This window comes from Catenulispora sp. GAS73, assembly GCF_041262085.1.
Classification (GTDB): domain Bacteria; phylum Actinomycetota; class Actinomycetes; order Streptomycetales; family Catenulisporaceae; genus Catenulispora.
Genome location: NZ_JBGCCM010000030.1, coordinates 57672 through 114400 on the forward strand (window position 1 = coordinate 57672; position 56729 = coordinate 114400).

At 70.3% G+C, this 56729-nt stretch carries 51 protein-coding genes (1 of these 51 only partly in view); 22 read left to right on the top strand and 29 right to left on the bottom strand.

From position 1 onward, the window contains the following. The 4 genes from ABH935_RS36315 to ABH935_RS36330 form a co-directional block, all read left to right on the top strand. Nucleotides 1-908, top strand: partial view of an ABC transporter substrate-binding protein gene (locus ABH935_RS36315; RefSeq protein WP_370382501.1) — the 3' portion only. 406 nt of this gene lie to the left of the window's left edge; the window shows 908 of its 1314 coding nt (coding positions 407-1314); its start codon lies beyond the left edge, outside the window; the stop codon is at nt 906-908. Between the two features lie 133 nt (nt 909-1041). After that, the gene (locus ABH935_RS36320; protein WP_370382502.1) at nt 1042-1938 is read left to right on the top strand and encodes a carbohydrate ABC transporter permease; all 897 of its coding nucleotides are present in this window, start codon (nt 1042-1044) and stop codon (nt 1936-1938) included. A gap of 13 nt (nt 1939-1951) precedes the next feature. Further along, entirely contained in the window at nt 1952-2791 is an 840-nt protein-coding gene (locus ABH935_RS36325) for a carbohydrate ABC transporter permease (protein ID WP_370382503.1), read from the top strand. Nucleotides 2792-2805: 14 nt separating this feature from the next. Beyond that, entirely contained in the window at nt 2806-3813 is a 1008-nt protein-coding gene (locus tag ABH935_RS36330) for a LacI family DNA-binding transcriptional regulator (RefSeq protein ID WP_370382504.1), read from the top strand. Nucleotides 3814-3831: 18 nt separating this feature from the next. On the opposite strand, the gene ABH935_RS36335 is transcribed toward ABH935_RS36330, so the two are convergent. Then, nucleotides 3832-4581, bottom strand: a complete 750-nt coding sequence (locus ABH935_RS36335; protein ID WP_370382505.1) for a GntR family transcriptional regulator — start codon at nt 4579-4581, stop codon at nt 3832-3834. A gap of 117 nt (nt 4582-4698) precedes the next feature. Here ABH935_RS36335 and deoC point away from each other — a divergent pair, with 117 nt between their 5' ends. Further along, a complete protein-coding gene (gene deoC / locus ABH935_RS36340; protein ID WP_370382506.1) occupies nt 4699-5427 on the top strand; it encodes a deoxyribose-phosphate aldolase in 729 nt (242 codons plus the stop codon). Nucleotides 5428-5919: 492 nt separating this feature from the next. Beyond that, nucleotides 5920-6342: an SgcJ/EcaC family oxidoreductase gene (locus tag ABH935_RS36345; protein WP_370382507.1), complete on the top strand. Its 423-nt coding sequence runs from the start codon at nt 5920-5922 to the stop codon at nt 6340-6342. A 1385-nt stretch (nt 6343-7727) separates the two neighbouring features. Here the strand turns inward: ABH935_RS36345 and ABH935_RS36350 are convergent. The 4 genes from ABH935_RS36350 to ABH935_RS36365 form a co-directional block, all read right to left on the bottom strand. After that, the gene (locus ABH935_RS36350; RefSeq protein WP_370382508.1) at nt 7728-11168 is read right to left on the bottom strand and encodes a BTAD domain-containing putative transcriptional regulator; all 3441 of its coding nucleotides are present in this window, start codon (nt 11166-11168) and stop codon (nt 7728-7730) included. A 27-nt stretch (nt 11169-11195) separates the two neighbouring features. Then, on the bottom strand, nt 11196-12230 hold the full coding sequence (locus ABH935_RS36355; RefSeq protein WP_370382509.1) for an alcohol dehydrogenase catalytic domain-containing protein: 1035 nt from the start codon (nt 12228-12230) through the stop codon (nt 11196-11198). A 106-nt stretch (nt 12231-12336) separates the two neighbouring features. Beyond that, nucleotides 12337-12885 carry a GNAT family N-acetyltransferase gene (locus ABH935_RS36360; RefSeq protein ID WP_370382510.1) on the bottom strand — a complete coding sequence of 183 codons (549 nt, stop codon included), beginning with the start codon at nt 12883-12885 and terminating at the stop codon, nt 12337-12339. Nucleotides 12886-12935: 50 nt separating this feature from the next. After that, on the bottom strand, nt 12936-13859 hold the full coding sequence (locus ABH935_RS36365; RefSeq protein WP_370382511.1) for an NADP-dependent oxidoreductase: 924 nt from the start codon (nt 13857-13859) through the stop codon (nt 12936-12938). 80 nt (nt 13860-13939) lie between these two features. Here ABH935_RS36365 and ABH935_RS36370 point away from each other — a divergent pair, with 80 nt between their 5' ends. Next, entirely contained in the window at nt 13940-14509 is a 570-nt protein-coding gene (locus tag ABH935_RS36370) for a helix-turn-helix domain-containing protein (protein ID WP_370382512.1), read from the top strand. Between the two features lie 7 nt (nt 14510-14516). On the opposite strand, the gene ABH935_RS36375 is transcribed toward ABH935_RS36370, so the two are convergent. From ABH935_RS36375 to ABH935_RS36385, 3 genes are all read right to left on the bottom strand, one after another. Further along, nucleotides 14517-14735, bottom strand: coding sequence for a tautomerase family protein (locus tag ABH935_RS36375; protein WP_370382513.1), 219 nt, complete (start codon nt 14733-14735; stop codon nt 14517-14519). 44 nt (nt 14736-14779) lie between these two features. Continuing rightward, nucleotides 14780-15703 (bottom strand): SDR family oxidoreductase, encoded by a 924-nt coding sequence (locus ABH935_RS36380; protein WP_370382514.1) that lies wholly within the window; start codon nt 15701-15703, stop codon nt 14780-14782. A gap of 63 nt (nt 15704-15766) precedes the next feature. Next, a complete protein-coding gene (locus ABH935_RS36385; RefSeq protein WP_370382515.1) occupies nt 15767-16585 on the bottom strand; it encodes an SDR family oxidoreductase in 819 nt (272 codons plus the stop codon). Between the two features lie 123 nt (nt 16586-16708). Between ABH935_RS36385 and ABH935_RS36390 the strand changes: the two genes are divergently transcribed. Both ABH935_RS36390 and ABH935_RS36395 read left to right on the top strand, forming a co-directional pair. Beyond that, the gene (locus ABH935_RS36390; protein ID WP_370382516.1) at nt 16709-17584 is read left to right on the top strand and encodes a helix-turn-helix domain-containing protein; all 876 of its coding nucleotides are present in this window, start codon (nt 16709-16711) and stop codon (nt 17582-17584) included. 48 nt (nt 17585-17632) lie between these two features. Then, nucleotides 17633-19963 (top strand): FUSC family protein, encoded by a 2331-nt coding sequence (locus tag ABH935_RS36395; RefSeq protein ID WP_370382517.1) that lies wholly within the window; start codon nt 17633-17635, stop codon nt 19961-19963. A gap of 37 nt (nt 19964-20000) precedes the next feature. Here the strand turns inward: ABH935_RS36395 and ABH935_RS36400 are convergent, their stop codons facing one another. Next, nucleotides 20001-20396, bottom strand: a complete 396-nt coding sequence (locus ABH935_RS36400; protein ID WP_370382518.1) for a DUF4406 domain-containing protein — start codon at nt 20394-20396, stop codon at nt 20001-20003. 78 nt (nt 20397-20474) lie between these two features. Here ABH935_RS36400 and ABH935_RS36405 point away from each other — a divergent pair, with 78 nt between their 5' ends. Continuing rightward, the gene (locus ABH935_RS36405; protein ID WP_370382519.1) at nt 20475-21275 is read left to right on the top strand and encodes a DeoR/GlpR family DNA-binding transcription regulator; all 801 of its coding nucleotides are present in this window, start codon (nt 20475-20477) and stop codon (nt 21273-21275) included. 6 nt (nt 21276-21281) lie between these two features. Here the strand turns inward: ABH935_RS36405 and ABH935_RS36410 are convergent, their stop codons facing one another. Continuing rightward, on the bottom strand, nt 21282-22121 hold the full coding sequence (locus tag ABH935_RS36410; protein ID WP_370382520.1) for an SDR family oxidoreductase: 840 nt from the start codon (nt 22119-22121) through the stop codon (nt 21282-21284). A gap of 180 nt (nt 22122-22301) precedes the next feature. Between ABH935_RS36410 and ABH935_RS36415 the strand changes: the two genes are divergently transcribed. Then, nucleotides 22302-23204, top strand: coding sequence for a helix-turn-helix transcriptional regulator (locus ABH935_RS36415; protein WP_370382521.1), 903 nt, complete (start codon nt 22302-22304; stop codon nt 23202-23204). 152 nt (nt 23205-23356) lie between these two features. On the opposite strand, the gene ABH935_RS36420 is transcribed toward ABH935_RS36415, so the two are convergent. The 3 genes from ABH935_RS36420 to ABH935_RS36430 form a co-directional block, all read right to left on the bottom strand. Further along, nucleotides 23357-25378, bottom strand: coding sequence for a glycosyl hydrolase family 28-related protein (locus ABH935_RS36420; RefSeq protein ID WP_370382522.1), 2022 nt, complete (start codon nt 25376-25378; stop codon nt 23357-23359). Between the two features lie 126 nt (nt 25379-25504). Beyond that, the gene (locus ABH935_RS36425; protein ID WP_370382523.1) at nt 25505-25678 is read right to left on the bottom strand and encodes a hypothetical protein; all 174 of its coding nucleotides are present in this window, start codon (nt 25676-25678) and stop codon (nt 25505-25507) included. Beyond that, on the bottom strand, nt 25657-26277 hold the full coding sequence (locus tag ABH935_RS36430; protein ID WP_370382524.1) for an acyl-CoA thioesterase domain-containing protein: 621 nt from the start codon (nt 26275-26277) through the stop codon (nt 25657-25659). The genes ABH935_RS36425 and ABH935_RS36430 overlap by 22 nt, the downstream gene beginning before the upstream one ends. Nucleotides 26278-26607: 330 nt before the next feature. On the opposite strand from ABH935_RS36430, the gene ABH935_RS36435 reads away from it, so the two are divergent. From ABH935_RS36435 to ABH935_RS36445, 3 genes are all read left to right on the top strand, one after another. Next, nucleotides 26608-26979: a PadR family transcriptional regulator gene (locus ABH935_RS36435; RefSeq protein WP_370382525.1), complete on the top strand. Its 372-nt coding sequence runs from the start codon at nt 26608-26610 to the stop codon at nt 26977-26979. A 155-nt stretch (nt 26980-27134) separates the two neighbouring features. Then, nucleotides 27135-28169, top strand: a complete 1035-nt coding sequence (locus tag ABH935_RS36440) for a hypothetical protein (protein WP_370382526.1) — start codon at nt 27135-27137, stop codon at nt 28167-28169. A 187-nt stretch (nt 28170-28356) separates the two neighbouring features. Beyond that, nucleotides 28357-29643: a peptidase S8 gene (locus ABH935_RS36445; protein WP_370382527.1), complete on the top strand. Its 1287-nt coding sequence runs from the start codon at nt 28357-28359 to the stop codon at nt 29641-29643. Between the two features lie 87 nt (nt 29644-29730). On the opposite strand, the gene ABH935_RS36450 is transcribed toward ABH935_RS36445, so the two are convergent. Genes ABH935_RS36450 through ABH935_RS36470 form a run of 5 tightly spaced genes read right to left on the bottom strand, consistent with a single transcriptional unit; the run spans nt 29731 to nt 34757 of the window. Then, entirely contained in the window at nt 29731-30450 is a 720-nt protein-coding gene (locus tag ABH935_RS36450) for an HAD family hydrolase (protein ID WP_370382528.1), read from the bottom strand. Nucleotides 30451-30455: 5 nt separating this feature from the next. After that, the gene (locus tag ABH935_RS36455) at nt 30456-32447 is read right to left on the bottom strand and encodes a hypothetical protein (RefSeq protein WP_370382529.1); all 1992 of its coding nucleotides are present in this window, start codon (nt 32445-32447) and stop codon (nt 30456-30458) included. Between the two features lie 56 nt (nt 32448-32503). Then, nucleotides 32504-34240, bottom strand: coding sequence for an AMP-binding protein (locus ABH935_RS36460; protein WP_370382530.1), 1737 nt, complete (start codon nt 34238-34240; stop codon nt 32504-32506). Between the two features lie 32 nt (nt 34241-34272). Then, complete coding sequence (locus tag ABH935_RS36465; protein WP_370382531.1) at nt 34273-34554, bottom strand: hypothetical protein; 282 nt, start codon at nt 34552-34554, stop codon at nt 34273-34275. Between the two features lie 2 nt (nt 34555-34556). Then, nucleotides 34557-34757, bottom strand: a complete 201-nt coding sequence (locus ABH935_RS36470) for a hypothetical protein (RefSeq protein WP_370382532.1) — start codon at nt 34755-34757, stop codon at nt 34557-34559. A 300-nt stretch (nt 34758-35057) separates the two neighbouring features. Between ABH935_RS36470 and ABH935_RS36475 the strand changes: the two genes are divergently transcribed. Next, entirely contained in the window at nt 35058-36047 is a 990-nt protein-coding gene (locus ABH935_RS36475) for a LuxR C-terminal-related transcriptional regulator (protein ID WP_370382533.1), read from the top strand. A gap of 46 nt (nt 36048-36093) precedes the next feature. Here the strand turns inward: ABH935_RS36475 and abc-f are convergent, their stop codons facing one another. The 3 genes from abc-f to ABH935_RS36490 form a co-directional block, all read right to left on the bottom strand. Further along, a complete protein-coding gene (gene abc-f / locus ABH935_RS36480) occupies nt 36094-37755 on the bottom strand; it encodes a ribosomal protection-like ABC-F family protein (RefSeq protein ID WP_370382534.1) in 1662 nt (553 codons plus the stop codon). 220 nt (nt 37756-37975) lie between these two features. Continuing rightward, nucleotides 37976-38962, bottom strand: coding sequence for a GDSL-type esterase/lipase family protein (locus ABH935_RS36485; RefSeq protein ID WP_370382586.1), 987 nt, complete (start codon nt 38960-38962; stop codon nt 37976-37978). Next, nucleotides 38893-39597, bottom strand: coding sequence for a hypothetical protein (locus tag ABH935_RS36490; RefSeq protein ID WP_370382535.1), 705 nt, complete (start codon nt 39595-39597; stop codon nt 38893-38895). The genes ABH935_RS36485 and ABH935_RS36490 overlap by 70 nt, the downstream gene beginning before the upstream one ends. Nucleotides 39598-39762: 165 nt before the next feature. Between ABH935_RS36490 and ABH935_RS36495 the strand changes: the two genes are divergently transcribed. Beyond that, nucleotides 39763-39990, top strand: a complete 228-nt coding sequence (locus tag ABH935_RS36495; protein WP_370382536.1) for a hypothetical protein — start codon at nt 39763-39765, stop codon at nt 39988-39990. Between the two features lie 48 nt (nt 39991-40038). Further along, nucleotides 40039-40506: a hypothetical protein gene (locus tag ABH935_RS36500; protein WP_370382537.1), complete on the top strand. Its 468-nt coding sequence runs from the start codon at nt 40039-40041 to the stop codon at nt 40504-40506. A gap of 34 nt (nt 40507-40540) precedes the next feature. Here the strand turns inward: ABH935_RS36500 and ABH935_RS36505 are convergent, their stop codons facing one another. From ABH935_RS36505 to ABH935_RS36520, 4 genes are all read right to left on the bottom strand, one after another. Beyond that, nucleotides 40541-41539: a phosphotransferase gene (locus tag ABH935_RS36505; RefSeq protein ID WP_370382538.1), complete on the bottom strand. Its 999-nt coding sequence runs from the start codon at nt 41537-41539 to the stop codon at nt 40541-40543. 171 nt (nt 41540-41710) lie between these two features. Then, nucleotides 41711-42346, bottom strand: a complete 636-nt coding sequence (locus ABH935_RS36510; RefSeq protein ID WP_370382539.1) for a hypothetical protein — start codon at nt 42344-42346, stop codon at nt 41711-41713. A 37-nt stretch (nt 42347-42383) separates the two neighbouring features. Next, nucleotides 42384-43697, bottom strand: coding sequence for a hypothetical protein (locus ABH935_RS36515; protein WP_370382540.1), 1314 nt, complete (start codon nt 43695-43697; stop codon nt 42384-42386). Then, nucleotides 43679-45667: a BTAD domain-containing putative transcriptional regulator gene (locus tag ABH935_RS36520; RefSeq protein ID WP_370382541.1), complete on the bottom strand. Its 1989-nt coding sequence runs from the start codon at nt 45665-45667 to the stop codon at nt 43679-43681. Before ABH935_RS36520 ends, ABH935_RS36515 begins: the two co-directional genes overlap by 19 nt. A gap of 145 nt (nt 45668-45812) precedes the next feature. Here ABH935_RS36520 and ABH935_RS36525 point away from each other — a divergent pair, with 145 nt between their 5' ends. Beyond that, a complete protein-coding gene (locus ABH935_RS36525; protein ID WP_370382542.1) occupies nt 45813-49139 on the top strand; it encodes a tetratricopeptide repeat protein in 3327 nt (1108 codons plus the stop codon). 67 nt (nt 49140-49206) lie between these two features. Here the strand turns inward: ABH935_RS36525 and ABH935_RS36530 are convergent, their stop codons facing one another. After that, a complete protein-coding gene (locus ABH935_RS36530) occupies nt 49207-50475 on the bottom strand; it encodes an alpha/beta fold hydrolase (protein WP_370382543.1) in 1269 nt (422 codons plus the stop codon). A gap of 74 nt (nt 50476-50549) precedes the next feature. Next, on the bottom strand, nt 50550-51476 hold the full coding sequence (locus ABH935_RS36535) for a DMT family transporter (RefSeq protein ID WP_370382544.1): 927 nt from the start codon (nt 51474-51476) through the stop codon (nt 50550-50552). Between the two features lie 68 nt (nt 51477-51544). On the opposite strand from ABH935_RS36535, the gene ABH935_RS36540 reads away from it, so the two are divergent. From ABH935_RS36540 to ABH935_RS36555, 4 genes are all read left to right on the top strand, one after another. Beyond that, nucleotides 51545-52396 (top strand): LysR family transcriptional regulator, encoded by an 852-nt coding sequence (locus ABH935_RS36540; RefSeq protein WP_370382545.1) that lies wholly within the window; start codon nt 51545-51547, stop codon nt 52394-52396. Nucleotides 52397-52447: 51 nt separating this feature from the next. Beyond that, nucleotides 52448-53086, top strand: coding sequence for an endonuclease/exonuclease/phosphatase family protein (locus ABH935_RS36545; RefSeq protein ID WP_370382546.1), 639 nt, complete (start codon nt 52448-52450; stop codon nt 53084-53086). 216 nt (nt 53087-53302) lie between these two features. Beyond that, nucleotides 53303-53914, top strand: coding sequence for an AAA family ATPase (locus ABH935_RS36550; protein ID WP_370382547.1), 612 nt, complete (start codon nt 53303-53305; stop codon nt 53912-53914). Between the two features lie 134 nt (nt 53915-54048). Next, a complete protein-coding gene (locus ABH935_RS36555; RefSeq protein ID WP_370382548.1) occupies nt 54049-54951 on the top strand; it encodes a DUF4253 domain-containing protein in 903 nt (300 codons plus the stop codon). Between the two features lie 126 nt (nt 54952-55077). Here the strand turns inward: ABH935_RS36555 and ABH935_RS36560 are convergent, their stop codons facing one another. Together ABH935_RS36560 and ABH935_RS36565 are read right to left on the bottom strand one after the other, a co-directional pair. Then, nucleotides 55078-55368, bottom strand: coding sequence for a hypothetical protein (locus tag ABH935_RS36560; protein WP_370382549.1), 291 nt, complete (start codon nt 55366-55368; stop codon nt 55078-55080). A 248-nt stretch (nt 55369-55616) separates the two neighbouring features. Further along, nucleotides 55617-56336: an alpha/beta fold hydrolase gene (locus ABH935_RS36565; protein ID WP_370382550.1), complete on the bottom strand. Its 720-nt coding sequence runs from the start codon at nt 56334-56336 to the stop codon at nt 55617-55619. Nucleotides 56337-56729 lie beyond the last annotated feature (393 nt).

Sequence of the window (56729 nt, forward strand, 5' to 3'; positions counted from 1 at the left end):
TCACCCTCGGCAGCGGTGCCGTCTACGGCGTGCCGCAGGACACCGCGCCGATGCTGCTGTTCTACCGCAAGAGCCTGTTCGCCAAGTACGGCCTGAGCGTCCCGAAGACCTGGGACGACTACGCCAAACTCGCCGCCGAGGTGAAGCAGAAGGCGCCGAACTCCTACCTCGCCAACTTCCCCAGCGTCGACCCCGGCGAGTTCGGCGGCCTGGCGCAGCAGGCGGGCGCCAAGTGGTGGTCGGCATCCGGTACCAGCTGGGGCGTCGGCATCAACGACGCCGCCACGAAGAAGGTCGCGGCGTTCTGGGACGGCCTGCTCAAGGCCGGCCAGATCGACCCGGAGAACGCCTGGACCCCGGCCTGGAACAAGGCCATGGACGACGGCACGATCCTGTCCTGGACCGCCGGTGTGTGGGGGCCGGGCACGCTGGAAGGCGTCGCCGCCGACACCAAGGACGACTGGGGCGTGGCGCCGCTGCCGCAGTGGGACGCCGCCTCGAACGTCACCGGCGACTGGGGCGGCTCCTCGATGGCCGTGACCACCGACTCCAAGCACAAGGACGCCGCAGCGCAGTTCGTGGTCTGGATGAACACCGACCCGGCAGCGCTCAACCTGCTGGTCAGCCAGGGCGGCATCTACCCGGCCGACACCGACGCGCAGGCGGGCGTCGCCGCCCCGACCTTCCTGCCCTCGGCCACCGACTTCGCCTCCGTCGCCAAGGCCGCGGCCGCTTCCGCCGCCACCGCGACGTGGGGCCCGGACGTGTCGACCGCGTACTCGGCGTACAACGACGTCATCGGCAAGGCCCTGACGAACAAGACCGCGCTGCCGGACGCGTTCGACGCGATCCAGCAGACCGTCCTGGCCGACATGAAGAAGAACGGCTTCACGGTATCCGGAAGCTGATCCCCGACTCCGACGAGCCGCGGCTGTTCACGGCCACACAGCCACTCACAGCCGCTCACAACCACTCACGGCCGCTCATTCGCCACACACCGGCCGCGGCTCGTCGGCCCATCCGTCACTGCATGGAGACCAGGTGTCCAGACAAAAACTCGTCCCCTACGCGGCGGTCGCACCGGCCACGGCGTTGTTCGTCCTCTTCTTCGCGGCGCCCATCGGCTACGCGGCCTATATGAGCTTCCGCGGGATCCACGTAAAGGGTCTCGGGCTCGGGCCGCACGCGCGCCGCGAGGTGTGGGTCGGGTGGCGGAACTACTCCTCTGCCCTCGGGGACTCCGAGTTCTGGCACAGCGTTCTGCGCACGCTCGCCTATGGCGCGTTCCTGCTGCCGGTGATGCTCGGGCTGGCGCTGCTGTTCGCGCTGCTGCTGGACTCCACGCGGGCCCGGCTGACCCGGTTCGCGCGGATCGCGATCTTCCTGCCGTACGGGGTGCCCGTCGTCATCTCCTCGCTGCTGTGGGGATTCCTGTACCTGCCGACAGTCTCGCCGTTCCAGCCGCTGTTCCACCTGCTCGGTTTGAAGATGCCGGATCTGTTCTCGAACTCCACGGTGCTGTTCTCCGTCGCCAACGTCGGCATCTGGGGCGGCACCGGCTACAACATGATCGTCATATACACGTCTCTGAGGTCGCTGCCGCAGGAGGTGTACGAGGCCGCGCGCCTGGACGGCTGCTCCGAGACGCAGATCGCGCTGCGGATCAAGGTGCCGATGGTGCTGCCGGCGCTGGTGCTGACCGGGCTGTTCTCGGTCATCGCCACGCTTCAGGTGTTCTCCGAACCGACTGTGCTGCAGCCGCTGGCCAAGACCATTTCGACCACCTGGACGCCGCTGATGAAGATCTCCAACGACGCGTTCGCGCGGAACGACCTCTACAGCGCGGCTGCCGAGGCGGTGATCGTCGCGGTGCTGATCCTGGGACTGTCGTTCAGCCTGCTGCGCTTCGTCAACAAGCGCGCCTTCGGCGAGAACTGAGCGGGAGGACACTGTGCGACGCCCCAAGATGTCCGTGGCCGCTACGGCGATCCTCGCTATCGGCTCCGTATATACGCTGCTGCCGGTCCTGTGGGTCCTTATAGCCGCTACTAAGAGCGGCTCCTCCCTGTTCAACTCCTCTACAGCGGTTCCCGGTACTTCGCTGCTGCACAATATCAGCCAGCTGAATTCCTACCGGTCCGGCCTGTTCTGGCGATGGATGTACAACACGCTCATCTACGCCGGCGGCGGTGCGTTGCTCGGCACAGCGCTGTCGGGGCTAACGGGATTCGCGCTCGCCAAGTATGAGTTCCGGGGGAAGAAGGTCCTGTTCAACGTGCTGCTCGGCGGCGTGATGGTCCCTGCGGTGGCTCTGGCCGTCCCCACGTATCTGATGCTCGCAAAGGTCGGCATGGCTGGTGGCTACCTCTCGGTCCTGCTGCCTTCGGTCGCGGCGGCACTGCCATATGGCTCCTACTTGGGGCGCATCTTTGCGGCGTCCTCAGTACCTGACGAGGTACTGGAGGCCGGACGTATAGAGGGCGCGGGGGAGTGGCGGCTCATGCTGCGCATAGCGGCGCCCATGATGGTGCCAGGACTGGTGACCATCTTCCTGTTCCAGTTCATCAGCATCTGGAACAACTTCATGCTGCCGTTCATCATGCTCGGCGACGACCGCAAGTTCCCGCTCACGGTGGGGCTCTTCAGCCTCCTGAACCAAGGTGCCGAACAGCCGGCGCTGTACAACCTGGTCATCACAGGCGCGTTGTTGTCGATCCTGCCGTTGATCGTGCTATTCCTTACCCTGCAGCGGTACTGGCGCTCGGGCATAGTGGCCGGAGCAGTCAAGTGAACGGGGCGAAGAGTATGAGCGCAGGCGGTAGGCGGCGGCCGACCATAGAGGACGTCGCGACAGAGGCCGGAGTCAGCCGCGGGACGGTGTCCCGGGTGCTCAACGGGGGTCTGAACGTCTCCGCCGACGCGCTGGCCGCGGTGGACGCCGCGATCCGCAAGACGGGGTACGTCGTCAACCTGCACGCGCGGGCGATGGTGACGCAGCGGTCGGGGACTGTGGCGTTCGTACTGTCGGAGCCGCAGGAGCGGTTCTTCACGGACCCGAACTTCAACGTGCTGCTGCGGGCCTGTACGCAGGCTCTTGCCGATCATGACATCGCGCTGCTGCTGGCGATCGCCGGGACGCCGGACGAGCAGAAGCGGGTACTGCGGTTCTTGGGCGGCGGGCACGTCGACGGCGCGCTGCTGGTCTCGACGCACACCGGGGACCCGTTCGTCGGGCAGGTGCTGAACCTGGGGCTCCCGATCGTCGCGTGCGGGCAGCCGATCGGGCATGAGCGGATGCTGCCGTATGTCGGGGTCGATGAGCTCGACGGTGCGCGGCAGATGGTGGCGCACCTGGTAGCGGTGGGGCGGCGTACGGTCGCGACGATCACCGGGCCGCTGGACACGCCGGGTGGCGTGAAGCGGCTGGCCGGGTGGCGGGAGACGACCGGGGGCGACGACACGCTGGTCGCGCACGGGGACTACTCGCGGGAGTCGGGGGAGGCGGCGATGGGGGAGTTGCTGGAGCGGCGGCCTGATCTGGACGCGGTTTTCGTGGCTTCGGACTTGATGGCGGTCGGGGCTTTGGACGCGCTGCGGCGGGCCGGGCGGCGGGTTCCGGAGGATGTGGCGGTGGCGGGGTTCGACGATTCGCCGGCTGCGGCTACTGCTGTGCCGCCGTTGACGACGATGCGGCAGCCCTTTAAGCGGATCAGCGCGGAGATGGTTCGACTGCTGCTGGCCCGGATCGAGGGGGAGCCTCCGGCGTCGGTGATACTGCCGACGGAGCTGGTGGAGCGGGCTTCTACGGGCTGATTCGTCTTCCGGTCCTGCTCACATCTGTTCCGGCCGCGAGACGGAGAAGTCGACTCTGAGCGCGTAGCGGTCGGCCACGTAGGAGCTGACCGTGAACTCCAACGGGTCGCCGTGCTGGTCGACGATGGAACGAGTCTCTACGAGCATCGGGGTGGTCGCGGCGACACCGAGGTCGGGGGCGTCGTCGTCGGCGGTGCGGGCGGTGAGGAGCGAGGAGCCGAGAGTCGGGGTCAGGCCGAGGCGGCGCAGGGCGTTGTGGAGTGAGCCGGTTTCCAGGTCGGTGGTCAGCAGGGCACTGAGGGTCGCGGGGAAGGCGGCGCGTTCGACGGCGATGGGGAGGTCGTCGAAGAGGCGGATGCGGGTGATGGCGACGACTTCCTCGACTTCCTCGGGCGGTTGCTCCGGATTCTGATCTTTCTTTTGATACAGCGCCGCGACCTCCTGCGGCGTGGCCGCGCGCACCTCTGCCTCCAGGACGCGGGAGCGTGGCGTCTTGCCTTCGGCGAGGGCCTGGTCGTGGAAGCTGAGCAGGACGCCGACGGGGCGGTGAGCGGCGCCTTTGCGGACGAAGCTGCCGCGTCCCGGGACGCGTTCGAGCATGCCGTCGCGCTCCAGGCCGGCCAGGGCGGCGCGCACCGTCATCCGCGAGACGCCGAACTCCTCGGCCAGCCGCGGCTCGGAGGGGAACGGATCGCCGTCGGCGGCCGCGTCCAGGCGGCGGCGGAGCTGCTTCTCGATGCGCTCGTAGAGGGGCTGGGATGCGGCCATGGCAGAATTGTATATGCTGTCTAGACAGCTCACAAACGGCTCCGCTGAGCTCACAAACGACCACGCCGTTTTGTCGAATATGACAGAGAGCCCCGCCCCGCCCTGAAGGAGAACGCCATGTCTGTCACCTCGCTGGAAGCCCCACGCTGGGACGGCCCACTGCCCACCCGCGACGCGGTGGCGAAGATGATCGACCACTCACTGCTCCGCCCGGAGCTGACCCCGACCGACGTCGAGGCCGGCCTGGCGGTCGCGGTCCGGTACCAGGTCGCGTCGGTGTGCGTGCGGCCCGCCGACGTGGAGGCGGTCGCGATCGCGCTGCGCGGCTCGGGCGTCCTGGTCGGCACGGTGGTCGGCTTCCCACACGGCAGCAGCGCGACGCCGACGAAGGTCTTCGAGACCCGCGAGCTGATCTCGCTCGGCGCCGAAGAGATCGACATGGTGATCGACATCGGCCGGCTGCGCGCCGGCGACGCGGCGTTCACGCATGAGGAGATCGCTGCGGTGGTTCACGCTGCCGAGGACCGCCCGGTGAAGGTCATCTTCGAGAACGCATACCTGACGGACGAGGAGAAGGTCGCCGGCTACCAGGCCGCTGAGGCGGCCGGGGCGGCGTACGTCAAGACCAGCACCGGCTTCGCCGGCGGGGGAGCGACGGCCGCGGACATCGCTTTGATGCGCCGGACTGTATCGCCGGCCGTGCGGGTCAAGGCCGCCGGCGGTGTGCGCACACTGGACGCGCTGCTGGAGCTGAACCGGCTGGGCGCCACGCGTTTCGGCGCGACGACCACTGCGGCGATGCTCGATGACCTGGAGCGGCGGCGTGGCGGGAGTGCCCAAAGATAACGGGCCCAAATTCTCGACGGCTGTGCCACCACTTACCGACGCCACCACTGGCGATGGTGATCCGCCGGGCGAAAAGCCGGTGTGGGACTGGGGCTGTGCGAGACTCCCGCACCTGCCTGTTGGTCGTGGCCAAACGCGCGCCGGCCACCGTGAACAACGCTCTTCAACACCCGCCACGGTCTGCGGGCCGCAAACGCCAAGCGCACCCGAGCTGCCCAAAACGGCATTCGGGCGCTGGAGCCGCGCGACCGAGACGTGTTTCTGCGCGAGGTCGAGCGCTGACGGCGCTGGTACGGGCTGGCACTGATGATGAGTAGCAGCAGGTCAGAGGACAAGATAGCGGTCGGACCCGGTGTCGCAGTGGCCTCCTGCGGTGGGGGAGCAGGGGTGGCGCTGGGTGGATCCCGAGCGCGCTGTAGTGTCCGATTCGAGGTACCTCGGGCCGGCGCCAGTGGCCTCGGCCGGATCGAAGACAGAAAGAGTGAGTCAGCCATGAGCAGCCAGGAACCCGTCGACTCCCAGGTCACTGACCCGGCCCGTCTGCCGTTCGCGTACGCGGATGCGCTCAACGCCGGGGACGCCGAGGCCGTCCTCGCGCTGTTCCATCAGGACGCGTCGATGCGGACCTTTAGCGGCGACGTGCTCACGGACCAGGAGGCGCTGCGTGCTGAGACGGTCAACTCGATCGCGGTTCAGGCGCACCTGACCAACAAGCTCAGGTTCACCCAGGTCGGGGGCGATACGGCTTTGATCGTCGTCGATTGGGACCTTGAGGCGACGTTGCCGGACGGTACCCGGATCTCGCCCACCGGAACGACGACGGCCGTTGCGCGCCAGTCGGCCGACGGGACGTGGCGGTTCGCCGTCCTCAACTGCCAGGGGACGGCTGCGTCTCCCGGGTGGTCCAATAACTAGATAACGGGCCCCAATCCCCTCTCCATATCCAACTCACCATCACGTGTCCACAACCTTCTAAGGAGCCGCCTTCGGCGGCACCCATCTAAAAGGGCACCCCTGCTTGATGTGTGGGTGTGGGTGGCTGGGGTGTGGTGGGTGCGGTTTGTTGGTGGGTTTTAGGAGCTTTTTACGGCTTCGCGCGGGTTTAAGAAGGATCCGCTGGGTGGCGCAGTTCGGTGGTGTGCCGCGGGTGGCGTTGGCGGCTGGCGGTTGTTCGTGTACACGACCACGCACGGGTCCGGGTCACTGCGCACGCGTTGCGTAGGCGGCAATCGTCGGGCGTGGTGGGCGCCTGAAAGTCAAAGACAGGGCCTCCGGCGGCGCCTGCGCGGCGAGCGGCACTCGCTCCGGGGAGGGGGGCCGCGTAGTCGGCTGCCGGACGCTGCTTGTGGTCGCCTCGTCCCGGGTTCCCCGTCGCATCGTCGCCTCACGGAAGCAGACCGGCCAGCCGGTATCAAGCCGGATCGCTGTGCTGTGGTTGCGAAACGCCCGGCTTGACACCGGCTGTCCGGTCAGCTTGGCTACGCCCGCCGACGCGACGGGGAACCCGGGACAACCCCGGCCTGTGGGAAGGATTCCCGCGTCTTGGGCACGCCACGTCACTACCCGCACGTGTACACACCCGAGTGGACCGTGTCCACACCACAGGAGGGATCCGGGACTCGGCGACCAACACACGGACCGCCGCCGACGCGGGGGGTTGGGGATCCCTCAGAGTCTGGAGTGCCCCCCGCCGGAGGCGCCTGCTCTTGACCTTAGGCGCCCACCAAACGCGGCCGCCGCCCGCCTACCTGACGCGTGCGCAGTGACTCGGGCCTGTGCGTGGTCGTGTCCAGCATCACCGCCGGCCGCCAACGCCACGCCAGGCACACCACCGAACTGCGCCACCCAGCGGATCCTTCTTAAACCCACGCGAAGCCGTCAAAAAACGCCTTTGACCGTCAACCCACAAACAAACCGCACCCACCACCAGCACCCACACATAGGTCAGCAGCGCCTAAAAGAACGACTTCGCCTGAGGTCGGGGGAGTGGATCCGGCCTCTGCCGCCAACCCATTCCCACGCTCGCACCGCCGCGGATCCGCTACCGAGGCCTGCGGCGCGCTCGCGCTCGGCCTGTGCGATGCAATCGACGCCCACCCCTGGGTCGGCGCGCAGCTCACGCGCGAGGCCGTGGCGTCGCCTTTGCTCGCCGACGCCAACCTGTTCACGCACACCCGCATCTTTGCCCGCAGCGCCGCCTGGCTTCCGCAGTGGTCAGCCGGCGGATGTCAGATGTACGCCGCCGCCGCGCCGCCGAGCATCTGCTCGAACACCAGTGAATGCGCCGCGCCGGTCCCGCGTCAGACGCGTGCCTCGCGTGTTGGAGGTGTCCTACCGTTCGCCGGGTCGAATCCGATGTAGTCCGCGAGAAACGCCAGGCCTTCCTGGCGTGTCATGCCGCGGGCCGAGGCGAATGCGGCCTCGAACTCGGCCTCGCCGAGCTGCGCCTCGACGCTGTGCGTGACGTCGGCGCGGTCCGGGTCGCTCAGGTCGGTGCCGCCGCGGAGTGCGAAGGCGGTGCCCAGGGCGCGTGTGGCTGCGGTGGGGTCGCCGAGGGTGTCGGCGTAGCAGGCCACGGCGATGGCGATGCGGGACAGGACCGGCATGTCGTGGGCGATGCTGCCGAGTGCGTACGCCTCGTGCAGCCTCAGGCGTGCGCGCTCGGTGTCGACGCCGGTATCAGTGTCCGAGTCGCCGGCTTTCAGGGCGCCGCCGGGTGTCAGGTACAGCAGCGCGGCGGAGATCTCTCGTACTGCCAGCAGCTGTGGTGGTCCCTGCCAGTGGTCGCGGGTGACGTTGTGCGAGGCCCGGAGGTATTCGCGCGCTGCGTCGAGTTCGCCTTCGCGGCGGGCGATGTCGGCCAGGCCGACGTAGGCCATCAGCATCGACGTGTACGAGTGGTTCCGCTGGCCGGACTCCAGGATCGACGTGACCAGGGCCTTCGCCTCTTGGAGGGCGCCGGTGCGGGCCAGGGCGAAGGCGCGCATCATCTGGACCTGTGCGGCGTCGTCGGTTGCCTTGATCTCGCGCAGGAGGGCCAGCGCCTCGTCCTGCATCCGGAGGGCCTCGTGCGTCTCGCCGTCGGCCATGGCCATCGCGGACAGTGCCGACAGCGTGGCCGACAGGCCCCAGCGCTCGCCGATCAGGGTGAAGCGGCGGCGTGCTTCGAGCAGGTCGCGGCGCTGGGTGACCAGGTCGCCGCTGTTCTCGGCGGCCATGCCGCGCATCAGGTGCAGCATGCCGCCGACCCAGGGGTCGGGGTGGTTCTCGTGGAGCGCGACGGCCGCGTAGACGGCGTCCAGGTCGTCGGTGACGATCGGGATGGTGCAGGCGGCGATGGCCAGTAGCGGGTTGTCGTGGGCGACTTCGGCGTCGTCGAGGACGGAGGCGAGGGCGTCGGTGATCTCGGTGAGGTTCGTCCAGTCCTGCGCGCTGAACAGGCCGGTCAGGGCGTGCAGGATCTTCACGACGGCGTGCGCCTCGGCCGGCGAGTCGCCCGGCACCGATAGCGCCACTTCCAGCCACGCGCGGCCCTCGGTGGTCTGGCCGACGATCGACCAGTACCAGGCCAGCGAGGCGGCGAGGCGGACGGCGGTGTCGGCGTCGCCGATGTCGGCGGCGAACCGGAGGGCGGCCAGGATGTTGTCGCTGTCGGCGTCGAGTCGTGCCAGCCAGGTGAGTTGTTCGCGGCGGCGCAGGTGCGGTTCGGCGGTTTCGGCGAGGTCGCGGAAGAAGTGTGCGTGGGCGCGGCGGACTTCGGTGATGGTGCCGGCCCGGGCCAGTTGTTCGATGCCGTATTCGCGCAGCGTCTCCAGCATGCGGTAGCGCGGCGGGGCGTCGGGGTCGGCGGGACCGGGGCTTGTGCCGTCGGGTTCCACAGGCTGGAGAAGTGATTTGTCGACAAGGGCGAACAGGAGGTCGTCGACGTCGGCCGCGATGTCGGCGGCGTCGGCGTTGGCGGCGTTGGCAGTCCCGGTTCCCGTCCCGGTTCCCGCCCCGGGATGCACCGCGGCGGCCGATTCGGCGGTGACCCCTCCGGGGAACACCGACAGCCGCTCGGCCAGGTCGCGTTCGGCCTGCGACAGCAGCTCCCAGCTCCACGCCACGACCGCGCGCAGCGTCTGGTGCCGCGGCATGGCGGTGCGGCTGCCGCCGGTGAGCAGCCGGAACCGGTCGTCGAGGCGGGAGGCGACGGCGTGCAGCGGCAGGGTGCGAAGGCGCGCGGCGGCCAGTTCGATCGCCAGCGGCAGCCCGTCGAGGCGGCGGCAGATCTTCACCACGTCGGCGACGTTGTCGTCCGCGACGGCGAAGTCGGGCTGGACGGCGGCGGCGCGATCGGCGAACAGCCGCACGGCCGGGAACGCGAGCGCCTCAGCAGGTGTGGTGAGTTCGGCGTGCTCGGTCGGCTGCGGCAGGGACAACACAGGAAACAGGTTCTCGCCGCCGATGCCGAGCGGTTCGCGGCTGGTCGCGACGATCCGCAGCCCGGGGACGTGTTCGAGCAGGTGCTCGGCGGCGCGGGCGGCGGCATCGACGAGGTGTTCGCAGTTGTCGAGCACGATGACCAGGTGTTGCTCGGCCAGTCCTTCGGTGACGCGGGTCAGCGCGTCCCGGGCCGGGCCGGTCTGGGCTTCGGGACGCAGCAGCCGCCACTCACGCTGCCCGAGCGCGGTGAGGATCGCCTGCGGCAGCTCGGAGGGGTCGGTGACCGGTGCGAGCTCGACCAGCCAGACGCCGTCGGCGATGTCGGCGTCCTGGGCGCCGGCCTCCAGCAGCCGCGCGGCGGCCTCGCCGGCCAGCCGGGTCTTGCCCGCGCCGCCCGGGCCGACGAGCGTCACCAGGCGGGAGGTCGCGAGCATCTTGGCGATGCGCGCCACCTCTTCCTCGCGGCCGACGAAGCTGGTGAGGCGGGCTCGGAGGTTGGTGCGCCGCCGCGTCGGCTCCGAGAAGGGTCCCGACCCCGGCGCCGCGTTCTCCGGGGAGCCGGCGGCGACCGGGGTGAGTGCCGGGTCGTTGCGCAGTATCGCGAGATGTACTGCGGTCAGTTGCTCGGAGGGGTCGATGCCGAGCTGGTCGGACAGGGTGGCGCGGACGCGTTCGTAGGCTGCGAGCGCGTCGGCTTGGCGGCCCGCCGCGTACAGGGCTTTCATCAGCAGCACGCCGATGTTCTCGCGCAGCGGATGCTCGGCGAGCAGGGCTTCGAGTTCGGGGAGCGCTTCGGCGTGCAGGCCGAGGCGGAGTTCGGTGTCGAGACGGTCGCACAGTGCGCCCAGGCGCAGCTCGTCCAGGCGTGCGGTGGGGGCTGTGGCGAATCCGGCGTCGGCGACGTCGGCCAGGGCCGGTCCCCGCCACAGCGCGAGGGCTTCGCGCAGCAGCTGCCGTGCGGTGGCGGGGTCGGCGTTGGCGGCGCCTCGGCCTTGTCGGGCCAGGGTCTCGAAGCGATGGGCGTCGACGGCGTCGGCAGGCACGGCCAGGCGGTAGCCGCCGGGGGTGCCGATGACGACGTCGGGGTCGCCGAGGGTGCGACGCAGTCGGGACACCAGTGATTGCAGCGCGTTGGCGGCGCCGTCGGGTGGTTCGTGTTCCCACAGGGCGTCGATGAGCGCCGGGATGGAGACGCTGCGGTCCGGGTCCAGGGCCAGTCTGGTCAGCAGGGCGCGCAGCCGGACGCCGCCGATCGGGATCGGGACGCCGTCGGCGCGGACCTCCAGCGGGCCGAGGATCAGGACGTCTAGCTGCACGGAGTCCAGTCTGGCCTATCGGTTGCCTCAGCGGATGAGGACCTTCAGGGCGGTGCGGTTGTCCATGGCCTTGTAGCCGTCGGGGACTTCCTCGATGCCGATTTCGCGGTCGAAGACCTTCCCGGGGTCGACGGCGCCGGAGAGGATGTCGGGCAGCAGGGTGCTGATGTAGGCGCGGGCCGGTGCGGGGCCGCCGGTCAAGGTGATGTTGGGGCCGAACAGGGTTCCGAAGCCGACGGACGCCTGGTCGTACTGCGGGACGCCGACACGGCTGATGACGCCGCCGGGGCGGACGATGCCGAGGGCTTGTTCGTAGGCGGGCATGTGGCCGACGGCTTCGAGCACGATGCCGGTGCCGTCGCCGCCGGTGAGGTCGCGGACCTCGGCGATGCCTTCCTCGCCGCGTTCGGCGACGACGTCGGTGGCGCCGAAGTACCGGCCGAGGTCGGTGCGGTCGGTGTGGCGTCCCATGAGGATGATCTGTTCGGCGCCGAGGCGCTTGGCGGCCAGCACGGCCATGAGGCCGACGGCGCCGTCGCCGATGACGGTCACTGCGCTGCCGGGGGTGACGCCGCCTTTGTGCGCGGCGTGGTAGCCGGTGCCGTAGACGTCGGACAGTGTGAGCAGCGACGGCAGCAGCGGCGAGTTCTCCTTCACCGGCACGGGCACCAGGGTTCCGTCGGCGAGCGGTACGCGCACGGCTTCGGCCTGGCCGCCGCCGACGTCGCCGGAGTTCCAGAAGCCGCCGTGCCGGCAGGAGGTCTGCAGGCCTTCGCGGCAGAAGTCGCAGGTGCCGTCGGACCAGGCGAACGGCGCGATGACCAGGTCGCCGCGCTGGACGGTGGTGACGTCGCGGCCGGTGTCCTCCACGACGCCGAGGAACTCGTGGCCCATCGAGGAGCCTTCGGTGCCGGCCGGGCGGTTGTGGTAGGGGTGCAGGTCCGAGCCGCAGATGCAGGACGCGACGACGCGCACGAGGGCGTCGGTGGGGTGCTTGACGACCGGGTCGGGGACGTCGATGACGCGGACGTCGCCGGCGCCGTACATGTAGGTGGCGCGCATGGGGTTCCTCGCTTCGCGGCTGATGCTTGATGCGTTGGGACCCAGTCAACGCCGCGGCGCGGGTGTTGGGGAGATCCTGCTGATAGGGGTACCGGCAGTACCCCTATCAGCGCGGAGCTGCGGGCGGCTCCCACAGGCCGAACCACTGCTCGGCGCCGTATTCGTGATAGCGCTCGACTTCGTCGAATCCGAGTTTGGTCGCGAGGCGTCGGGCGCTTTCGTTGGCGACCTGGGTGGTCAGCACGACTGGTTCGCCGGGACGCGCCGCGGCGAACCAGTCGAGGGCCGCGGTGCACGCTTCGGCGGCGTATCCGTGGCCCCACGCGTGGGGCAGGAACATGTAGCCCAGTTCTGTGCGTGCCAGGTCGGGGCGGGAGTGGCCGGGGTGTGCGGCGGTGTGGGGGTCGAGGGTGATCAGGCCGATCATCGCCGTGTCGAGTTCGACGATGAAGAAGCCGTATCGCCGTCCGGGTATCGCCGCCACGGTGCGTTCGAGTTCTTCGCGGGGCCGGGCTCCGCCGACGTAGGTGCCGACGTCCTCGGAGGCGAACAGGTCGATGATCGCCGGTCGGTCCCGGGCCTGGGATTCACGCAGCACCAGCCGCTTGGTGTGGATCGGTGTGGGTGGCCAGGTGTCGGGTCCGGGAACGGTCATGCCGACCGACTCTATCGCAGGGTTTTACGGTGCCCGGGTGCGGAGCGTGATCAGAGCGTGACGATGATCTTGCCGTGGGTGTGCCGTTCGGCCTGCGTCCGTACCGCGTCCTGGATCTTCTCGATCGGGAATCTGGCTTCGATCGGCACGGTGAGGTCGCCGGCGGCGACGGCCTCGGCGATGCGCTTGAGGTCGCCGGGCAGTGCGTTGGCGCCGCCGGTGGCGCGGACGCCGCCGGGCGGGTTGGGGCCGGCGGCGATGGTGGAGATGCGCTGCGGGGCGACGCCGAGGGCCAGGGCGGCTTCGGCGGTTTCGGTGCCGTGCAGGTCGGTGGCTGCGGTCAGGCCGTCGGGTGCGAGGGCGCGGACGCGGTCGGCCAGTCCGGGGCCGTAGGGGACGGGTTCGGCGCCGAGGTCGCGCAGGAAGTCGAAGGTGCTTGGTGCGGCGGTGCCGATGACGCGCGCGCCGGCGGCGCGGGCCAGTTGGACGGCGAACACGCCGACTCCGCCTGCGGCGCCGCCGATGAGCACGGTGTCGCCGGCGCGCAGGTCGATCGCGGCGAGCGCCGCGGCGGCGGTGGCGCCGGCGACGGGCAGGGTGCAGGCGGTGTCGTCGGTGAGGCCGGCGGGGGTGTGTTCGAGGGTGTCGGTGCCGGTGGGGTCGACGATGAGGTGGTCGGTGGCGGCGCGGCCGACGGCGCCGCCGTAGACGCGGTCGCCGATGGTGAAGGCGGTGACGTCGGGGCCGGTCTCGTCGATGGTGCCGGCGAAGTCGGTGCCGAAGCCGGAGGGCAGGGTGATGCCGAATTGCTGGGCCATCTGCGGCATGGAGGAGAAGATCCAGTCCATGGGGTTGAGGCCGACGGCGGTGACGCGGACGCGGACTTGGCCTGCTTGGGGGTGGGGTTCGGGGGTGTCGCGTATTTCGAGGACTTCGGGTCCGCCGAACTTTTCGTAGATGACTGTCCGGTTCATGGAGGCCTCCACGGCAGTGATGGGACTTGGTCTCATCACTGTAGCACCGGTGACGGGACCAAGTCCCGTAAGGTGGGGGTATGGCCCGCTGGGAACCGCACGCGTCGGAACGACTCGCTGAAGCCGCCCTGGAGTTGTTCGCTGAGAACGGCTACGAGAACACCACCGTCGTGGACATCGCGGCGCGCGCCGGCCTGGCCAAGAGCACGTTCTTCCGGCATTTCCAGGACAAGCGCGGGGTGTTGTTCGGTGAGGACGTGCTGACCGGGGTGTTGAGGGCGGCGATCGCGGGGGCGCCGGAGGAGGCCGGTGTGTTGGAGGCGGTGGCGTGTGGGCTGGCGGCGCTGGGGCGGGAGGTGTTCACTGCGGAGCGCAGGCCGTTCACCGTGCGGCGCCGTGCGGTGATCGAGACGCACGCTGACCTGCAGGAGCGGGAGGCGCTCAAGGGTGTGAACCTCACGGCAGCCGTCGGCGCCGCGCTGGTGGAGCGCGGCGCCGAGGTGATGGTCGCCGAGGTGGCGGCGGAGCTCGGGGCGTTGGCGTTGAAGCGCGCTTACGAGCAGTGGTGCGATCTGGCGAACACTGAGGAGTTCGCCGATGTTGCCCGCCGCAGCCTGGATGGGGTGAAGGCTGCGGCTTCAGCGGTGTAGAGCCCTGCTAGGCATCTTGATCGTTTTGCTGGAGCGCGGCGAGCGTCAGGACGTGGTCGCCGATGCCCCAGCCGCCGTCGGCGACTTCTTCGACGAGCACCATCGTGCCGCCGCGGGCTCGTTCGCCGTAGATCTCCACGTACAGCTCGGTGGTGCGGTGGACGATCTTCTCCTTCTGGTCGGCGTCCAGTGTGCCGGCGGGGACTTTGAAGTTCGCGAATGGCATGTCGGGGTTCCTGTTCTGGTTCTGGGTGTTCTGGTTCTGGGTGGTCAGCGGCTGGCGTGTTCGGGGAGCAGGTCGGCGATTCCGATGCGGTGGTAGAACTCGCTGCGGATGCGGTCGGCGACGGTGGAGACGACGTCGCTGCCGTCGCGGCTGGGGTCGACGTGGACGTGGAAGGGGCGTTGTCCGGCCGGCAGGTCGATCACGTCGACGATCGCGTCGGCGACTTCGTCGACGGTGCGGCCGGCGGGGAACAGCTCGGCGAGGCGGTTCGCCATCTCGTCGCGGAGCTGTCCGTAGGCGGCGTCGTAGTCGGCGGCGCGTTCGGTGTCGGCGGGGAGGCCGGCGTGGGCGAAGTGGTTGGTGCCGGCCGGGTAGGCGCCGGGCACCACGATGACGGTGTCGATGCCGTAGCGGATGACTTCGGCGGCGTAGCTTTCGGCCATGGCGTCCATGCCGGCCTTCGCGGCGAAGTACGGTGCCAGGAACGGCGGGTGGCCGCCGCGGGTGCTGGAGCTGCCGACCCACACCAGCAGCCCGGAACCTGCGCGGCGCATCAGCGGCAGTGCGGCGCGGTTGACGCGCTGCGTGCTGAGGACGTTGATGTCGTACAGCTGGGCCAGCTGCTCGGGGGTGAACGCTTCGGCGGGGCCGAGCACCATGTGTCCGGCGTTGTGCACGACTACGTCCAGGCGGCCCTGTTCGGAGGCGATGCGGGCGATCGCGGCGTCCACGGAGTCCTGGTCCTGGACGTCCATTTCGATGCCGCGCACGTCCACGCCGTTCTCGGTGGACAGTTGCGTCAGGTCCTGCACGTGTGTCGCGTTGCGGCTGTCGGTTTCGCGCATTCCGGCGTAGACGGTGTGTCCGGCGGCGGCCAGTGCCCTGGCGGCGAGGTTGCCGAAGCCTGATGAGGCGCCGGTGACGACGATGACCTTGCTGTCGGTGGCTTTCGCGGTGTTCTGGCTCATGTCAGTTCCTCGTCCTGTTTCGGTCCTGTGTCTCGTCCTGTGTTCGGTGTGGTGATGGTGTGCTCAGACCAGGCCGCCGTTGGCGCGCAGCACCTGTCCGTTGACCCAGTGGCCGGCCGGGCCGGCCAGGAACGCCACGACCTCGGCGATGTCCTCCGGGGTGCCGAGGCGCTCCAGCGGCGCCTGCGCGGCCAGGTGCGCGATGAGTTCGTCGTCCTTGCCGTCCAGGAACAGGTCGGTGGCGGTGGGCCCGGGCGCGACGGTGTTCACGGTCACGTCCCGGCCGCGCAGCTCGCGCGCCAGGACCAGCGTCAGCGCCTCCACGGCGCCCTTGCTGGCGACGTAGGCGCCGTAGGTGGGGAAGGAGGTGCCCAGGACCGACGTGGAGAACGTGACCAGCGCGCCGCCGGGCCGCAGTCGCCGCGCCGCCTGCTGCGCGACCACGAACGTGCCGCGGATGTTGGTGCGGTGCAGTTCGTCCAGGACCGTCAGGTCCAGGTCGACCAGCGGTGACAGCGCCATCCGGCCGGCGGCGTTCACGACCGCGTCCACGCCGCCGAACCGCTGCTCGGTCTGGTCGAACACCGCGGCCACGGCCTTCTCGTCGGCGACGTCGGCCTGGATGGCCAGTCCCTGCCCGCCGGCGGCCTCGACCTCGGCGAGGACCTGCTCGGCCAGGTCGGTGCGGCCGGCGTAGACGATCACGACGGCTTGGCCGTCGGCGGCCAGCCGGAGTGCGACGGCCCGGCCGATGCCGCGCGAGGCGCCGGTGACGATCGCGACGCGCCGCTGCGCCGAACCGGAGGCGCCGGTCGTGCCGGTGGTGTCGGCGGCGTCGGAAAGGGTCGTCGTGGCGGCCGCGGCGGTGTTCTCAATGCTCATGATCTGCTCCGTTTCTCGGTGACACCACCACCTTGTGCCTGGTCGGAGCCGGTAACCAGTTGCCGTTTACCCAGGGGTCGGCGCCCCCTGGCTCCGCGCGCGGCGGTGACGGAGACTGGGGAGGTGGATCTGGCTGAACTCGGTGGCTTCCTGAAATCCCGGCGCGACCGGATACGTCCGCGCGAGGTGGGGCTGCCCACCGGGCCGCGGCGCCGGGTGCCGGGGCTGCGCCGCGACGAGGTGGCGCAGCTGGCCGGCGCCTCCGTCGACTACTACATCGAGCTGGAGCGCGGCGGTGCCCAGCCCTCCGAGCAGATGCTCGCGGCCCTGGCCCGGGCGCTGCGGTTGAACCGGGACGAGCGCGACCACCTGTACCACCTGGCCGGGCGGCCCGTCCCGCCGGCCGGCGGCGGCGCCGCGCACGTCAGCCCCGGCATGTTGGACCTGATGGACCGCCTGGCCGGTACCCCGGCCCGGGTCATCACCGACCTGCACGTGGTGCTGGTGCAGAACCCCCTCGCCGAGGCGCTGCTGGGTCCGGTGCCGCCGGGCACCGGCCCGCGGGCCGGGTTCGTGTACCGGTGGTTCACCGAGCCGGCCGCGCGCGAGCTGTATCCGCCGGAGGATCACGAGCGGCACGCGCTGACTTTCGTCGCGGACCTGCGTGCGGCCGCGGCCCGGCGCGGCAAACACGACGAGGAGACCAGGGGCATGGTCGCCGAGCTGCTTGAACGCAGCGAGGAGTTCGCCCGCATCTGGAGTCGGCACGATGTGGCGGTGCGTCTGATGGACACCAAACGCATCGTGCATCCGGCTCTGGGTCTGATCGACGTGAACTGTCTGAACCTGCTGACCGAGGACGGTAGTCAGCGGCTGCTGTGGTTCAGCCCGGTGCCCGGCACCGATGCCGTGGAGAAACTGGAACTGCTGTCCGTTCTCGGTACGCGAGATCTCGCCGCTGATCCGAGCCGGAGCGCGCCGGGGGTGATACACAATTGAGCGCGGTGTGGCGCCTGGCCCCGCCGACGTTCTCAGCCGGAGGTGTGGATGTCGTCAGGGGCCTTGCTGGAGCGGCGCGGATCGGTGGTCGACTTCTCGGCGTTCACCGGGTGGTTGCGGTCGCATGATCCGGCGCTGGCGGCGACGCGGCGTGCGGCGCGCACGGCGGTGGTGATGCCGGCGTTGTTCGCGTTGTGCACGCAGGTGTTCCACTCGCCGACGATGGCGAGTTTCGCGGCGTTCGGGTCGTTCTCGATGCTGCTGCTGGTGGACTACAGCGGGACCTTGATTCAGCGGCTGCGTGCGCAGTTGGCGCTGGCTGTGGCGTGGGCGATGCTGATCTGTGTCGGCACGCTGGTCGCGCGGGTCACGTGGGTGGCGGTGGCCGCGACGGTGGTCGTGGCGTTCGTGGTGTTGTTCTCCGGGGTGGTCAGCTCGGTGCTGGCCGGCAGCGCCACGGCGTTGCTGCTGGCGTTCGTGTTGCCGGTCGCGACGCCGGTGCCGCTGGACCAGTTGCAGTACCGGCTGGCCGGTGCGGGTTTGGCGGCGGCCGCGGCGTTGCCGGCGGTGACGTTGTTGTGGCCGCGTCCGGCTGCCGACCCGCTGGCCAAGCCGGCGGCGCGGGTGTGCCGGGCGGCTGCGGCGCTGTTGCGGGCCGACGCGCGCGCCACCGGTGGGCATCGGGCGTTCAACATCGGGGCCTGTCAGATCGCGGCCGATGAGACCACTGCCGCGAACAACGATTTGCGTCGCATGTTCGACGCCACTCCGTATCGGCCCACGGGGTTGTCGACGTCTTCGCGGACGCTGGTGCGGCTGGTCGACGAGCTGACGTGGCTGGTCACGATCGTCACGGACCGGCCGGACTACGACGAGCAGCCGCCGGCGTGCGATCCGGCTGCGCGCACCGCGCGGCTGGCCGCCGCGGACGTGCTGGACCGGGCTGCCGATGTGCTCACGGATCTGCGGGGCGACATCAGTGCTCTGCAGGCGGCCGGGAAGGAGCTGCAGTCGGCGCTGGCGGCGATGGAGGACAGCTCCACCGCGCGGCTGCCGGTCGACCAGCCTGTCGGCGAGAGCCCCGATGAGGCGTTCATGTTCATCTCCACGCTCGACTTCTCCTTCCGGGCGCTGGAGTTGGGGTTCGCCGTGCAGCAGATCGCGGGGAACGTGGAGTTGGCGGCGAAGGCGTGGCAGCGAAGCTGGCCGGACCGGCTCCTCGGCCGCGAGCCCGGCGCGCTGGCCAAGCCGCTGGCGTCGGCGCGCGAGCGGGCCGGTGCGCACCTGGGCTGGAATTCGGTGTGGCTGCACAACAGTGTCCGTGGCGCTATCGGTCTGGCGCTCGCTGTGCTGCTCGCCGACCTGACCAGCGTCCAGCACTCGTTCTGGGTGCTGCTGGGCACGCTGTCGGTGCTGCGGTCCAATGCGTTGAACACCGGGCAGAACGCGATGCGTGCCGTGTTGGGGACGGTGCTGGGGTCGATCATCGGTGCCGGGATGCTTCAGGTGATCGGGCATCACGGGAATGTGCTGTGGCTGCTGCTGCCGGTGGCGATCCTGATCGCCGGGATCGCGCCGGCGGCGATCTCCTTCACCGCCGGGCAGGCCGCGTTCACGGTGACGCTGGTGATTCTGTTCAACATCGGGCAGAACCCGGACTGGCACATCGTGCTGCTGCGGATCCAGGACATCGGCTTGGGCTGTGGTGTGAGCGTCGTGGTCGCCTTGTTCTTCTGGCCTCGTGGCGCCGCCGCCGCGGTCGACAAGGCCCTGGCCAAGGCCTACACCGACAGTGCGCGGTACCTGTCGGGGGCGGTCACCTACGCCCTCGGGCACTGCACCGACAACCCCGACGCCCCGGCCGCGGCCGCACCGCAGGCTCCGGAGGCGGCCGGCCGCGACGCCGCCGCCTCCGCCCGGCGCCTGGACGACGCCTACCGCACCTACCTGGCCGAACGCGGCGCCAAACCACTGTCGCTGGCCGACACCACCACGCTGGTCACCGGTGTCGTCGGGCTGCGGCTGGCCGCCGACTCCGTGGTCGCGCTGTGGGAGCACAGCGGCCGCACCAAACTCACCGCCGACCAGAGCGCCGCCCACGACGCCATCCTGGAAGGCGCCGACAAGGTCACCGACTGGTACCGGGCCCTGGCCGACAGCCTCGGCGACCACAACGGCACGCCTATCCCGGCGCCGGTGCCGCTGCGGCCGGAAGCCGCCGCACGCCTGGTCGACGCGGTCCGCACCGACCTCGTCGACCAGGACGGCCAGGCCACCGCCACCGCGGTGCGGGTCATCTGGACCGGCGACCATGTGGACGTCGCGCGCCGGTTGCAGCCGAGCCTGGCTGCAGCCGCTAAGGAAGCTGTGCTGCGGTAAGCGGTGCGGGCGGCACCCGCGAGAACCGGATCCGGTCTCAGTGTGCCGACGCCTCGGGATGCGGGGCGTCAGCGCGCGGGATCTCGTCGAGCGAGGTGTAGACCGGGATGCCGCGTTCGCGGGCGATCGCGACGTCCTGATCGGCGCCCCTGGATTCTCCGGGCAGCCGCAGCACCGCGTCGCAGTGTGCGAGCAGCCGCTGCGCCGTCGGATACATCACCTGCTGGGCCAGCGGGTCGTTCGGGCCGGACGCGCCGGCGCTTTCCAGGACCGGCAGGGCGACCCATTCGCCGATCATCGGGACGTGTCCGGCTTGGAAGATCGGCCAGGCCGCGGTCTCCAGGCGTTTCAGGTTGCGGGCCATCAGCTGCGGGTCGCCGTTGGTGCCGGAGGCGTAGGGGCCGGCTATCAGGATCAGCAGTGGTTTCGTCATGCCGTGAGGATACGGCAAGAACGTGCAGTATCGTGAATGAGTCGGAAGATATTCGGCACAGACTCGGAAGGAGTCGGCATGCTGGCCGCTTCGCGCAAGGACCTGCTGCTGGAGCGGCTGCGCCGCGACGGACGCGTCGTGGCCAAGGACATCGCCGCCGAACTCGGCATCTCCGCGGACAGTGTGCGCCGTGACCTGCGGGAGCTCGACGCCGCCGGGCTGGCTGTGCGGGTCTACGGCGGGGCGCTGCCCGCCTCGCCGGCCGTCGTCGCCTACGCCGCCCGCGACGCCGTCGCCCCCGACAGCAAACGCCGCGTCGCGGCGCGCGCCGCCGCGCTCATCCAGCCCGGCTCGACCGTGATCCTCGACGGCGGCACCACCACCCGCGCCGTGGTCGACGCGTTGCCGAAGACCCTGGCGTGCACGGTCATCACGCACAGCCCCACGATCGCCGCGGCGCTGCTGGACCACGCCGCTGAGGTGTTCCTGCTGGGTGGGCGGCTGTTCAAGCACTCGGCGGTGACCTGCGGTGCCGCCGCGGCTGAGGCGGCCGCGCAGATCAGTGCGGAGGTGTTCCTGCTCGGCGTGACCGGCGTGCATCCCACGGCCGGGCTGACCACCGCCGATGCCGACGAGGCCGCGATGAAGCGGGCTTTGGCGGCGCGCGCCGCCGAGACGTATGTGCTGGCCAGTGCGGAGAAGGTCGGGGCGGCGTCGCGGTACACGGTGCTGCCGTGGGATGCGGTCACCGGGGTCGTCACCGACGTCGATTCTGCCGACCCGACCATCGCGCAGCTCGAAGACGACGGCGTCGAGGTGCTTTACGCGGGAGTGGCGCATGCCGGTGGCCAAGGACATCAGGGCTCAGCGCCGCGCTGATTCCGGCTAGCCGGGCTGCCCGGTCGGCATGATCGTGACCTGCTGCAGGTTGACCCGCGGCGGCAGCGCGGCCAGGAACGCGACGGTCTGGGCGATGTCGCCGGGTGTCAGGAACTCCATGGTCTGCGCGGCACCCTCCAGCCACGCCTGCGCGCCGGGGTCGGTGACGTGGGACTGCAGCTCGGTGCCGACGATGCCCGGTTCGATCGCCGCCACCCGCACGTTCTTCGCGCCGAGCTCGGCGCGAAGCTGCCGGGACATGTGGGTCACGTAGGCCTTGGTGCCGCAGTACACGGCGAAGCCGGGGAAGATGTTCTGCGCGGCGATCGAGGACGTGTTGATCAGGTCGGCGACGCCGCGATCGGCCGCGGCGGCCACCAGCTGCGGGGTGAACGCGCCGATCACGTTCATCAGGCCGGTGACGTTCAGGTCAATCTGGTGCTGCCACTGGCCGACCGCCAGCTCCTCGATCGGCGCCGGCAGCATCACCCCGGCGTTGTTGAACAGCAGGTCGGCGCCGCCGAACTCGGCCGCGACCCGGTCGGCGGCGGCCTGCACCGCGGCCCGGTCGGTGACGTCGGCGGTGATCGCGAGCGCCCGGCCGCCGTCCTTCTCGATGCGCTCGACCAGCTCGGCCAGCCGCTCGGCGCGGCGGGCCAGGACGACGACGCGGGCGCCGAGCGCGGCAAGCTCAAGCGCGCTGGCCTCGCCGATGCCGCTGGAGGCGCCGGTGATGACGGCGACGCGCCCGGCCAGCGGGGCGGCCTGGGTGGCGGCGGTGGCGCCGGTGGTCGTCGTGGCGGTGCCGACGGCGGCGGTAGCAGTGGCGGTGGTGTTCGTGGACATGATGCGTACCTTCCACGAGCGGGTCAGGTGGGGTTGGTGCGGCCGTCGGTTCCGGCCTCACATCCAGAACACCATCCGCCGTGCCCCTCCGGGCCGCCATAACTGACCCTGACCAGGCAGGTACTGGCAGGGCCACTTTGCGCCACCGCTCCGGCGCCGACATGGACCACACTGGAAGACATGGACCGCGCCACCGAGATCGCCGACTTCCTGCGCTCCCGGCGCGCCGGCATCACCCCGGACCAGGCCGGGCTGCCGTTCGACGGCCGGGTGCGGCGCGTGCCGGGGCTGCGCCGCGACGAGGTCGCACGGCTGGCCGGCGTCAGCAGCGAGTACTACACGCGGCTGGAGCAGGGACGCGCCGGCAACCCCTCGCCGGAGGTCGTCGCCGCCGTCGCCGACGCGCTGCGCCTGGACGACACCGAACGCGAGCACCTGGCCGACCTGCTCACCCCGCGCGCCGCGCGCGCCGCATCAGCGGCCTCGGCGTCGGCGGCGCAGCGGCGCGCGCCGAACCGCAGCCGCGTGCAGCAGGTCCGGCCGGGCCTGTATCTGATGCTGGCGACCCTGGAACAGGTCCCGGCATTCATCATGGGCCGCCGCACCGACATCCTCGCGGCGAACCGCCTGGCCCGCGTCGTGATCACCGACTTCGACGCCATCCCCGCACCGCGCCGCAACCTGGCCCGCTACCTGCTGCTGGACCCGCAGGCCCGCGAACGCGTCGGCGACTGGGAGCGGATCGCCGCCGAAACCGTCGCGATGCTCCGCTTCGAAGCCGGCCGCTACCCCCACGACCGCCAACTCGCCGACCTGATCGGAGAGCTGACCGTGCACTGCCCGGAGTTCACCCACTGGTGGAGCGACCACCGCGTACTACGGCGCACCCACGGCGCGAAGAGCTACCGGCACCCGGTGGTGGGGGAGCTGCACTTCTCGTACGAGTCGTTCCAGGTCCCCGGCGACGCCGAACAGATGCTGTGCGTGTACACGGTCGAGCCGGGCTCGGACAGCGCGCAGGCACTGCAGATGCTGGCCAGCTGGAGTGCTCCGGAGGCGGTCGGGGGTCCGGGGGCGCGGTGAGGCAGGGCCCTGTTCTGCTGTGGTGCGGATGCGCGGTGGTGAGTGGAACGAGAAGCGGGGCGTCGCCGCCGCCCCCTCGGACGGCGGCGACGCCCCGCGTCACCATGCCTAGCCCTACCTTGCGCTACTCCTAGCCCTGCCCTCGCGCTACCTCAGCCGGCCGGCCACGGTGAAGGCGCCGGCGGCGGAACCACTGCCGGGCGGTCGTTGCAGGTGATGGTGTTCGGCAGCTCCCACGAGGCCAGCCACGGGCCCGTGGTGCCGCCGCCGGTGTTGCCGCCGAGGTCGGTCAGGGCGAACTCCGAGCCGGCCGCGGTGAAGTGGAACGAGCCGCAGTTGTTGACGCCGACGGCGCCGACGTTGCGGGCGACCACGTTCTGGAACGTCGCCGCGCCGGCGGAGCGGGCCGAGACCACCGAGGTGCCGGTGCCGTCGACCTTGATGTCGGCGAAGTGCACGTTCGTGATCGAGTACAGGTCCTTCACCGGGAAGTCCGACACCAGCATGATCGCGTTGTAGGTGTTGTCCAGGAAGTTGTCGCCGGTGACCTGGATGTTGGCGTCGATGCTGTGTTCCAGGGCGTAGATCCAGATCGCGCCCAGGCCGATCTTCCAGTTCAGTTCGAACGTGCCGGCGCGGACGGTGGTGTTGTCCGCGACGGTGATGGTTCCGCCGAACGGCACCGCGCCGAAGCGGCTGCCGATCTGCAGTGCCGAACCCTCCCGGATCGGGTCGGCGACCAGGTTGTCCGAGACCGTCAGGTCGCTGCCGCCGTACAGGGCGATGCCGTTGGCCAGCACCGGTGTCTGCACCGTGTTGTGGTCGAAGACGTCGCCGGAGTCGGCGGTCTTCTCCGACCACGCCGCCAGGCCGTCGTCGCCGGTGTTGCGGATGAAGTTGTTCCGCACCACCGAGTTCGTCACGCCGGTGTGGAAGTTGATTCCGTCGGCGATCTGGTCGGCGATCTGGTTGTTCTCGATGGTCAGGTTGTTCATCGGGCCGTCCAGCCACATCCCGACCTTGGTGTGGTGGATGTACAGGCCTTCGACGCTGGAGTCGCTCAGCGCGCCGCCGATGCCGTTGACCTGGTCGGTGTCGATGCGTTCGCGGACGTCGCCCTCGATGGCGAAGCCGGACAGGTGCACGTTGTGCGACCCGCCGGCCGAGGCGTCCTTGCCGTAGAAGCCGACGCCGGTGTGGACCGAGCCGTCCGGGGCCGGCGACGACAGCGTCACCTGGTGGCCCTTGACGATGGTGTACCAGCTGCCGGCGCCCTCGATGGTGACGTCGTCGACGATGATGTGCCGGTTCACCTGGTACGTGCCCGGCGGCAGGTACACCGGCAGGTGCACCAGCTTGGCGAAGGCGACGGCCCGGTCGATGGCGTCGGCCGAGTCCCGCCGCCCGGTCGGGTCGGCGCCGAACAGCAGCACGTTCGCCGCCGCCAGGTCGATCTTCGGCGGCGCCACCAGCTGCGAGTCCATCAGGTCGACGGTGGTGGCCGACGCCGCGGTGCCGGCCGGCGCGGTGAGCCGGATGACGTCGCCGGCCCGGTAGGTGCGGCCCAGCAGCAGCCGCTGCTCGTCGTAGAAGTGGTTGGGACGGAACGGCGTCGGGAACACCGGCGCCGGCGTGGTCTGATCCGGCACGCAGCCGCACTCGGTGGTCCACCAGTCCGGGTGCAGCGGCCCGGCCGACGGGTCGTTGCTGAACGGGTACTCGTTGTACAGCCACGCGTACTGCGACGTCAGCGTCATCGTCCGGTGTTCGTGGCCGTTGACCGACACGTCCAGCGGCGCGGTGATGCCGCCGCCGGTCGGGGCGTCCGGGATGCTGTACCGGACGGTGATCGCGTTCGTCGCCGCCGGCAGCGTGAACTGCACGTACTGCCCCGGCTTCAACGTCACCGCCGACCGGCCGGACGCCTCGGCCGCCAGCGAGTACGCATCGGTACTCGGACCGATGACCGTGCCGTCGGTGACGGCGTTCTCCGCCTCCTGCTCGACGAACCCCAGATCGGCGCCGCGTCCGGCGACCAGCGACGGATCCAGCGCGGCCCGCGTGACCTTCGTCGGCGCGGCCGTGGACGCGCCGGCCGGGCCGGCGGCGATGAGAGTGCTCAGGCCCAGAACCGAGGCGAAGGCCGCGGCCAGGGGTTTGGTGGGTGTGGGCATGACAGGACCGTAGAGGCCCGGAAACCCGGAAGCAATACTTCTGTGCCTTGATTTCAGAAGATCATCGATGATCTTCTTGTTCTGCTTGGCTTCTTGCGCGATGTTGATGGAATTTTGCGCACGCGGTCAGCGGGGCTGAACCAGCAGCGGCTGCGTGCCGGTGCCGACGCTCCCGGACTCGTCGTGCAGCTCGGTCACCGTCGCCCCGATGCCGTCGCCGGCCAGCGAGGTCCGGGCGTCAAGCAGAACCCAGTCGCCGACCGGGTGCCGGTGCAGGCTCAGCTGCAACGCCGTCGGCACGAACAGGAAATCGTCCAGCGGCAGCTCGTTCGAGATGCCGTTGCCCGATTTCCTGTTCGTGCCGACGGCGTCGCCGTCTCGCCCTCGACCACTGGCACGAGCACCCGCGTCCAGATCGCCGCCGGACCCGGCTCTCCGCTGTGGCCGCGCACCGGACGCCACTCGATCGCGTGCGGATAGTGCCAGGAGTCCGGGAAGTCAGGGAACGGCGAATCCGGAGTCGCCTCGGGAATCGCCGGCAGCGGCGTGGCCCGGTGCTCCACGCGCTTGTCCGCGCCCGCGCTGGTCGCGATCGTCCAGCACCTGGCCTCAGCCACCACCCGGCCCTCGATGGTCAGCGTCGCGGCGTCCAGACGCACCCGCCGGCCCGGACGCAACGTCCGCACCTCCACGACCCCGGGCTGACGCGGAATCACGCCGAGGAAGTCGACGTGCGCCTCGGCGATCCGGCCGTGCCCGGCCGTCACCTTCTCGATCTCGCCGATCAACAGCGCCGACGGCGGACCGCCGTGCTGCAACGACGTGTCCCAAGGGCTTTCAGTGGCCTGCGACGGCTCGAACACGGCGCCTTCGGCCCGGCGGTAGAAAGGCTCGCTCATCACCGCAGTGACGATACAAGCCGCGCGCCCCACCGCAGCGAATGCGGTAGGACGTAACAACACGCAGCGCCCGAGGGCACCACACGAGGGCACCACAGCAGCGCACCACAACCGGGCGCCACGAGAACCGCCGCACCGAGCACGAAAGGACGCCCGCCATGGCCGTCGCCGAAGACCTGGACCGCGCCACCGACTCCACCTAGGACTCCGGCGAGAACTTCATCGTCGTGGCCTCCAAAGGCGGCTCGGCCGAGAACCCCGCTGGGCTGACGTCGCAGGCCTGTGCTCCACCGATTGACCTGATACCTTGCTAGCCGATATATAACGAGTGTGAATTCATCGGGTAGCCGGACGGAGCAGACGTTCCAGATCCTCACCGCGCTCGTCGACGGGCCCCTGCACGGCTACGGCATCATCCAGGAAGTCGAGCAGCTCTCCGGCGGCCGCACTCAGCTGAAGGTCGGCACACTCTACGGCGCGCTGGACCGGCTCACCGGCGAAGGACTGCTGGTGCTCGACCGTGAGGAGACGGTCAACGGGCGCCTGCGCCGCTACTACCGGCTCACCGACGCCGCCGCGCAGGTCCTCGCTGAGGAGGCGGAGCGGATGGCCGCGCAGGCGTCGGTGGCCTTGGCCAGGCTGCGCGCGCGGGGTTTGGGGCACGGTGTGGCGCGCGGGGCGACTTCGGAGGGGATGGCATGAGCGGGGCAGGGGTGGGCGGAGACGGCGGCGCGGCTGGATCTGAATTCGGGCCCGAATCCGGATCTGGATCAGGGGCCGAGTCCGGGATCGATTCGGGGTCCGAGAATGTCGCGGGCAGCGGCGCCGGGCCGACGGGCGCGGCGGCGAGCTCAGCGATGAGCTCGGCGGCAAGTGAGCCGGAGGACCAGTCGGGCGCGCCGGTGGGCCCGCGAGACGCGGCGGCGGTGCTCCAGCGGCGCTATCGGCGGGTGCTGATGCTGCTGCCGCGGGCCTACCGGGCCCATCGCGGCGAGGAGATGCTCAGCGTCCTCATGGACAGCGCGCCCGAGCAACAACGGTGGCCCAAAGTCGGCGAGGTGCTCAGCCTGGCCACGCACAGCATCCGGGTGCGCGGCGGAGTCGGCACCCCAGCGCTGCCGTCGCAAGCCGCGCGGCCGCTGATGCGGGCGGTGGCGCTGCTCGGGACGCTGTACCTCAGCTTCCTGGTGGCGATCGTCCAGCTCTTGGGGATGCGGTCCAGCTGGGGGATCTACACCACCGACATCAACTACTCCGACCTCGACGGGCACCACCACGCCTCCGTCCAGATGGTGCTCCTGCAGGTGGCCGGGCTGCTGTGGCTCGGGGCGTTCGCGGCGCTGCTGCTCGGCCGGCGACGGCTCGTCCAGGTCCTCGGATGGATGCTGGTCGTGCTGGCCGCCTCGCAGGTCACCGGCGTCTACACGGCGCTGGCGGCGGTGCCGTCGCTGATCGTGGCCGCCGCGCTGATCGCCACCGGCGGCAAGGCGATCGCGCCGGCGCGGCATGGGCGGCGGTGGTTGGCGGCGCTGGGAGCCGTGGCGGCGATCACCGGCGCGCTGGCCTGGCACGGGCAGGGAACCTACGAGCGCCCGGCGCAGATCGGGCCGGTGGCCGCCGTCGTCGTGGCGGTAGTGGCGGTCGCGGCGCTCGGCGGATGGCGACGGGCCGAGTGGGCCGTGGCCGCAGCGGTCGTCGGCGGCATCGCCGGCATCCAGCGCGCCCTGGAGGCCAACCACTACCCGGATTGGGCAAATCCCGGCTTCGACCCCTATCTGCGCCTCATCCTCATCGGCGAGGCGATCCTGGTCGCCGCCGCGCTGTACGCGATCCGCCGGCAGCGCCGGCAGCGGTCGGTCGTCGCCGACAGCGGCGTCGGAGAAAGCTCTTAACGTTCTGGCCTTATCAAGGTCATGAATCGGCAAAACATCGCCACGGCCCTTGTTCGCCAGGTGAGCGGTAGTTAGCTTCGAACACGCTGCCACCGCGGGGCGGCGCCACCACGAGTCTTCTCGTCCGGTCCCGGGCACACCGCTGCCCGGGGCCGCTTGCCGCACCCCTCGATCTGGAGGCAGAAGCTTGCGATCCACCCCGCGCCCGACCCGCCGCCGTGCCGCGATATCCCTGGCCGCCGCCGCGGTCCTCGGCGGCTCCGCAGCGGCGCTGGCCACCGCCGCCAACGCCACCGGCTCCCACACCGCCGCGACCACCACCACCGCCGGGGCGCGCGCCGCCGACGCCAATCACGCCGCCGCCGGCCCCGCGTGGTCCCGGGCCTGCGACCTCCCCGCCCCCGGCCTGGCCGCCTGCGACGCGCTGCACGTCAACAACGTCGCCGAGCACATCCGCGCCACCGGCGTCACCCCGAACGCGACGCCGTCCGGCTTCGGCCCCGCCGACCTGCGCTCGGCGTACAACCTGCCGGCCGGCGGCGGCGCCGGGCAGACCGTCGCGATCGTCGACGCCTACAACGACCCCAACGCCGCAGCCGACATGAACACTTACCGCAGCCAGTACGGCCTGCCCGCGTGCACCGTCGCCTCCGGCTGCTTCAAGCAGGTCAACCAGACCGGCGGTAGCAAACTGCCCAAGGGCGACACCGGCTGGGCCGGGGAGATCTCCCTGGACCTGGACATGGTCTCGGCCGTCGCGCCCAACGCGCACATCATCCTCGTCGAGGCCACCACCCCGTCGATGACCAACCTCGGCACCGCCGTCAACACCGCCGTCAAGCTGGGCGCGAAGTTCGTCTCCAACAGCTACGGCGGCGGCGAGTCCAGCGCCGACACCAGCTACGACAGCACCTACTTCAAGCACGCGGGCGTTGCCATCACCGCCTCCTCCGGCGACGGCGGCTACGGCGTGGAGTACCCGGCGGCCTCGCCCTACGTCACCTCCGTCGGCGGCACCGCGCTGAAGAAGGACAGCTCCGCACGCGGCTGGACCGAATCGGTCTGGTCCACCAACCCCACCGAAGGCGCCGGCTCCGGCTGCTCCGCTTACGAACCCAAGCCCACCTGGCAGAAGGACACCGGCTGCGCCAAGCGCACCGTCGCCGACGTCGCAGCGGTCGCCGACCCGGCCACCGGCGTCGCGGTGTACCAGACCTACGGCGGCTCCGGATGGGCCGTGTACGGCGGCACCTCCGTGGCCTCCCCGCTGATCGCCGCCGTGTACGCCGACGCCGGCGCGCCGAAGGCGGCGGTGCCGGCCGCGGACATCTACAGCCACACCTCGGCACTGAACGACGTCACCAGCGGCGCCACCGCCAGCTGCACGCCGTCGTACCTGTGCACCGCCGGCACCGGCTACGACGGCCCGACCGGCTTGGGCACGCCGAACGGCCTCGCGGCCTTCACCGGCTGAGCAGCAGCACCAGCACAAGCACTAGCACGTAGCAGGGCCGGGCTTCGGAAAGAGCCCGGCCCTGCTGCGACTACCGCATCCGGCCGATCACAGACCACTGAGCTCCGTCAACGAGGCGATCACGCGGATACCGGCGTCCACGGCACCCCGACCGGAAGCCGCCTCGGCCGAGCGGTCCAGCCAGATCGCGTGCAACCCGGCATCGCGCGCGCCGACGGCGTCCTTCTCGTAGTCATCGCCGACGTAGGCCACCTCAGCCGGTGGCAGCCCCAGCGCCTCGCAGCCTGCCAGGAAGATGCTCGCCGCCGGCTTGGCCTCGCCATGCTCTTGGGAGCAAACCAGCGGTTCGGTGAAGAACCCGAGCAGCCCGATCGCCTCCAGCTTCTCGCGCTGGTGCCCGGTCGCCGAGTTCGACACCACGCCGAGCCGGTAGCGACTCGCCAGGGCACCCAGCGCCGGCTGAGCGTCGTCGAACGCCCGCCGGGTCGTGTTCTTCCGCGCCGCGTAAGCCGCGAACCAGGCTGCGGCCTGCTCGTCCGACATCTCGGGAGCGCCGGCGACTCCGGCTGCCGTGAGGAAACGCCGGGTCCGCGTGATCTTCTGGCCGACGTAGGTCAACTCGCCGGTGAGAAATCGGGGGTACTCGGCTTCCGTGAGGTCCCGCCACAAGCGCAGAGCCTCAGCCGGTGAAGCGAACCGGTCATCAAGCCCCTCGGCCACCAGGTGCGACTGAAGACCGGACTTCTCGGCATCCTCGAACGCGTACAGCGTTCCATCGACATCGAACAGCACGCCCCGGATCACCATGGTGATCATTCTTGCGGGAAACGCCGATCCGGAACAGCTTCGTGATCAACGACGTTCGGCCACGGCCCGATCGCGTCGTCAGTGAAAGCCTCATCCAGGGCGCGGCGCGCGCCGGCGTTCACCGAGGCGATCCCTGGCGCCTGGTCGGGGTGAGTGTCGTCGGTGTGCTGAAGCAGCGGGATGTCGGGGTTGATCTCGACGGCTTTCACCTGGACCCCGTCGGCGGCGTGTTCGACCAGCACCATCGCGTAGTCCGGGAGCTGCTGCAGCACCCGCGGCTCGACCGTGTACTCGTAGACCCGCTGCGTGGACTGCGCGTCGGACCAGGTGTCGGTGTTCGAGGCGGTGGTGCTGTGCGCCCAGGTGCGGTCGGTGCTGCGGCTCTGCGACCACGAGCGTCCCCAGCTGCGGGTCGGCGCGTGAGACAGGCCCGGGGAGGCGGTTCCCCGCTGCTTGCCGGCGCTGTGCGACAGCCCTTCGGACCCAGCGTCGCTGTCGGAGACGCTGTGGGTCTGGTGCCCGCCGACCGTGCGGGTCAGCCCGGATATCTCGAAGCGGTTCTCGCGCCCGATGAAGTCCGCGGCCCGCGAGGCCTCCTGCGGATTGCCCAAGTTCATGAACGCCACCGGCCCGGCCCCGAGCATCTGGAACGACGCCTCGCGCAGATGCCGGAACATCACCACCAGGCGGGTCCCGCGCCGGTTGCACAAGTCCGACAGCCGCTCCAGATGCCTCGGCGCCAACTCGTCCGCGCCGGCCAGCACCAGCGTCGCCACGCCGGTACCGGCATCGGCACCGGCGTTGCCGGCGATCTGCCGCGCGGCCCAGGCCACCACCAGATCGGCCAGGAAGTCCCCGGCACCGCTGCGCCACGTCGCGGCCATCGACACGCACCGCAGATCCGCCGTCGGCCGCTGATGCGTGCGCAGCCCGAGGCCGCCGAGGGAATCGGCGAGCGCCTCGATGACACGCAGAGAACCCGAGGACTGCTGCCGGTAGGACTCGGAGAACACCTGGCCGGCCAGGTCGGCGCGCTCGGCCGGCGACAGCTCCGCGCCGTCGTGGGGCTCGTTCAGCAGCACCCTGGCACCGGCGGCGATCCGCGGCATCGTCAGCCCGCCGGCGGCGAGCCTGTCGCACAGCGCGCCCAGCAGCCGGGCGTCCAAGACCCGCTCGCCGCGCGTGGCGTTGCTGTCGCCGCCGTGCAGCGACTCCACGAAGATCTCCACCAGCGACGGCACGTCCAGGCCGGCCAGCAGATCGCTGTCGGCCAAATCCGCCGGCAGCGCCTGCACGTCGACGTCCAGGCCCGAGGCCACCGCGCCGCGCGCCAACTCCCCGACGATCTGCTCGCCCGACAGGTCCAGCACCACCATCGGGCCGCGCGAGGCCAGCGCGGAGGCGCCGAACACGGTCAGGAACGCCTCCCAGCCCCACAGGTTCCCGCCGACCACGTCGATCCGGCGATGCCCCGGTGCCGGAGCCGACACCCACTGCGGCAGCGCCGACAACCGCCGCGTCTCCTGCTCCTCGAACGCCGCCCGCCGTGCCGACCACGCCTGCAGCGCAGCGCCCTGACGGCGCACCTGAACGCCTCGGCGGCGTGTCCCGAACCGGCGGACCAGCCGCAGATGCGTCAGCACCAAAACCAGCCACAGCCCACCGGCCGCGGCCGCGCCGACCCCGCCGTAGATCAGCACCGGTGCCGGCGACAGGTGGTGGTCCGGCTGCCGGTCGTGCCGCACCAGTACCGCCCAGGCCGCCACCGTGCCGACGACGGCGAACCGCCACGTCCAGGCCAGCCGTCCGGCCAGCTTCTTCCGCGCGGCCTGCAACCGATCGCTGTCGACTTCAACCGGCGGCGCCGCATCGGCGGGTCGGGGCTCGGTGAAAGCCCGGCGGAACTGGTCCCGATCGCTGAACGACCACCCCAGCCGCTCCTCCGGTGCGAACAACGCCGGCCAAGGCGCCAACTCCGCACCGGTTCCGTCCGCCATGACCACCGGTCTCCCCACATCCAGAAACGACGGCGCCGCAGCGCTCATCAGAGCCCTTATCGTACCGACTCGGTCGAGGGCGCCGCCGAGCGGACGCCGGGGATACGGCCCCCGCCGGACTCGGCCCCGCCGTGCTCGACGCGTGCGCCGGCGATCTTCACCTGGCTGTCGTGGCGGTCATGGCGCGCGCCGCGCTCGCCCTGGGCGCGGCGGCCGAGAAAGTCGAGCTGGCCGTCGGGGCGTTCGCGGACCACGTCGCCGGTGCGGAACACGCGCTGCGCGGAGGCGGCGTGCGGGTCGGGGATGAACCGCTCAGCGGTCTCATTCGGCAGGCCGGCGTAGCCCAGAGCCAGGCCCGGACCGCCGAGCCACAGCTCTCCCGGCGTACCGGGGACCACCGGGGCCCCGTTGTCGTCGACGATGCGGTGGTACAGGTGCGGCACGACGTGGCCGATCGGCGGCGTCCGGTCGCCCGGCTCGACCCACGCCGCCGCCGACACGACCGTGCACTCGGTCGGCCCGAACAGGCCCAGGACCCGGAACGGCAGCCCCGCCGGGATCGGCGACAGCCGCTCACCGGCCGATGCCAGGATCCGCAGATCCGTGCCCGTCGGCCAGGTCATGCCGATCAGCAGCTCGGCGATCGGCGCCGGAGCGAACGCCACCTCGACGTTGCGGGACAGCAGCCAGCCGACGAACGCGGCCGGTTCGGCGCGGGCCTCGTCCGGGGCGACCTCCACCCGCGCGCCGGCGAACAGCGCCGGCCACACCTCCCACGCCGCCGCGTCGGCCCCAACCGCCGCGCCCTGGCTGACGACGGTTCCGCGAGCCAGACCCAGCTCGGAGGCAGCCCACGTCGCCAGGTGCGCCAGCGCGCCGCGCGACACCTGAACACCTCTGGGTACGCCGCCGGTTTCGCCGGTGAACATGACGCAGGCGACATCATCCGGTGACGGGTCGCGGCGCCGTTCGGCATCGGTCGCCGCGGGGAGATCTCTGAGATGCCTCCAGGAGACGACGCGCGCCACGGCTTTCAAGCTGGTCGCGATCGGGGACCTGGCGGAGCGGGGCAGGTCGGCCTCTGCGGTGGTGTCGACGATGAGCGTGCAGCCGGCGGCGCGCGCCATGGACTGCAGCCGCTGGGCCGGCTGGTGCGTGTCCAGGGGCACGTAGGTCAGGCCCGCGTCGTAGAGCGCGAACACCGTGGCCCAGAACCTGGCGCCGGCCGAGCCCAGGACGCCGACGACGGCGCCCGGCTCCGGCGCGCCCACTGCCGCGGCGTCGGCCAGGCGTGCCAGGTCGCCGTAGGTGAACCGGTCGTGGTCGTCTTCGATGGCGACGGTGTCCGGGGACCGGGTCGCCAGCATCCGGGCCAGCGCGGTGACGTCCGGCCGCGGCGCCTGCAGGAACGTCACGAAGCGGTTCCACAGCCGCCACTGCCGGTCGGCGGGAATCCGTGCCGACAGCGGTGTGAGCTCCACCCGGAACGTGTGGCGCACCGGGTCCTCGGCGACCCGGATCAGGATGTCGCCGCTGTCGCTGGTGTAGCGCTGGAGATGCGAGGAGCCGAATCCGGCGTGGGAGAGGAACGTTTCGGCGTCACGCACCAGCCGGCCCTTGTCCAGCGGCCTGCGGCCCTCCAAGCCGGTCTCCTGACCGGCGTACATGCTGGCGGCCAGCAGGACCGCGCGCAGCGAGACGCCGTGGACCCGGGCCAGTTCGCGGGCCGCGCTGTGCGCGTGCGCAGGCAGCGGCAGTGCCAGGGCTGCGGGTGCGGAGCTGTCGGTGACCACGATCGTCCCTTCTTCCTTTCTCGGTGCGGGGCTCACCAGGTGGCGGAGGCCATTTCGAAGCCCGCGTTCCAGCCGGCCAGCCAGGGTGTTCCGGCGATGGCGCGGCGGCACACGGCCAGCACGACCTCCGGGTCGGCGTCGCGGGCGAGGAAGAACAGGGCGTCCGCGCCGTGGGGGCGGGGCGCGACGTGGATGTGCTCCACGCCGTCGCGGCCGAGGACGGACAGCCACAGCGTGTCGACGATCACGGTGGCCGGCGGCAGGCTGAGCGGGCCGATGGTCGGGGCGTCGAGGTTGACTATCGCGGTGTGCATGGCTACTCCCAGCAGGCGCCGCACGCGGGGGCGGGCGTGGTGGACGTCGTCGAAGCCGAGGTGGCGACAGTGGTGACAGCAGCGGACGAGGCGGCAGCGGTGGAGGCGGCCGGCGCTGCTGTGGCGACGGCCGGGGCGGCCACCGCTCCCACGGCGGCGGTCACGACGGCGGCGACGGCGGCGAATCGGGCGAAAGGCGTCATGCTGGTGGGGCTCCTGGTGTGTGACTGTGACGGTGCGGACACGCACCCGTGCGGGGCGTCCCGGCCCGGCCGACCCCGTGTCGACCGAGGGCATGCGATGAGCATTTCAGCAGGTCGGGGCAATGAGAAGGGGATGTGACTGGCACCATCTGGCCCTGGCCACGGAATGCCAGTGATCATCCGGGCACCGTCCGTGATATTTGCTGATAGTTGTTACCGGTATGTCGGATTGACGTATTCTCCGAGGTAGGGCGTTCGGCACGGGACGGCGCCCGCCAGGTCGTGGGGAAGTAGGACGTCGTGCTTGAGGTTCTGGGACTGGAAGCGGTCAGCGAACTCATCTACCGCGAGATGCTTCAGCATCCCGAGTGGGGCGTGACCGAGCTCGTCGCCGGCACCGGCCTGTCCGAAACCGAGGTCCGCGACGCCCTGGACCGGCTCGCCGCGCTCACGCTGCTGCGCGCGTCCCGGGAGACCCCGGGCACGCTGCGGCCGGTGAACCCCGAGGTCGGGCTGGCCGTGCTGGTCAGCCGGCAGGAAGCCGAGCTGGCCCGGCGCCGCCAGGAGATAGTCGCCGGCCAGGCCGCCGTCGCGGCGCTGCTCGCCGACGTCACCGCCGCCCCCGACCCCGCCGCCTACCCCGACGCCGAGCGCCTCGTCGGCCTCGACGCGATCCAGTCCCGTCTGGAGGCCCTCGCCGGCGGCGCGAAAACCGAACTGCTGTCGGTGGCGCCCGGCGCGGGACAGCGCCGGGAGACCCTGGAGGCCTCCCGCGATCTGGACAGCGCACTGCTGCGGCGCGGCGTGCGGATGCGGACGCTGGCTCAGGACTCGATGCGCACCAGCCCGCACACCGTCGCCTACTCGCGATGGATGATCGAAGGCGGCGCACAGATCCGCACCTCCCCGGTCCTGCCGCCGCGGATGGTCATCGTCGACCGGGCCTGCGCGATGGTGCCGCTGGACCCCGCCGACACCAGCAAAGGCGCGGTCCAGGTCGCCGAACCCGGCGTGGTCACAGCGCTGGTGGCGCTGTTCGAGCACGCCTGGGAGCGGGCCGTCCCGCTGGACGCGCCGGCCGCCGACCCGCAGCCGCAGGACGGCCCCACCGACGCCGACCGCGAACTGCTCAAGCTCATGGCCGCCGGCGTCACCGACGAAGCCGCCGCCAACCGGCTCGGCGTGTCGCTGCGCACCGTGCGGCGGCGGATCGCCGACCTGATGGAGCGGCTGGGGGCGACCAGCCGGTTCGACGCCGGGCTCAAGGCGGGGCGGCGCGGGTGGTTGTAGAGGCTGCTAGCGGCGGATAGTTACCGCCGCCGATCGCCGCCGGTGGTCAGGCCGGAAGCTGCGGCGTCTCGGTGATCGCGCCGCCGCGGACCTCCCAGGTGCGGGTGAAACCGACCCGGTCGGCGAAGTACGCGTCATGCGTGACCATCACCAGCGTCCCGGCGAACTCCCGCAGCGCCTCCTCGATCACGTCCAGGGAGTCGAAGTCCAGGTAGTTCGTCGGCTCGTCGAGCATCAGCACCCGCGCCGCGCCGTTGACGATCACCGCCAGCAGTAGCCGCCGGAGCTCGCCGGCGCTGAGGTCCGCCAGCCGCGCCGACCACTCGTCGGGGCCGAACATGTACGCGGTGAGCAGCTGCTCGGCGTCCTCCGGGTAGAGCGGCACCTGGGAGCGGAAGTACTCCGTCACCGTCTGGTCGGTGCGCAGCAGGTCATGGGACTGCGGCAGGACCGCGACGTCCTGCTCGGCCAGCACAGAGCCGCTGTCCGGTTCCAGCGCCCCGGACAGGACACGCAGCAGCGTCGTCTTGCCCGCGCCGTTGTCACCGGTCACCAGGATCCGGTCACCGCCGCGGACATCGACATCCACGTTGCACAGCAGCGCCCGGCCGCCGAAACCGACACTGACCGCCTTCGCCGACAGCACACTCTCACCCGCTGCGGCCTCGCCGGGGAACTCCAAGCACAGCGCCGGACGGGTCTGCGGCTGCGCGATCCACGTCAGCGCCTGCATCTGCCGCTCCAGCCGCCGCTGCCGGGCCTTCGCCTTCTTGGCGACCTTCTTCGCGATCCGGCGCCAGTGGTCGTTGCGGGTCGCCAGCTCCGTACTCAGCGACTGCTCCTTCGTGGCGTCGATGTCGGCCTGCAGACGGCGCCGCTGCTTCTCCTGCGCCTCGTAGTCCAGCAGCAGGTTCGACCAGCGGTGCGTCTTCTCCCGGCGGTAGTCGGTGTAGCCGCCTTCGTAGGTGGCCAGCTCGGGGCTGAGGCCGTCGAGTTCGAAGACGCGGGTCGCGGTGCGGTCCAGGAACGCCCGGTCGTGCGTCACCATCAGCACCCCGCCGGGGAAGCCCGCCAGGTAGGAGGCGAGCCAGGCGGCGCCGGCGGCGTCCAGGTGGTTCGTCGGCTCGTCCAGGATCAGGATGTCCGGGGCCCGCAGCAGCAGCCGGCCCAGCATCAGCCGGGCCTGCTCGCCGCCGCTGACCTGCGCCAGCGGGGCTGACTCGGAGAGATGCGCGATGTTCAGGCGCTGGCGTACCTCTTCCAGGCGGGCTTGGGCGAGCCAGCCGCGCAGCGTGGTCCAGCGGTCCTGGACGTCGCCGTACTCGGCCAGGGCCTCGGTATCACCGTCACCGTCAGCTTCGGCTTCGGCTTCGGCTTCGGCGATGCGGTCGGCCAGCGCGTGCAGGCGCAGGTTCAGGTCGTGGACCTCGCCGAGGCCCTGCGCCAGGAAGTCACCCACCAGCGCGGCGGGGTCGGGGACCTGCTGGGCGAAGAACCCGAGCTCGGTGCCCGGCGCCAGGTCGATACGGCCTGACGTCGGCTGCACTTCGCCGGTGATGCAGCGCAGCAGCGTGGATTTTCCGACGCCGTTGGGCCCGACCAGGCCGATCCGGTCGCCGGGGCCGACGGTGAAGTCGATGTTCTGGAACAGCAGGTCCGAGTCGTAGGACTTGGACAGGGAAGCAACTTTGAGGAAGGGGGCAGTCACGGTAGGGACTCCTTCGCGTGCGCAGATGAGAACTGGCGATGAGCAGCGAAGTGCGTCGAGGAGGAAGAGGTCCTGGCTCGACTGTCCCTAAATCAGCATCCAACCCGCCTTTGACCGGGCCGCGGTGCGGGCCCTCGTGGCATCGATCGTGGCTGTCGGGGGCGGGCCGCGCAACTGGTTAATGCGCGGCGCGCGCCTTTAGCCGTCCTGGATTGCTGTCTCAGTTGTCCTGGATGAGGTCGAACTCCTCCCAGGCGCCGATCGCGGTGCGGTTGGCGATCAGCGGCTGGGCTCCGGCGTTCTCGGCGGTGACGTAGTCGCCGTTGGCGTCGGCTTTGAGGCTGACGCTGCCGTCGGGGTTGTGGACGAGCTGGAAGGTTTCCCAGGCGCCTACCGCTGTGCGGTTGGCGATGAGGGACTGTGCGCCGGCGTTCTCGGCGGTGACGATCAGGCCGTTGGCGTGGGCGCGCAGGGCGATGGCGCCGTTGCCCTGGTCGATCTCGTCGAACTGTTCCCAGAAGCCGATCGCGGTGCGGTTGGCGATCAGCGCCGAGCCGCCGCCGTTGTCCGCGGTGACGTAGTCGCCGTTCGCGTGCGCCCGGAGGCTGATCACTGGCAGGTTGGGCTGGGTGAACAGGCCCAGGTTGACCGCGTTGCCGATGGCTTGGTAACCGGCATTGCTGGGGTGCAGGTGGTCGCCGCTGTCATAGGCGGGCAGATACCAGGTCGGGTTCGACGGGTCGTGGGTGGCGGTGTCCTGGTCGATGACGCCGTCACAGCCGCTGCCCGAGCCGCGGATGTAGCTGTCGATGGCCTCGCGTGCGGATTCTCCGGAAGCGTTCCAGTAACCGGCGCCCTGGTAGGGCGTGAGGGTCGAGCAGATGAACTTGATGCCGTTCTGGTGCGCGGCGGCGATCAGCTGCTGGAGGCCGGAGATGAGCTGCGCGGCCGTGGGCTGCGGGCTGGTCGAGCCGAGGTCGTTGATCGGGTCGTCGGAGAAGACGACCCAGCGCACGCCGGGTTGGGCCAGCACGTCGCGGGCGAAGCGGTTCAGGGCGCTCTGGCCGGCACCGTCGACCAGGAGCCGGTTTCCGCTGATGCCCTCGTTCAGGACGCCGATGGTGTCGCCGGCGGAGTTCAGGCGCGAGGCCAGGACGTCGGGCCAGCGATTGTTCGCGTCGACACTGGAGGCGTAGCCGTCGGTGATGGAGGCGCCGAGCGTGACGACCGAGCCGGCCGAGTTGGGTTCTGCACGTCCAGGCTGGACAGGAAGTAGAAGCTGTTCTGCGTCTGCGCACCCGACAGGCTCGCGGCGCCGCTGACGTCGCCTCCGGCCACGTAGCTGGTGGACATCGAGAACTGGTGGAACGTGGACGGGCCGGTGTTGCCCGGCAGGTAGAAGCTGATCGCGAGGTTCGTCGCCGCCGGGACGGCGTAGGCGACGGTGTCACTGATGCCGGTCCCTCCGGCCGGGATCGTGACCGTCGCGGAGCCGCCGAAGGTCACGACGTGGTCGGTGCCGCCGACGATCGCCGAACCCGACCCGGCCTGCGCGATGTGCACATCGCTGATGGCCAGCGGCGCGCTACCGAAGGCGTTGGACAGCTGCAGGCGCGCGCTGCCGCCGCTGATGCTGGTGTGGACGACCTGCCGGATCGTCTGGCCGCTGAACGTGTCGCCGCCGCCCTGGGGCGCGGTGGCCCAGGTGCCGGTCCAGTACCCGCTGGTGGGGTTGGCGGCCGCGGCGCGCGCCGGTGCGGTGGGGGTGGTGGTGAGGGCGAGCGCCGGGGCTGCGAGGACGGCGGTGGCGGCGGCTAGGCGGCGGAGGAGATGGTGGGGCATCTTTGACTCCTGGTGCCGGGTTGGGGACTGAATCTTGCAAATAAGAGTCTTTATTAACGCAAAGAATACACTGCGGTAGGGATTTGTCACGGAGTGGTGGTGGGGCGCAGGCGCGGGGTGCTGGGGTGCTGGGGTGCTGGGGTGCCGCAGGGTTCTGCGTCCGGGATGGTGATGCGTGCCGGCGGCCGTGATGCGGTGTACGGGCTGTTCAGTACCAAACGTCAGCTCCGCCAGCGCGGCATCAGCGTCCTGTGCGGGAAGCAGCCCGCCGTTCGCCTGCGGCAGGTGCGCGTGCAGCACAGGAAAGTGCTCCCAGCCCTGATCAGCGAGTTACCGGCGGCGGCGTGGTCACGCCGCGAGGACGCGGGCGGACCCGTCGGCGTCGCGCGGTAGGGTCCCCCAGTCTCGACAGTTGGCTTACGGGGAGTGGTGGTCACGGCGATGGGCGGAACCGGCTGGAGTCACATCGGGGAGTACGCCGGAAGCATCGCGGCGACTCTCGAAGCCGTTCAGCGCGATGTCTACGCCGGCGGCAAATTCGAGGACTGGTTCGACCACGAGGCCGGCCAGCCGAAGCCGACCTTCGAAGAGTTCTGGGCGGACCCGGAGCTTCGGTCGCCGGAAGGCGGCACGCATTCGATCCTGGACGTCTCCGAAGTCCGCGACGCGTCGGCCTACGAGGTGGACATCTGGGCACGGCCGAGCCGCCACTACGAGGGCGTGTACCCCCTGACCGATCCGGAACTGGCAACAACATTCGGCACACGTGAGCCCACGCGAGACGACTTCGACCGCGCCGGCGGCTTCGACGCGATGCCCGACTGCGAACGGGGTAGTGCGCGGAGCGTCATCCTGTACCGGGACGGTTCGCCGTCCGAGGTCGCGTTCAAGGGCGCGTCGGGATACTGACACGGTCTTGGACCGCCAAGCCGATGCCGCAGGCTCAGACCTGGTAGGCGAGCGCCTTCTGCAGATGGAAGTCTGCGATGTCGAGCATCCACTGCCGGTCCGGGAAGTCGCCCTCGGCGATGCGCAGCGGGCCGCCGACCAGGTCCAGGTGCATGACGTACTGGTAGTACCGCATGCGGCGCGGGTCGAGGTCCGGGTTGCGGAGCGCCTCGTAATGCGGGCCGAAACGCATGCGCATCCAGCAGTGTTCGACCTCGATGTCGGTGTACATCAGACCTTCGATGTCGATCAGGACCGGCTCGCCGTCGGGGCCGACGAGGGTGTGTTCGGCGCAGAGTTCGCCGTGGACGACGCCGAGCTCTGCGCGGGGTTCGAGCGCCGCGTGCAGGGTGCGCAGCTTGTCCTCCAGCATCGCCTCGGCGGCGGCCGCGCGGGCGTCGCGGGGGACGGCGGTGGCGATGTGCACCAGGCTGCGCTCCAGGTAGGCCTGCTCGCAGGTCATGTCCGGGGACGCGCCGCCGCCGTCGATCCAGGCCACGCGCCCGAACGCCGGGCCGCGGTGGCTGTGCATGCGCTGGACCATGTCCGCGAGCTGTGCGAGCGTGCGCGCGCCGGCCTGCGGGTCGCGCTCCAGCAGCGCCTCCAGCGTTCCGCCGCGGATGTCCTCGGCCACGGCGATGTCGGCCGGGTACAGGTTCTTGCTGCGGTCGGCGAGCAGCAGCCGGGGCGAGCGGGCCCCGACCGCCTCCAGGCGGCGGGTGGCGCCTTCGAAGAAGTCGATGCCCGAGGCGTGGGCGAACGGATCCGACGGGTCGTCGTGGCCGTCGGGGAGCAGCCCGGCCCAGTAGTCCTCATCGGCGTTCCAGACGTAGACGACGGCGCTCGTGGCGTCGTCGAGCGTGACGCGGTAGACGCCCTTCTTCGTGCCGTTCAGCAGGCGGTCGACGGCGACGACGCGGCGGTCGGTACCGAAGACCTCCCGGATCGTCGGGGCCAGGCTGTCGGCGTCGGCGAACTTTCGCACGGTGGTCACGGGTCCCCCTGGAGCGCTTGAGCGATCGGGCCGAACCGGCAGCCTACCGGGCCGGCTGGCCGGCCGACCGGCGCGGCGCGGGCTCGACCAGCGTCGGTGTCCCGGACCGCGCACGGCCCAGGACACCAGACACCAGGCACCAGACACCAGGGACTGTGCCCGCCGGATCGTTCAGAGCTGCGAGTTAGGCGTGCAGTCGACGGCCGGGATGTAGACGCCGCTCGACTTCGTCGACAGCACCAGGGTCTGCGGGATCCAGCCCGGCGGCGTCGTGATGATGGTGGTTCCAGCGGTCTGCCACAGGCCCTGCCAGCACCCGTCGAGCAGTTCGTAGTTCGTGGGGCTCACCTGGCTGTTGTAGCTGTAGGAGTTGTAGCCCGAGGGGTATTCCGCGCCGTTGACGTACAGCTGCGCCTGCACCGAGATCTCCGGGACCGGAGCGCTGCAAACGACCCACGCCGTGTCAGCCATGGCGTTGGTTCTGGTGAAGGGGTAGGTGAACGGGCCCCACTTCGCGCCCGGCTGCAGGATGTAGAGGCCTGAGGCGTACAAGTCGCAGTGGATCGTAGTGGGGCCGGTCTGGCCGGTCTGGCCGGACGTGGCCTTCTTCGTGGCGGTGACCGTCGCGATGAACTTGCTGCCCGGCGGCGGGGCGGCGGTGCCGGAGGCCGACGACGCGTGCGCGGGGGCAGCGGGTGCGGGGGCGGGCTGCGCCGCGTACGCCGGAGCGGCGGCGAGCAGCAGCGCGCCCGGCAGGGTAAGGAGCGCCGCCACGCATGCGGTGCGGTGCCGGTTCGTTCGGATCATTGCGAGTCTTCCTCTCGATGGTGGTCTCAACTGGGGGTCAGACGGTGACGAAAACCGTGTAGGGATCGCCCTGGAGCATGCGGAAGACGCTGTACAGGGCGCTGAGCTGGCTGCCGACGGCCTTGTTCTGAGCCAGCGGCACATGCCCGCGCTCGCACTGCTGCGTCCCGGTGGGCTGGTTGACGAACGAGACCGTCCCGTGGCCGTTGACGTATCCGGGCACGATCTCCAGGCAGTTCTTGCCGGTCAGACCGCGCGTCCCGCCGCTTTGTTGGCTGGAGGCGAACGGGTACTCATCGCAGCTGTCCGTGGGGACGTTGGTGGGGTCGGGTATGAACGTGCTGTCGCAGATGGCGTCCCGGTTTCCCTGGGACAGCGCCGGGTTGCCCCGGGTCAGCGGCGAGGTCGTAGTGCCCGGTGCCCCGGCCAGGTACTGCTCGGCGACCTGCACGTTGACCGCCGCGGGCCCGTAGCGGGCCTCCGACAAATACAGCGTGGGCACGGAGGCCGGGAACACACACCCCGGATTCCGATTGGCCAGCATGTTGTCGCACCTGACCGCCACCGGCATCCGCCACGTCGCGGGCTTGATCAGCGCGACGCCGGGCGTCTCCGTGGCCAGCGTGTAGAAGGTGGAGAACGTGTCCGGGCTCGTGGCTCCGGGGGAGTCCGAATATTGGAACTGGGCGTTGACGGTCTTGCCGACGTAGAACGAGTCGACGACCTTGTTCGAGAAAGACGAGTACGTGCACGGCGCCGTGCACGCCCCGCTGTATATCAGCGTTCCGGGCACGTCGGCACGCCCGGTCGCGGACACCCAGGTGACGGAGTCGTTCTCATTGATGACGTTGCTGGTGGTAGACAGGATGACGTCCTGATTGACGGAGATGTTGGCTGTACCCAGCTGCGCGCCGGTGTTGGCGTCGAATACGGTTTCCACCAGCTTGAAGCCCACGATGCAGTTCTCCGTGCGGCTGTAGAGCCAGATGCCGGTCTGGCTTCCGCACCACGACCCCACCGCCGGCTTGATGAGGCGGGCTCCGGGCTGCGGGGGCGTCGTCTGCGCCGGGCCGGGGGTGACGGTCAGACAGCTGACTTTCGTGATCCCGTGTGCCGCGTACTGCCGGAGTCCGGCACGGACCGCGGGGCACGAATCAGAAGTCTGGCCGGGCTGTGCGCTGTCCGGCTGGAAAGCCGGCTGGGGTGGGAGCTTCAGCGCCGTCTGGGCGAAACTGGCCGGCGTCGCCGCGCTTACCGGAGCAGCCCCGGTCAAGCTCAGACAGGCGCCGATCGCCAGCGTCAACACGGCCAGGACGAACGGTGATCGTCGTTTCAGAGGTCTTGCACGCATACCTGTGTCTCCATCCCGGAGCCGGTCCCTTGCCGGTCCCGGGACAGACGATTCACCGCAGGCGTTTGAGGATCGCTTGGCGAATCAAAGGTCCCCGCATAAGCGAGCAGCAGGCGATGGATCCGGAAGCGGCCCGGCGCATCGGCTGTCAGCAGATTGTGATCCGCGAGCTGCTCAGCCAGCACGGAGGCCGAGCCGAGGTCCGTCCGCATCAGCGCGGCCACGGCGTCGGTGTCGAACTCCGGGCGGGGCAGCGCCGTCAGGCGACGGAACAAGGTGCGCGCGTCCTCCGACAACGACCGATACGACAATCCGAAGACGGCGCTCAGGCGGCGGTCGCCGTCGGTGAACCCGGCCAGCGCGTCCCCGCCGGGTCGGGACGAGAGCCGATCGATCAACCAGGGCAGGCTCGCGGCCCGTCCACGGCCGCGCAGCAACGCGCCACCGATCACCACCGCCAGCGGCAGGCCCGCACACAACTCGGCGCCTTGCCGCAACTGGACGTCCTCCGCCGGCTCCCCGGCCCCGCGGGCGGCTTGCCGCAACAGCTCCGTCGCCTCTGCCGGGGGCAGCGTCCCGAGCGGTACGGACACGGCGTCGTCGAGCGCCTTGAGCCGGCGACGGCTGGTGACCAGCACCGCCGAATCTCCGCCGCCGGGCAGAAGCGGACGCACCTGCGATTCGTCGGCGACGTTGTCCAGAACGATCAGGGTCCGGGTCCCGGCGAGCCGGTCACGATAGGCGGCCGCCAGGACGTCGAGATCCGGTGTGAGCGCCCCGGCTGAAGCAACAGAGGCGACTGAGGCAGCGCCGAGGGCACGCAGCAGCACGCCGAGCGCATCCGCGGGGCTGCGCGGGACCGCGCCCTCGGTGTAAGCACGCAGGTCGATGAACAGCTGGCCGTCCGGGAACCGATCGGCCACCTGGTATGCGACGCGCAACGCGAGTGCGGTCTTGCCGATCCCCGGCATCCCGTCGATGACCGCGACCCGCACGCCGGCGTGCGGCCCGGGCCCGTGTTCACCGAGCATCCGCGTCAGCTGAGCCACCTCAGCCTGCCGGCCGACGAACAACCGCGGCGCGGCAGGCAGCTGACGTACCGCCACCGCTCTCCCCGGATGCGACGGACCAGCCACCACCGAACCAGCCACCACTGGCCCGACTATCACCGGCCCAACCACCACAGGCCCGGGCGGCGGCGCGGCGAGGGCGCTGTCAGCGTTCAGGATCTGCATGTGCAGCCGACGCAGCTGCGGCCCGGGATCACTGCCCAGCTCCGCAGCCAGGTGCCCGCGGATCCGCTGGTAGCGCGCGAGGGCGTCCGCGGTCCGCCCGCACCGGTAGAGGGCGAGCATGAGCTGCGCGGCGATCCGCTCATCCAGCGAATGCTCATCGGCCTCGGCGGTCAACTCGGCGAGCAGCTCGGCATGCCGCCCCAGCCGCAGCTGGACATCGGTCAGATCCAAGCGCGCGGAATACCGCTGGAGCAGCAGATTCTGCCGCACCGAATTGCTCCAGGGAGTATCAAGACCGGTATACGGCTCACCGCGCCACAACCGGAGCGCTTCCTCAAGCAAAGCGGCCGAGCGATCGTCCGAACCATCGGCGCGCGCCTGCGCGAGCAGCCCGTGGAAGCGATACAGGTCCACCCGCTGCTCGTCGAGGACGACCTTGTAGCCAGAGGGTTCGTGCACGAACTCCACATCAGGCTCCGTGACCAGGGAACGCCGCAGCAAAGACACGTAGGTGCGCAGCGTGCCACGCGGGTCCTCGGGCACCCGCGCGCGCCCCCACACCCGGTCGACGACCTGGTCGGGCGTGACCACGCGGTTCGCCTGTGCCAGCAGCACCGCCAGCACGGCCCGCTGGCGTGCGTGCCCCACTTCCGTCGGCCGACCGCCGACGACCGCCTCGATGGCACCGAGAACCCGGAACTCCGTCGCCGTCACGCCGCCCGCCCCTCGCCCCACCCACGGTCATGGACTCCGCATCTGCTGAGCTGCAGATCCACAGACTCCGGTAGTGTCGTCTGACAGGTCTCTGATATATGTCTGAACGCTGGTCACGGCACAGGTGCAGGGGACCGCGGGGGCCTTGGTTCACAGAAGGGCGTTCGTGGTGGCTGTGGAGTTGCGCGTGCTCGGGCAGGTGGAGGTGCTCGTCGACGGGCACCGCGTGGACATCGGCCACGCCCGCCGGCAGAGCGTGATGGCGGTCATGGTGATCGACGCCAACCGGCCGATCGCCATCGACCAACTCGCCGAACGGGTCTGGGGCACCGCCCCCGCCGCCAAAGACCCGCGGGCCGTGCTGCGCACCTACCTGTGGCATCTGCGGCGGACCCTGGCCCCGGTAGCCGGCGTGGAACTGGTGCGCCAAGCCTCCGGCTACCGCCTCGACGTCGATGAGCGGTGCGTCGACCTGCATCGCTTCCGTAGGCTGCTGGCCAGCGCCCACAGCGAGGACAACGACGGCACCGCCGGGGACCTGATCGAGCAGGCACTCCGGCTGTGGCGCGCGGAGCCGTTCGCCGGCCTGGACTCCCCATGGCTCGACGCCGCCCGCCAAAACCTGATGCTGCAACGCCAAGCGGCCCGACTCGAACTCACCGACCACCACCTGCGCCGCGGCCGCCACTCGATGCTGCTGGCCGAACTCGCCGACCACGCCGCCGAACACCCCCTGGACGAGCGCATCACCGCGCAGCTGATGCTGGCCCTCTACCGCAGCGGCCGCGCCGATCAGGCCCTCGCACAGTACCGACGTGCGTGCCGGATCCTCGCCGACGAGCTCGGCACCGGCCCCTGCCCGGATCTGCAGCGGCTGCACCAGCAGATCCTGGCCGCCGACCCGCTCCTGGCCACGCCGATACCCGCCCGACCGTCCGACCACGTGCGCGCCACCGGCACTGCCGCCCGCGCCGCCTCGGCGCCGCTGCGTCAACTGCCGGCCGCGCCCCGGTTGTTCACCGGCCGGCACGAGCAGTTCAGGCTGCTGACGAACCTGGCCCGGCGCGCGCCGGGCCCGGAGGTGCCCGGGGCGGCAGTGCTGTGCGCGATCGACGGGATGGGCGGCGTCGGCAAGACCGCGCTTGCACTGCACGCCGCGCACCGGCTCGCCGAGCGGTTCCCGGACGGGCAGCTGTTCGTGGATCTGCGCGGTTTCACTCAGGGCGCCGTTCCGCGTACGGCGGATGACGCGCTGCTGGAGCTGCTCGGGGCTTTGGGGGTGGCGCCGGGTCAAGTCCCGGCGCAGGCCGATGCGCGCGCCGCGCTCTACCGGGAACGGCTGTCCGGCACGAGGACTCTGGTAGTGCTCGACAATGTCCGCGACGAGGCTCAGGTGCTGCCGTTGCTGCCTGCCAGCGGCGGCTGCATGGCGATTCTCACCAGCAGGCGGCGGCTCAAGGCTCTGGATGATGCGGTGCCGGTGCCTTTGGAGGCGCTGGCGCCGGGCGAGGCGGTGGCTCTGCTGCACAGATCGGCTCGCACGCACCTGGACCATCCGGCCCCGGCCGATGATGCCCGGTGGGAGCAGATCGCTGAGCTGTGCGGGCGTCTGCCGCTGGCGCTGGTGATCGCCGGGGCGCTGCTGCGCACCGGCGGGAAGGCCTGGGATCTGCAGCGCCTCACCGATCGGCTTTCGGCTCGTCGTTCCGGACAGGAGCTTGCCGGGTACACCGACGGATCGCGAAGTCTGGCGACGGTGTTCGACCTGTCGCACCAGAGCCTGGGGCGGGACGGGCAGCTGTTGTTCCGCCGCCTCGGGCTGCTCCCGGGATCGGAGCTCGACGCTTACGCGGCGGCCGCGCTGCTGGGCGTCGGGTTGGACGAGGCTGATCTGGTGGTGCAGCGCGTCGCTGAGGAGAGTCTGCTGATCGGTGTCGCTCCGGGGCGGTACCGCATCCACGACCTGGTGCGTGTGCATGCCCGCAGCCTGCTGACGATGCTGGAGTCCGGGGCGGAGCGCGACGCTGCCCGAGATCGGCTGCTGCGGTACTACGCGCACACGGCTCAGCGTGCTTCTCTGCTGGTCACCCGCCACCCGAGGCCCGTCCCGGACGGCCCGGTCCCGGTGCCGGCGCCGGCGCTGCTGGACCAGGAGGCGGCTCGGGCCTGGCTGCGTACCGAGTACCCCAACCTTGATGCCGCTTTCACCCACGCCCGGGCCGGCGGCCTCGACGCGCACGTCGTCGCGCTCTCCGCAGGTCTGGCCGAGATCCTGCACACAGACGGCCCCTGGAGCCACGCCCTCGAAATCCACCAAGCCGCCGCCGAGGCCGCCGAGCGCGGCAGGCACTACGCCGCACACGCTCTCGCCATCATGGACCTCGGGCGCGTGCAGTTCCTGACCGGGGATGTGACAGCGACCGGCGAGGCGGCAGCCAAGGCCTTGGAGATCTACCGCGAGGTCGGCAACGGTCTCGGCCAAGCCGATGCCCTGACCGGTCTCGGGCGCGTGCGGCTGATGGCCGGCGACTTCCCCGGCACCCTGGACGCCTACACGCAGGCCCTGGCGATCTACCAGGCGGCCGATCACCGGCTCGGCCAAGCCACCACCCTCATCGAGCTTGGACGCGCACGGCAACTGGCCGGAGACCATCAAGGGGCTATCGAAGCCTTTGCCCGGGCGCAGGAGTTCTACCGCGAAGCCGGCCGACAGGACGGCCAGGGGATCGCCCTCGACGAGCTTGGGCTGACCCTGTTCCTGACCGGCGACTACCCCGGCGCCGTCGAATCCACGACCCGCGCCCTGGAGATCTTCCGCGAGATCCACGGCCGCCTCGGCGAGGCCAACGCCCTGCACAACCTCGCGCGGGTGCGAGCCGCCACCGCCGACTACGGCGAAGCCGACGGCCTTCTCGCCCGGGCGCTGGAGATATACCGCAGCCTCGGCCACCGCCTCGGCGAGGCCAACGCCCTGAACAGCCTGGGAAAAGCCCGGGCGTCGGCCGGGAATCACGCCGGGGCCCGCGACGCCCAGAGCCGTGCCCTGGAAATCTACCGCCAGATCGGCAACCGCACCGGCGAAGCTGGAGCCCTGGTCAAGCTGGGGCAGCTGTGGCACGCCGCCGGTCAAGCCGCGCAGGCCGAGGACGCACTGACCCGCGCCCTGGAGTTCTACCGCACGGCCGGCAGCCGCAGCGACGAGGCCTGGGCACTCAACCACTACGCGGCCCTGCTCGCCACCACCGGCCAGCCCGGCCGCGCCCTCACCCTGTACCGGCAGGCGCTGGACGCGCATCGAGAACTGAACAAGCCCGACGACGCGGCGATCTCACTGGAGGGCATCGCCGGGCTTCTCATACCGGGTCAGGACCCCGTTGAAGGTGCCGCCCTGCTGGAGGAGGCTCTGGCGATCTACCGCCGGCTCGGACGGCTCGCGGACATCGACCGCGTCCAGCATCAGCTGCGTAGTCTCGGCGTCCCACCTCGGACGTGAGCGGCCGACCTGAGCGGGATCGGTGGCCGAATCGCAGCGGCCTGACTGCGGCGGCTTCACGGCAGCTTCAGATCTGGCCGCGCAGCATTCGCAGCAGGTGGTCCAGGACGCGTCCGCTGCTGACGCGGAGCCCGTCGTGCTCGTACTCGTTGGTCGCCCACAGCCGTAGGCCCCTGATGGTCTCAGCGGTCTGCAGCGAGTAGGTGGCGTCGACGTACATGTCGTCGAGGTAGACGGCGGCGGCTACGGGGACGTCGTTCGCGGCCAAGCGCTGAGGGTCGTAGAGGTCGGGCCAGTCCTCGCGGGCGGACAGCGCCTCGGCGGGCGCGCGCAGGGGCGCGAGGCAGGGTTGGTCGAACTGCCACGGGTAGGTCATCTCGCCGGTGAACAGTACCGGGTCGTCGCCGGCCAGCGGGGTGCGCGCGTCGAACTGGGGAAACTCGCCGCGCAGCCGCTCAGCTGCCCACCTCGTCGCTCCGGTGCTGCTCTGGGCGTAGCTGAGTTCATGCATGAGCGGGTTCAGGGGCAGTTGGGCGTAGCTGAGGAAAGCGGCGGCGCGGGCGAGGAAGCTGTCGGACAGCTCCGCTCCGGCCCAGGTGTCTTCGAGCAGGTAGTGCAGCACGTCCGCGCCGTCGCTCGTGCCGAGCATCAGCCCGAGCGACTGGAAGGCCTCGACGGTGAGCAAGGACCCGTCCGGCAGGGGCGCCGGGCGCTCGATCAGGTGCGCGGCGATGCGGCGGACCGAGGCGGCGTCCTGCGGGTACCGCCGATAGAAGGCGGTGTTCTTGCGGTGCACGCGCGGATAGGCGACGCGGTAGACCTCGTCGGCGGTGACGCGCAGACCGGGAAGGCCGCCGGTGATGATCGCCTCGCGCAGGCCCTCGGGCGCGAACGAGAGGTAGGTGACGGCGCACATGCCGCCGTAGCTCTGGCCGAGCACCGACCACGGTTCGTCGGTCAACGCGCGCCTGATCAGCTCCGCGTCGCGGACGATGGCGTCGGCGCGGAAATGGCCGAGGTAGTCGGCCTGCGCGGCCGCCTCGCCACGGGCCGGGAGCGTTTGGCGGGTGACCGGGGTGGAGCGGCCCGTGCCGCGCTGGTCGAGCAGCAGGACGCGGTAGTCGTCGAGTGCGCGGTCCAGCCAGGAGTCCCGGCCGACCGGACGCGGCGGCAGCATGCCGGGGCCGCCTTGCAGAAACAGCAGCCAGGGAAGCCGCTCGCGTTCGCGTCCGGCGGCCACCGCCTCGCGCGCGTAGACCTCGATGTGCTCGCCTTCTGGCTGATCATGGTCGAGGGGGACGGAGAAGAGATGGTCGGTCAGGGTGACACCGGGCATGGAAGGCTCCTTTGAAGCCGGCAACGGGTGATCTTGATACGGGCTACGGGATACGTTATGCACCGTTTGTGGCGTCAATCGCGCCTCGGCTGCGTGAGGATGCTGATGGCGTTGGCCGCGATGATCGCCGCGATGCTCAGCCAGGCGATCACATCGAGCTTCTGTCCCAGCACGAGCGCACCGACGACGGCGGCGAGCACCGGGTTGACGCTCATGAACAATCCGAACGCCTGAGCGGGAACGCGGCGCAGCGTGAACAGGTCCGCGAGGAACGGCACAGCGGAGGACAGGACTCCGGCCGCAACAGCGGCACCGACCGCCCCGGCGGAAAGCGTGTGGTGCACCGCGACGCCGGCTCCGAGGGGCAGGTAGACCAAGGCGGACAGCCCCGCTGCGGCGGCTGTGCCCTGCGCGCCGGGTATGCGCTGCCCGATGGAACGGTTGAGAAGGATGTACGAGGCCCAGCAGGCGGCCGCGAGCAGGGCGAGCCCCATGCCGAGGTAGTCGGCGGTGGGGCGGGGGCGCATCAAGGCGACGACTCCCGCCGCGGCGAGTACGGCGCAGCCCAGGTCCACGCGTCTGCGCGAGCCGGCCAGCGCGACCGTGAGGGGGCCGAGGAACTCCAGCGTGACCGCCTCGCCGAGTCCGATCCGGTCGATCGCGGTGTAGAGCGACAGGTTCACCACGCCGAAGACGGCCGCGAGCAGCAGCACCAGCCTCCATTGGTGCCAGGTGAAGGACCGAACGCGGGGCCGACCGACGGCGAGCAGCACCGCCGCCGCGACGTACTGGCGGATCGCGACGACGCCGACCGGGCCGAGCGCCGGGAAGGCCAGCGATCCGATCGCGGCGCCGAGCTGGGTCGAAAGGCCGCTGGCGAGCATTGTGCAGACCCCGGCCATGGGCACGGCGCCGGGGACGGTGCCGGGCACGGCGCCACGCTTCGTGGGCGCGGCGGCGCGGTCCGCGGGGCGAGTGGTGTGCGTGGGGGCTGCTGGCATGCGTCGATCCTGTGTCGCGCCGGACTGTGCGCAAAATGCATGGAGGACGTCGGCTATACGCTTTGGTTATGGATGTCGAGTTGCGTCAGCTGCGCTGCCTCATCGCGATCGTGGACGAGGGCACGTTCACCGACGCCGCGATCGCTCTGGGTGTCTCACAGGCTGCGGTCTCCCGCACGATTTCGGCGCTGGAGAAGCGTCTCGGCGTGCGGCTGCTGCGACGCACGTCCCGCGAAACCTCGCCGACCGCGGTCGGACTGCGCGTCGTGGCGCACGCCCGGCGGGTGCTGGCCGAGGTCGACAACCTGGTCCAGGAAGCGACATCGGGCCACGTCGAACTGCGCATCGGCCACGCCTGGTCGGCGCTGGGCCGACGCACACTCGCCTTCCAGCACCGGTGGCGGGAAGCGCACCCGGAGACGCAGATGCACCTGCTCCGCATCAACTCCCCGACCGCCGGCCTGGCCGAGGGCACCGCGGACCTCGCGGTCATCCGCCGGCCGCTGGAGGACCGCCGCTTCGAGAGCGCCATCGTGGGTCTGGAGACACGCTGGTGCGCGCTGGCCGCCTCCGACCCCCTGGTGCGGCGCCGCTCGGTGCGCCTGGCCGATCTGAGCAGCCGCGTTCTGCTCGTCGACCAGCGCACCGGAACGACCAGCGCGGATCTGTGGCCCGCCGACGCGCGCCCCGCGACCCAGGAGAGCCGCGACATCGACGACTGGCTCACGGTCATCGCCACCGGCCGCTGCGTGGGAGTCACCGCACAGTCCGTCGTCGACCAGTATCCCAGGCCCGGCATCGTCTACCTGCCGGTACGCGATGCCGAACCGGTCGCCGTACGACTGACTTGGTGGCGCGACGACCCCCACCCGGCGACCCGCAGCGTGCTGGAGCTTCTCACCGAGCTCTACAGCACCTGACAACACACTCGGGAGCACCCGCTCCTGGCGGCATCGGCGTTAGGGTGGCTCGTGATTTCCGTGGCGACCTGGAACATCCTGCACCGCGTCCACGCAGAGAACTGGGGCGAGGACACCCCGAGGCACTGGCCGGACGAGGCGAAGCGGATCGCCGCGATCACGGCACGGCTGATGGCGCGCGCCGAACAGGTCATCGCCCTCCAGGAAGTCAGCGGCGATCAACTCGCGGATCTGATTCGCGCCCTGCCCGCCGACCGTACGGTTCACGCCCTGCGCTACCCACGCGTCCCGAGCCCACGCCACGGAACGCCCCCGCTGGAGGACCTGAGCGAGCACCTGGTCCTGGTGGTGAAGGGCCCGGCTCGCCAGGTCGCCGCAGAGGCCTTCGACGACGATCCGGGCAAGGGACTGCTGGCCATCCACACCGGCGGCGCGATCGTCGTCGCCACTCACTTGAGCTCCGACCAACGGCGGGTCGGCCAGCTGGCCCGCCTGGCCGAACTGACGGCCGCCTCGGCGAACCCGGTTGTCCTGCTCGGCGATTTCAACTGCGACTCCGCCACCGTGTCAGCCGCTCTCGGCCCGGGATACGCCCTCGCGAACCTCCCGTCGGACGCACTACCCACCCGGCCGGACGGCGCGGGGCATCCCGGCCCAGACCATCGACCACATCGTCGTCCGCGGCGCTGATACGAGCGGCGCACAGGTCGAAGACGTCGGCGACCTTTCAGACCACAACCTGCTGCGGGCAGACGTGACGTCCGAAGGCGAAGGCCAAAGGTCCTTGTGAAGGGTTGCCCGACGCTGAAAAAAATCTTGTAGTTCTTCATCCAGGCGAAGGTGTGCTCCACCCGGGAGCGGACTCGTCCTGCCCCCCATCTCGGCCAGAGCAGAAATGGAAGACCGATGACTGAGGCTCCGTTATGCGTCGTCCTCACCGGCCCGTCCGCGGCTGGCAAGTCGACCCTCGCAGAAGCCATCCAGGAGCACTGGCAGGAGCCGCTGCTGCGGTTCGGGGTCGACGAGCTTTATCGAATGGTGCCGGGCCAGTGGGCCGGCGGCGTGAAGAACGCCCGGCACGCCTCCCGAGGGTTCACCTATCAGAATGTGGAGCACATGCCGGGGGCGCGGCGGATCGCCAACGGGCCCGATGCCCTGACCATGCTCTACGCAATGAACGCGGCGATCGTGGCGATGCTAGCCTCGGGCGTCGGAGTGGTGGTGGACGGCCAGGCCTTCGAGCCGGCCGTGAACGATGACCTGCAAGCCCGACTGCGCCGGCTGCGCGACGAGGGCACGGCGCGCGTCGCCGTCGTCGAGCTCACGGTGGCCGACGAGCAGCTCGCCGACCGGCAACGCCGCCACGCCCACCCGACCGGCCTGTCGCTGCACCAGAACACCCTCCCCAAACAGGCCAAGCACCCCGACCTGGTCGTCGAGACCACGGGCCTGACCGCCGCCGAGGTGGCCGACGTGGTCTGCGGGTGGCTTGACCAGGAGTACGCCGGACCTCGATGACCCGTCTCAGGCCCCGGCCTCCCGCCTCAGGCGAGGCGGGAGGCCGGGAACCGGGCGTCCGGCACGCGTCAGCCGTGGCGGATCAGCCCACTGACGTGTGTTCTGCCAGCCTCGCGAGATTCTATGCTCAAGCCATGGTCACGACGGCTTCTGGAGATTCTTGTCTCGCCGCACTCATCGACGAGCCTGACGGCGGTGTTCTGAGGCTTCCAGCAGGCCGCGTGATTCCGGACGATGAGGGCCCGGTGCTGTGGCTCAGCGATGACGAACCCGATGGTCAGACTGTGGCGCGGCTGCGGGCGAATCATGTCTCCAGCGGACTGTGGCCAGTGCTGATCGGCGACGATCCGAGTTGGGACACAACTCTTCGCCTCGTTGACGGAGAGCTGCTTCGTGAGATCGGGGTGCCGCCGTCGAAGCACCCGTGGGTCAGGCCGTTCTATCCCCTTCTTCGCGGAAGCCTGGGTAATCCACGGTGGCGGTGGTTCGAACCGCCGGAAGCGGAGACGTGGCTGGCCGACCGGTGGGCTGAGGAGGTTGCTCGTAACGAGGCCAACGACCACTGGGATCCGGAGGAACGGGTCTCAGCGCTGGCCCCGTCCGGGGCGGCGTGGCCGGGACTGGCCCCGGCCGCCGAAGCGCTTGGCGAACCACTGGCGATCGCCGACTGGCATGCGGCGATGATGCTGGAGGAGAACTGGTTGGGCCGGCCGCGCCTGGCACTGTTCGAAGGAGCGAGCAGCAGCGAAGCATTGGCAGCGGCCCGCTGGGCGCCAGCTGGGGAGGGCAACTTCCTGGCCCACATTCAGGTGCTTCAAAGCTGGGAGCAGCGTTTCGGCGCACGGGTCGTCGCGCTGAAGCCGGACACGCTCTACCTCAGTGTGTCCGCGCCCCCGGTGACGCCGGAACACGCCGTCCATGTGGCGTGCGAGCACCTGGCCTTTTGCCATGATGCGGTATGGCAGTGCAGCGACTCGTTCGAAGACCACGCCGAAGGGCTGATCGGGTCGCCATGCTGGGGGTTCTGGTGGGATTGATACCGCCTGAAGTGTCCTGTTAGAAGCTTTCCCGGGCGCGCCGCGTAGCAAGACACCACCGGCCCGAACGACAAGCTCCAGCATTTCCCGCGGCGGGCGGCCGCGGCAGCCGGGGCTCTGGCATCGCTATGCCTTGTAGCCACGCGAGAGTGGTCGGGTCTGATCGTCGTGTTCGTCGGCGAGTATGCGGTATACGCTGGCCACCGAGGGGTTCGTGCCCTTGTTCTTGCCGGAGAGGATGACCAACTTGCGGGCGATCTCGGGGACGGGGACGCCAGTGGCGTGCAGGGCTCGGGCGTAGTCGGCCATGTCGTGGTCCATGACACGGGGCCGTCCGCCATGACGTCCGCGCTCGCGGGCTGAAGCCTGCCCCTCCAGTGACTTCTCGCGAATGTACTCACGTTCGGACTCGGCCATGCTGGCGAAGAACGCGAACAGTGCCGCGCCGTGGCCCGACGGGTCCTAAGCTAGGGCCGGACTGGTTGTGAGAACACTGTTTTGCGAGGCGCGGACCATGGCGAATCCGCGTACGGCCGCCGGTTGCGTCCGCTTCGCAGAACTACTCGTGTGTGCGAACGCGATCAGGAACACTGCCAAGTTGCCCCGCTGAAGCGTAACGGCGATGGGTCGAGAAGACGCCGTACAAGAAGTCGAACAGCCATGCTCTACGACGATGCTGTGAGGAACGTCGCAACGAGGGTTCGGCGAGCTTCCGGGTGCTGGCCAAACCACTCGTCGAGTCCGTGGTCGGCGTCTGGGACGGCTTGTTTGGCGAACCAGGGGTTGGCACGCATGCTCTGCTCGATCAGCTCGGTCATGGCTGCGGGCACCTGCTCGTCGCACTCGGGCAGGAGCAGGAGCGTCTTCCCGCGGAACGCACTGAAAACCGCCAGGGCGGGACTGTCAGACCAGGTCTCGGAATCAGACAGGAGCTGGAGGAAGGACGGATCGCCGAAGGGCACCTCCCGCAGCGCGCGTGGGTAGACGGCGGGCGCGCCGAGGACGATGCCAGCAACGCGATCGCCGAGCGTCTCGATCAGGTCCGCGACGGTCTGGGCGCTCATGCTGAAACCCGCGAGAATCACAGGATGTTGTGCCGGTATGCAGGCTTCGATCAAAGCGGCGGCCTGGCCGCGACGACGAGCGAGCGTCAGGTCGGCGAAGTTGCCTGAGCTCTCGCCGTGGCCGGAGAAGTCAAGGCACAGCGTCCGGTAACCGCAGCCCGCGAAATCCCTCGCCAACGCCCGGTTCATGCTCTTGGTGCACCCGGATCCCGGCAGAATAACGACGTGTTCCTCTCTTGCGGTCGCCTGCTCTGATGCTATGTCGAAGTAGCTGAGCACCTCCTGCGATGCTGCAAGAGTCCCCTCCTCGATGACACTCATATCGTCCCCCGTCCCGGTAGGCCGGTCCAGCGTCGAGTGGCGGCGCCAAGGCCATGAACCAATATACGAACCCATCCCGACCAGCGGCATCACCTGACGGATCCGCCCAGGTAGGGACCGTGCGTCATCCGCAGCAGGGCCTTGACGTAGTCGTGGAAGCGCGCATGCTCCGCGGTTTCGGCGGTCACGCCGCCACCGTATCGGCGTGCTTGTCCAGTAGGCCGGTGTCCTGTCCCGATGTGCCTGGTCGGTAGTTATGCCCTTGACCTGGCGGCGACCGACTTGAGCGGGACGACTGGCTGAGACGTCGTCCCGCTCAAGTCGGTCACCTCAGCAAGATCTCTTTAGGTGTCGCGCTGAAAGTGGCCGTTCCGAATGCTCTGTGTCGCGCGG

Bases quoted from the DNA above. Each gene is read 5' to 3' on its own strand.
- ABH935_RS36330 (WP_370382504.1), top strand. From the start codon at position 2,806: ATGAGCGCAGGCGGTAGGCGGCGGCCGACCATAGAGGACGTCGCGACA.
- ABH935_RS36335 (WP_370382505.1), bottom strand. From the start codon at position 4,581: ATGGCCGCATCCCAGCCCCTCTACGAGCGCATCGAGAAGCAGCTCCGC.
- deoC (WP_370382506.1), top strand. From the start codon at position 4,699: ATGTCTGTCACCTCGCTGGAAGCCCCACGCTGGGACGGCCCACTGCCC.
- ABH935_RS36345 (WP_370382507.1), top strand. From the start codon at position 5,920: ATGAGCAGCCAGGAACCCGTCGACTCCCAGGTCACTGACCCGGCCCGT.
- ABH935_RS36355 (WP_370382509.1), bottom strand. From the start codon at position 12,230: ATGCGCGCCACCTACATGTACGGCGCCGGCGACGTCCGCGTCATCGAC.
- ABH935_RS36360 (WP_370382510.1), bottom strand. From the start codon at position 12,885: ATGACCGTTCCCGGACCCGACACCTGGCCACCCACACCGATCCACACC.
- ABH935_RS36365 (WP_370382511.1), bottom strand. From the start codon at position 13,859: ATGAACCGGACAGTCATCTACGAAAAGTTCGGCGGACCCGAAGTCCTC.
- ABH935_RS36370 (WP_370382512.1), top strand. From the start codon at position 13,940: ATGGCCCGCTGGGAACCGCACGCGTCGGAACGACTCGCTGAAGCCGCC.
- ABH935_RS36375 (WP_370382513.1), bottom strand. From the start codon at position 14,735: ATGCCATTCGCGAACTTCAAAGTCCCCGCCGGCACACTGGACGCCGAC.
- ABH935_RS36380 (WP_370382514.1), bottom strand. From the start codon at position 15,703: ATGAGCCAGAACACCGCGAAAGCCACCGACAGCAAGGTCATCGTCGTC.
- ABH935_RS36385 (WP_370382515.1), bottom strand. From the start codon at position 16,585: ATGAGCATTGAGAACACCGCCGCGGCCGCCACGACGACCCTTTCCGAC.
- ABH935_RS36395 (WP_370382517.1), top strand. From the start codon at position 17,633: ATGTCGTCAGGGGCCTTGCTGGAGCGGCGCGGATCGGTGGTCGACTTC.
- ABH935_RS36400 (WP_370382518.1), bottom strand. From the start codon at position 20,396: ATGACGAAACCACTGCTGATCCTGATAGCCGGCCCCTACGCCTCCGGC.
- ABH935_RS36405 (WP_370382519.1), top strand. From the start codon at position 20,475: ATGCTGGCCGCTTCGCGCAAGGACCTGCTGCTGGAGCGGCTGCGCCGC.
- ABH935_RS36410 (WP_370382520.1), bottom strand. From the start codon at position 22,121: ATGTCCACGAACACCACCGCCACTGCTACCGCCGCCGTCGGCACCGCC.
- ABH935_RS36415 (WP_370382521.1), top strand. From the start codon at position 22,302: ATGGACCGCGCCACCGAGATCGCCGACTTCCTGCGCTCCCGGCGCGCC.
- ABH935_RS36420 (WP_370382522.1), bottom strand. From the start codon at position 25,378: ATGCCCACACCCACCAAACCCCTGGCCGCGGCCTTCGCCTCGGTTCTG.
- ABH935_RS36430 (WP_370382524.1), bottom strand. From the start codon at position 26,277: ATGAGCGAGCCTTTCTACCGCCGGGCCGAAGGCGCCGTGTTCGAGCCG.
- ABH935_RS36440 (WP_370382526.1), top strand. From the start codon at position 27,135: ATGAGCTCGGCGGCAAGTGAGCCGGAGGACCAGTCGGGCGCGCCGGTG.
- ABH935_RS36450 (WP_370382528.1), bottom strand. From the start codon at position 30,450: ATGGTGATCCGGGGCGTGCTGTTCGATGTCGATGGAACGCTGTACGCG.
- ABH935_RS36455 (WP_370382529.1), bottom strand. From the start codon at position 32,447: ATGGCGGACGGAACCGGTGCGGAGTTGGCGCCTTGGCCGGCGTTGTTC.
- ABH935_RS36465 (WP_370382531.1), bottom strand. From the start codon at position 34,554: ATGCACACCGCGATAGTCAACCTCGACGCCCCGACCATCGGCCCGCTC.
- ABH935_RS36470 (WP_370382532.1), bottom strand. From the start codon at position 34,757: ATGACGCCTTTCGCCCGATTCGCCGCCGTCGCCGCCGTCGTGACCGCC.
- ABH935_RS36490 (WP_370382535.1), bottom strand. From the start codon at position 39,597: ATGCCCCACCATCTCCTCCGCCGCCTAGCCGCCGCCACCGCCGTCCTC.
- ABH935_RS36495 (WP_370382536.1), top strand. From the start codon at position 39,763: ATGGTGATGCGTGCCGGCGGCCGTGATGCGGTGTACGGGCTGTTCAGT.
- ABH935_RS36500 (WP_370382537.1), top strand. From the start codon at position 40,039: ATGGGCGGAACCGGCTGGAGTCACATCGGGGAGTACGCCGGAAGCATC.
- ABH935_RS36510 (WP_370382539.1), bottom strand. From the start codon at position 42,346: ATGATCCGAACGAACCGGCACCGCACCGCATGCGTGGCGGCGCTCCTT.
- ABH935_RS36515 (WP_370382540.1), bottom strand. From the start codon at position 43,697: ATGCGTGCAAGACCTCTGAAACGACGATCACCGTTCGTCCTGGCCGTG.
- ABH935_RS36530 (WP_370382543.1), bottom strand. From the start codon at position 50,475: ATGCCCGGTGTCACCCTGACCGACCATCTCTTCTCCGTCCCCCTCGAC.
- ABH935_RS36535 (WP_370382544.1), bottom strand. From the start codon at position 51,476: ATGCCAGCAGCCCCCACGCACACCACTCGCCCCGCGGACCGCGCCGCC.
- ABH935_RS36540 (WP_370382545.1), top strand. From the start codon at position 51,545: ATGGATGTCGAGTTGCGTCAGCTGCGCTGCCTCATCGCGATCGTGGAC.
- ABH935_RS36550 (WP_370382547.1), top strand. From the start codon at position 53,303: ATGACTGAGGCTCCGTTATGCGTCGTCCTCACCGGCCCGTCCGCGGCT.
- ABH935_RS36555 (WP_370382548.1), top strand. From the start codon at position 54,049: ATGGTCACGACGGCTTCTGGAGATTCTTGTCTCGCCGCACTCATCGAC.
- ABH935_RS36560 (WP_370382549.1), bottom strand. From the start codon at position 55,368: ATGGCCGAGTCCGAACGTGAGTACATTCGCGAGAAGTCACTGGAGGGG.
- ABH935_RS36565 (WP_370382550.1), bottom strand. From the start codon at position 56,336: ATGAGTGTCATCGAGGAGGGGACTCTTGCAGCATCGCAGGAGGTGCTC.